Source organism: Mesorhizobium silamurunense (assembly GCF_014843825.1).
Classification (GTDB): Bacteria; Pseudomonadota; Alphaproteobacteria; order Rhizobiales; family Rhizobiaceae; genus Mesorhizobium; species Mesorhizobium silamurunense.
The window spans coordinates 1-55329 of sequence record NZ_JHQR01000018.1 but is presented as its reverse complement, the minus strand read 5'-3'; the positions used below and the strand labels follow the sequence as shown (position 1 = coordinate 55329).

General features: G+C 62.4%; 60 protein-coding genes, 1 tRNA gene and 2 pseudogenes (1 of these 63 only partly in view). 38 read left to right on the top strand and 25 right to left on the bottom strand.

Annotated elements, in window-relative coordinates; translation table 11 throughout:
• Window positions 1-1430, top strand: partial view of a GMC family oxidoreductase gene (locus DH10_RS02085; RefSeq protein ID WP_192247948.1) — the 3' portion only. Its footprint begins 142 nt before the window's first position; the window shows 1430 of its 1572 coding nt (coding positions 143-1572); its start codon lies off the left edge, out of view; the stop codon is at window positions 1428-1430.
• A gap of 102 nt (window positions 1431-1532) precedes the next feature.
• Here DH10_RS02085 and DH10_RS02080 read toward each other — a convergent pair whose 3' ends face one another.
• A complete protein-coding gene (locus DH10_RS02080; protein ID WP_192384126.1) occupies window positions 1533-1922 on the bottom strand; it encodes a hypothetical protein in 390 nt (129 codons plus the stop codon).
• Window positions 1923-2259: 337 nt separating this feature from the next.
• Between DH10_RS02080 and urtA the strand changes: the two genes are divergently transcribed.
• From urtA to DH10_RS02050, 6 genes are all read left to right on the top strand, one after another.
• Window positions 2260-3540 (top strand): urea ABC transporter substrate-binding protein, encoded by a 1281-nt coding sequence (urtA, locus tag DH10_RS02075; protein ID WP_246506083.1) that lies wholly within the window; start codon window positions 2260-2262, stop codon window positions 3538-3540.
• Between the two features lie 117 nt (window positions 3541-3657).
• Entirely contained in the window at window positions 3658-5274 is a 1617-nt protein-coding gene (gene urtB / locus DH10_RS02070) for an urea ABC transporter permease subunit UrtB (protein ID WP_192247957.1), read from the top strand.
• Complete coding sequence (gene urtC / locus DH10_RS02065; RefSeq protein ID WP_192384125.1) at window positions 5271-6494, top strand: urea ABC transporter permease subunit UrtC; 1224 nt, start codon at window positions 5271-5273, stop codon at window positions 6492-6494. The genes urtB and urtC overlap by 4 nt, the downstream gene beginning before the upstream one ends.
• A 6-nt stretch (window positions 6495-6500) precedes the next feature.
• Window positions 6501-7247: an urea ABC transporter ATP-binding protein UrtD gene (gene urtD, locus DH10_RS02060; RefSeq protein ID WP_192247962.1), complete on the top strand. Its 747-nt coding sequence runs from the start codon at window positions 6501-6503 to the stop codon at window positions 7245-7247.
• 73 nt (window positions 7248-7320) lie between these two features.
• On the top strand, window positions 7321-8016 hold the full coding sequence (urtE, locus tag DH10_RS02055) for an urea ABC transporter ATP-binding subunit UrtE (RefSeq protein ID WP_192247965.1): 696 nt from the start codon (window positions 7321-7323) through the stop codon (window positions 8014-8016).
• 263 nt (window positions 8017-8279) lie between these two features.
• Entirely contained in the window at window positions 8280-8456 is a 177-nt protein-coding gene (locus DH10_RS02050) for a hypothetical protein (RefSeq protein ID WP_192247968.1), read from the top strand.
• Between the two features lie 82 nt (window positions 8457-8538).
• Here the strand turns inward: DH10_RS02050 and DH10_RS02045 are convergent.
• From DH10_RS02045 to DH10_RS02005, 9 genes and pseudogenes are all read right to left on the bottom strand, one after another.
• Window positions 8539-9686: pseudogene (locus DH10_RS02045) on the bottom strand (GGDEF domain-containing protein).
• Between the two features lie 703 nt (window positions 9687-10389).
• On the bottom strand, window positions 10390-11193 hold the full coding sequence (locus DH10_RS02040) for a DUF72 domain-containing protein (RefSeq protein WP_192247971.1): 804 nt from the start codon (window positions 11191-11193) through the stop codon (window positions 10390-10392).
• A gap of 25 nt (window positions 11194-11218) precedes the next feature.
• A complete protein-coding gene (locus DH10_RS02035; protein ID WP_192247974.1) occupies window positions 11219-11677 on the bottom strand; it encodes a GNAT family N-acetyltransferase in 459 nt (152 codons plus the stop codon).
• Window positions 11674-12084, bottom strand: a complete 411-nt coding sequence (locus DH10_RS02030; protein WP_192247978.1) for a DUF302 domain-containing protein — start codon at window positions 12082-12084, stop codon at window positions 11674-11676. Before DH10_RS02030 ends, DH10_RS02035 begins: the two co-directional genes overlap by 4 nt.
• Window positions 12084-15005, bottom strand: coding sequence for an excinuclease ABC subunit UvrA (gene uvrA, locus DH10_RS02025; protein ID WP_192384124.1), 2922 nt, complete (start codon window positions 15003-15005; stop codon window positions 12084-12086). Before uvrA ends, DH10_RS02030 begins: the two co-directional genes overlap by 1 nt.
• A gap of 745 nt (window positions 15006-15750) precedes the next feature.
• On the bottom strand, window positions 15751-16035 hold the full coding sequence (locus DH10_RS02020; RefSeq protein WP_192247983.1) for a hypothetical protein: 285 nt from the start codon (window positions 16033-16035) through the stop codon (window positions 15751-15753).
• A gap of 69 nt (window positions 16036-16104) precedes the next feature.
• Complete coding sequence (locus DH10_RS02015) at window positions 16105-16716, bottom strand: ATP-dependent Clp protease proteolytic subunit (protein ID WP_281396758.1); 612 nt, start codon at window positions 16714-16716, stop codon at window positions 16105-16107.
• A 14-nt stretch (window positions 16717-16730) separates the two neighbouring features.
• Window positions 16731-17207: an SRPBCC family protein gene (locus DH10_RS02010; protein WP_192247989.1), complete on the bottom strand. Its 477-nt coding sequence runs from the start codon at window positions 17205-17207 to the stop codon at window positions 16731-16733.
• Entirely contained in the window at window positions 17204-17518 is a 315-nt protein-coding gene (locus DH10_RS02005; RefSeq protein ID WP_192247992.1) for an ArsR/SmtB family transcription factor, read from the bottom strand. The genes DH10_RS02010 and DH10_RS02005 overlap by 4 nt, the downstream gene beginning before the upstream one ends.
• 238 nt (window positions 17519-17756) lie before the next feature.
• On the opposite strand from DH10_RS02005, the gene ssb reads away from it, so the two are divergent.
• The 3 genes from ssb (at window position 17757) to DH10_RS01990 (ending at window position 19157) form a co-directional block, all read left to right on the top strand.
• Window positions 17757-18275 carry a single-stranded DNA-binding protein gene (gene ssb, locus DH10_RS02000; protein ID WP_192247996.1) on the top strand — a complete coding sequence of 173 codons (519 nt, stop codon included), beginning with the start codon at window positions 17757-17759 and terminating at the stop codon, window positions 18273-18275.
• 124 nt (window positions 18276-18399) lie between these two features.
• The gene (locus tag DH10_RS01995; RefSeq protein ID WP_425515260.1) at window positions 18400-18708 is read left to right on the top strand and encodes a DUF2306 domain-containing protein; all 309 of its coding nucleotides are present in this window, start codon (window positions 18400-18402) and stop codon (window positions 18706-18708) included.
• A gap of 23 nt (window positions 18709-18731) precedes the next feature.
• Window positions 18732-19157, top strand: a complete 426-nt coding sequence (locus DH10_RS01990; RefSeq protein ID WP_192248002.1) for an OsmC family protein — start codon at window positions 18732-18734, stop codon at window positions 19155-19157.
• A 37-nt stretch (window positions 19158-19194) separates the two neighbouring features.
• On the opposite strand, the gene DH10_RS01985 is transcribed toward DH10_RS01990, so the two are convergent.
• The 3 genes and pseudogenes from DH10_RS01985 to DH10_RS01975 all read right to left on the bottom strand — a co-directional run bounded on the left by DH10_RS01985 (window position 19195) and on the right by DH10_RS01975 (window position 20868).
• A complete protein-coding gene (locus DH10_RS01985) occupies window positions 19195-19824 on the bottom strand; it encodes a MarC family protein (protein WP_192248005.1) in 630 nt (209 codons plus the stop codon).
• 93 nt (window positions 19825-19917) lie between these two features.
• Window positions 19918-20295 (bottom strand): VOC family protein, encoded by a 378-nt coding sequence (locus tag DH10_RS01980; RefSeq protein WP_192248008.1) that lies wholly within the window; start codon window positions 20293-20295, stop codon window positions 19918-19920.
• A gap of 32 nt (window positions 20296-20327) precedes the next feature.
• Window positions 20328-20868 (bottom strand): annotated as a pseudogene (locus DH10_RS01975) (hypothetical protein).
• Window positions 20869-20954: 86 nt separating this feature from the next.
• On the opposite strand from DH10_RS01975, the gene DH10_RS01970 reads away from it, so the two are divergent.
• Together DH10_RS01970 and gyrA are read left to right on the top strand one after the other, a co-directional pair.
• Entirely contained in the window at window positions 20955-21791 is an 837-nt protein-coding gene (locus tag DH10_RS01970; protein WP_192384128.1) for a helix-turn-helix transcriptional regulator, read from the top strand.
• Window positions 21792-21981: 190 nt separating this feature from the next.
• The gene (gene gyrA / locus DH10_RS01965; RefSeq protein ID WP_192384123.1) at window positions 21982-24777 is read left to right on the top strand and encodes a DNA gyrase subunit A; all 2796 of its coding nucleotides are present in this window, start codon (window positions 21982-21984) and stop codon (window positions 24775-24777) included.
• A 52-nt stretch (window positions 24778-24829) separates the two neighbouring features.
• Here the strand turns inward: gyrA and DH10_RS01960 are convergent, their stop codons facing one another.
• Window positions 24830-24982, bottom strand: a complete 153-nt coding sequence (locus tag DH10_RS01960; RefSeq protein WP_127301494.1) for a hypothetical protein — start codon at window positions 24980-24982, stop codon at window positions 24830-24832.
• Window positions 24983-25175: 193 nt separating this feature from the next.
• Between DH10_RS01960 and coaD the strand changes: the two genes are divergently transcribed.
• The 6 genes from coaD (at window position 25176) to tgt (ending at window position 29516) form a co-directional block, all read left to right on the top strand.
• Window positions 25176-25676: a pantetheine-phosphate adenylyltransferase gene (gene coaD, locus DH10_RS01955; RefSeq protein ID WP_192248017.1), complete on the top strand. Its 501-nt coding sequence runs from the start codon at window positions 25176-25178 to the stop codon at window positions 25674-25676.
• A gap of 110 nt (window positions 25677-25786) precedes the next feature.
• Complete coding sequence (locus tag DH10_RS01950; RefSeq protein ID WP_246506087.1) at window positions 25787-26284, top strand: peptidylprolyl isomerase; 498 nt, start codon at window positions 25787-25789, stop codon at window positions 26282-26284.
• Window positions 26285-26315: 31 nt separating this feature from the next.
• A complete protein-coding gene (locus DH10_RS01945; protein ID WP_040972289.1) occupies window positions 26316-26828 on the top strand; it encodes a peptidylprolyl isomerase in 513 nt (170 codons plus the stop codon).
• A gap of 9 nt (window positions 26829-26837) precedes the next feature.
• Window positions 26838-27287 (top strand): DMT family transporter, encoded by a 450-nt coding sequence (locus tag DH10_RS01940; RefSeq protein WP_192248023.1) that lies wholly within the window; start codon window positions 26838-26840, stop codon window positions 27285-27287.
• Complete coding sequence (gene queA, locus DH10_RS01935) at window positions 27287-28384, top strand: tRNA preQ1(34) S-adenosylmethionine ribosyltransferase-isomerase QueA (RefSeq protein ID WP_192248026.1); 1098 nt, start codon at window positions 27287-27289, stop codon at window positions 28382-28384. The genes DH10_RS01940 and queA overlap by 1 nt, the downstream gene beginning before the upstream one ends.
• A complete protein-coding gene (gene tgt, locus DH10_RS01930) occupies window positions 28377-29516 on the top strand; it encodes a tRNA guanosine(34) transglycosylase Tgt (protein ID WP_192248029.1) in 1140 nt (379 codons plus the stop codon). The genes queA and tgt overlap by 8 nt, the downstream gene beginning before the upstream one ends.
• Here tgt and DH10_RS01925 read toward each other — a convergent pair.
• Both DH10_RS01925 and DH10_RS01920 read right to left on the bottom strand, forming a co-directional pair.
• On the bottom strand, window positions 29513-30280 hold the full coding sequence (locus tag DH10_RS01925; protein WP_192384122.1) for a hypothetical protein: 768 nt from the start codon (window positions 30278-30280) through the stop codon (window positions 29513-29515). The two genes, tgt and DH10_RS01925, sit on opposite strands and share 4 nt — an antisense overlap.
• 76 nt (window positions 30281-30356) lie before the next feature.
• On the bottom strand, window positions 30357-30776 hold the full coding sequence (locus tag DH10_RS01920; RefSeq protein WP_192248035.1) for a DUF4864 domain-containing protein: 420 nt from the start codon (window positions 30774-30776) through the stop codon (window positions 30357-30359).
• 284 nt (window positions 30777-31060) lie between these two features.
• On the opposite strand from DH10_RS01920, the gene DH10_RS01915 reads away from it, so the two are divergent.
• The 17 genes from DH10_RS01915 to DH10_RS01840 all read left to right on the top strand — a co-directional run bounded on the left by DH10_RS01915 (window position 31061) and on the right by DH10_RS01840 (window position 47776).
• A complete protein-coding gene (locus DH10_RS01915) occupies window positions 31061-31297 on the top strand; it encodes an Lrp/AsnC ligand binding domain-containing protein (protein ID WP_192248039.1) in 237 nt (78 codons plus the stop codon).
• Window positions 31298-31464: 167 nt separating this feature from the next.
• Window positions 31465-32877, top strand: coding sequence for a circularly permuted type 2 ATP-grasp protein (locus DH10_RS01910; RefSeq protein WP_192248042.1), 1413 nt, complete (start codon window positions 31465-31467; stop codon window positions 32875-32877).
• A 170-nt stretch (window positions 32878-33047) separates the two neighbouring features.
• The gene (locus DH10_RS01905; protein WP_192248045.1) at window positions 33048-33989 is read left to right on the top strand and encodes an alpha-E domain-containing protein; all 942 of its coding nucleotides are present in this window, start codon (window positions 33048-33050) and stop codon (window positions 33987-33989) included.
• Between the two features lie 20 nt (window positions 33990-34009).
• A complete protein-coding gene (locus DH10_RS01900) occupies window positions 34010-34804 on the top strand; it encodes a transglutaminase family protein (protein ID WP_192248048.1) in 795 nt (264 codons plus the stop codon).
• 33 nt (window positions 34805-34837) lie between these two features.
• Window positions 34838-35569: a proteasome-type protease gene (locus DH10_RS01895; RefSeq protein WP_192248052.1), complete on the top strand. Its 732-nt coding sequence runs from the start codon at window positions 34838-34840 to the stop codon at window positions 35567-35569.
• A gap of 92 nt (window positions 35570-35661) precedes the next feature.
• On the top strand, window positions 35662-37074 hold the full coding sequence (locus tag DH10_RS01890) for a pyridoxal phosphate-dependent decarboxylase family protein (RefSeq protein ID WP_192248056.1): 1413 nt from the start codon (window positions 35662-35664) through the stop codon (window positions 37072-37074).
• A 125-nt stretch (window positions 37075-37199) separates the two neighbouring features.
• Complete coding sequence (locus DH10_RS01885) at window positions 37200-37967, top strand: DeoR/GlpR family DNA-binding transcription regulator (protein ID WP_192248059.1); 768 nt, start codon at window positions 37200-37202, stop codon at window positions 37965-37967.
• Window positions 37968-38092: 125 nt separating this feature from the next.
• Window positions 38093-39613, top strand: a complete 1521-nt coding sequence (glpD, locus tag DH10_RS01880) for a glycerol-3-phosphate dehydrogenase (RefSeq protein ID WP_192248062.1) — start codon at window positions 38093-38095, stop codon at window positions 39611-39613.
• A 39-nt stretch (window positions 39614-39652) separates the two neighbouring features.
• Window positions 39653-40732, top strand: a complete 1080-nt coding sequence (locus DH10_RS01875) for an ABC transporter ATP-binding protein (protein ID WP_192248066.1) — start codon at window positions 39653-39655, stop codon at window positions 40730-40732.
• Window positions 40733-40742: 10 nt separating this feature from the next.
• Window positions 40743-41810 (top strand): ABC transporter ATP-binding protein, encoded by a 1068-nt coding sequence (locus DH10_RS01870; RefSeq protein ID WP_192248070.1) that lies wholly within the window; start codon window positions 40743-40745, stop codon window positions 41808-41810.
• Window positions 41811-42677 carry a carbohydrate ABC transporter permease gene (locus tag DH10_RS01865; RefSeq protein WP_192248073.1) on the top strand — a complete coding sequence of 289 codons (867 nt, stop codon included), beginning with the start codon at window positions 41811-41813 and terminating at the stop codon, window positions 42675-42677.
• A 1-nt stretch (window position 42678) separates the two neighbouring features.
• Window positions 42679-43587 carry a carbohydrate ABC transporter permease gene (locus tag DH10_RS01860; protein WP_192384121.1) on the top strand — a complete coding sequence of 303 codons (909 nt, stop codon included), beginning with the start codon at window positions 42679-42681 and terminating at the stop codon, window positions 43585-43587.
• Window positions 43588-43590: 3 nt separating this feature from the next.
• Window positions 43591-43878, top strand: a complete 288-nt coding sequence (locus DH10_RS01855) for a DUF2160 domain-containing protein (protein WP_140750230.1) — start codon at window positions 43591-43593, stop codon at window positions 43876-43878.
• A 77-nt stretch (window positions 43879-43955) separates the two neighbouring features.
• On the top strand, window positions 43956-45680 hold the full coding sequence (locus DH10_RS01850; RefSeq protein ID WP_192248079.1) for an ABC transporter substrate-binding protein: 1725 nt from the start codon (window positions 43956-43958) through the stop codon (window positions 45678-45680).
• 91 nt (window positions 45681-45771) lie between these two features.
• The gene (glpK, locus tag DH10_RS01845) at window positions 45772-47265 is read left to right on the top strand and encodes a glycerol kinase GlpK (RefSeq protein WP_192384120.1); all 1494 of its coding nucleotides are present in this window, start codon (window positions 45772-45774) and stop codon (window positions 47263-47265) included.
• Window positions 47266-47297: 32 nt separating this feature from the next.
• On the top strand, window positions 47298-47459 hold the full coding sequence (locus DH10_RS36520) for a DUF6882 domain-containing protein (RefSeq protein ID WP_246506079.1): 162 nt from the start codon (window positions 47298-47300) through the stop codon (window positions 47457-47459).
• Complete coding sequence (locus DH10_RS01840; RefSeq protein WP_246506080.1) at window positions 47456-47776, top strand: DUF6882 domain-containing protein; 321 nt, start codon at window positions 47456-47458, stop codon at window positions 47774-47776. Before DH10_RS36520 ends, DH10_RS01840 begins: the two co-directional genes overlap by 4 nt.
• Window positions 47777-47843: 67 nt before the next feature.
• Here the strand turns inward: DH10_RS01840 and DH10_RS01835 are convergent, their stop codons facing one another.
• Window positions 47844-48296, bottom strand: coding sequence for a BA14K family protein (locus tag DH10_RS01835; RefSeq protein WP_192248085.1), 453 nt, complete (start codon window positions 48294-48296; stop codon window positions 47844-47846).
• A gap of 302 nt (window positions 48297-48598) precedes the next feature.
• Between DH10_RS01835 and DH10_RS01830 the strand changes: the two genes are divergently transcribed.
• Together DH10_RS01830 and DH10_RS01825 are read left to right on the top strand one after the other, a co-directional pair.
• A tRNA-Lys gene (locus DH10_RS01830) sits at window positions 48599-48674 on the top strand.
• 170 nt (window positions 48675-48844) lie between these two features.
• The gene (locus DH10_RS01825) at window positions 48845-49228 is read left to right on the top strand and encodes a hypothetical protein (protein ID WP_192248088.1); all 384 of its coding nucleotides are present in this window, start codon (window positions 48845-48847) and stop codon (window positions 49226-49228) included.
• 284 nt (window positions 49229-49512) lie between these two features.
• On the opposite strand, the gene DH10_RS01820 is transcribed toward DH10_RS01825, so the two are convergent.
• A complete protein-coding gene (locus DH10_RS01820) occupies window positions 49513-49704 on the bottom strand; it encodes a hypothetical protein (RefSeq protein ID WP_192248091.1) in 192 nt (63 codons plus the stop codon).
• A 405-nt stretch (window positions 49705-50109) separates the two neighbouring features.
• Window positions 50110-50298, bottom strand: a complete 189-nt coding sequence (locus tag DH10_RS01815; protein ID WP_192248094.1) for a hypothetical protein — start codon at window positions 50296-50298, stop codon at window positions 50110-50112.
• Window positions 50299-50338: 40 nt separating this feature from the next.
• Here DH10_RS01815 and DH10_RS01810 point away from each other — a divergent pair, with 40 nt between their 5' ends.
• Complete coding sequence (locus DH10_RS01810) at window positions 50339-50818, top strand: GYD domain-containing protein (RefSeq protein WP_246811456.1); 480 nt, start codon at window positions 50339-50341, stop codon at window positions 50816-50818.
• Between the two features lie 490 nt (window positions 50819-51308).
• Here DH10_RS01810 and DH10_RS01805 read toward each other — a convergent pair whose 3' ends face one another.
• The 6 genes from DH10_RS01805 to DH10_RS01780 all read right to left on the bottom strand — a co-directional run bounded on the left by DH10_RS01805 (window position 51309) and on the right by DH10_RS01780 (window position 54535).
• The gene (locus DH10_RS01805) at window positions 51309-51605 is read right to left on the bottom strand and encodes a hypothetical protein (RefSeq protein ID WP_192384119.1); all 297 of its coding nucleotides are present in this window, start codon (window positions 51603-51605) and stop codon (window positions 51309-51311) included.
• 50 nt (window positions 51606-51655) lie between these two features.
• Window positions 51656-52189 (bottom strand): hypothetical protein, encoded by a 534-nt coding sequence (locus DH10_RS01800; RefSeq protein WP_192248099.1) that lies wholly within the window; start codon window positions 52187-52189, stop codon window positions 51656-51658.
• A gap of 261 nt (window positions 52190-52450) precedes the next feature.
• The gene (locus tag DH10_RS01795) at window positions 52451-53362 is read right to left on the bottom strand and encodes a hypothetical protein (RefSeq protein ID WP_192248102.1); all 912 of its coding nucleotides are present in this window, start codon (window positions 53360-53362) and stop codon (window positions 52451-52453) included.
• A 213-nt stretch (window positions 53363-53575) separates the two neighbouring features.
• A complete protein-coding gene (locus DH10_RS01790; RefSeq protein ID WP_192384118.1) occupies window positions 53576-53737 on the bottom strand; it encodes a hypothetical protein in 162 nt (53 codons plus the stop codon).
• Complete coding sequence (locus DH10_RS01785; protein ID WP_192384117.1) at window positions 53734-54219, bottom strand: hypothetical protein; 486 nt, start codon at window positions 54217-54219, stop codon at window positions 53734-53736. The genes DH10_RS01790 and DH10_RS01785 overlap by 4 nt, the downstream gene beginning before the upstream one ends.
• Window positions 54212-54535 carry a hypothetical protein gene (locus tag DH10_RS01780; protein WP_192384116.1) on the bottom strand — a complete coding sequence of 108 codons (324 nt, stop codon included), beginning with the start codon at window positions 54533-54535 and terminating at the stop codon, window positions 54212-54214. Before DH10_RS01780 ends, DH10_RS01785 begins: the two co-directional genes overlap by 8 nt.
• Window positions 54536-55329 lie beyond the last annotated feature (794 nt).

The following is a 55329-nucleotide window of genomic DNA, read 5'->3' as shown; positions in this document are numbered from 1 at the left end:
AGGACTTCGTCAATGACGAGTGGGATTCCTTTGCCCAACTTGCCTGGAAGGACAAGCGCGCCACCTCCGGCGACTGGCGCGTGGCGAAGGATTTCCCGAACCTGCCAGCCTGGATCGTCAAGTCGGTCGGCGGCTCGACCACGCACTGGGCGGGCGCGTCGCTGCGCTTCCAGGAGCACGAGTTCAAGACGCTTTCGACCTACGGCAAGGTGAAGGGCGCGAACCTTGTCGACTGGCCCGTGACGCTCGCCGAGATGGAGCCCTATTACGCCAAGGCCGAAGCCAAGATGGGTGTGACCGGCACCAACAACTGGCCGCGCCTGCCCGGCAACAACAACTTCAAGGTGCTCAAGGCCGGCGCCGACAAGCTCGGCTACAAGGAATGCCACACCGGCAACATGGCCATCAATTCGGTTGAGCGCGACGACCGCAACTCCTGTCAGCAGACAGGCTTCTGCTTCCAGGGCTGCAAATGGGCCGCCAAATGGTCGACGCTCTACACCGAGATTCCGAAGGGTGAAGCGACCGGCCATCTCGAGGTCCGGCCGAATTCGATGGTCATCAAGATCAACCATGATGCCTCGGGCAAGGTGACCGGCGTCGTCTATGCCGACAAGGACGGCAAGCTGCAGGAACAGAAGGCCCGGATCGTCGCGGTCGCCGGCAATTCGATCGAAAGCCCGCGCCTGCTGCTCAACTCCGAATCGAGCAAGTTCCCACACGGGCTTGCCAATTCGTCGGGGCAGGTGGGCAAGAACTATATGCGCCACACGACCGGCTCGGTCTACGCCATCTTCGACAAGCCGGTGCATATGTATCGCGGCACGACCATGGCCGGCATCATCCGCGACGAGGCGCGCCACGATCCTTCGCGCGGCTTCGTCGGCGGCTACGAGATGGAGACGCTATCGCTCGGTCTGCCGTTCATGGCGGCCTTCCTCAATCCCGGCGGCTGGGGCCGCTCCTTCACCACGGCGCTCGACCACTACGACCACATGGCGGGCCTGTGGATCGTCGGCGAGGACATGCCGCGCGAGGAGAACCGCATCACGCTGCACAAGGACGAAAAGGACGAGCACGGCATGCCGATCGCCGACGTCCATTTCGACGACCATGCCAACGACACGGCAATGCGTGATCACGCCTACAAGCAAGGCCAGGCGCTCTACGCGGCTGTTGGAGCGACACGAACCTTCCCGACGCCGCCTTATCCCTCAACCCACAATCTCGGCACCAACCGGATGAGCGAGAAGCCGGCCGACGGCGTCGTCAACAAGCACGGCCAGGCGCACGACATCAAGAACCTGTTCGTCTCCGACGGCAGTCAATTTACCACCGGCGGCGCCGAAAACCCGACACTGACGATAGTGTCGCTGGCCATCCGCCAGGCCGACTACATAGCCGCACAGATGTCGGCGAAAAGCATCTAGTTCCACCTCCCGGCTGCCTGCTGGCGCGGGACCCGATCGGGTTCCGCGCCTTTTTTGTCAGGGGGGCGGAATCGGTCAGGGGCGGCTGCGGACGGGCCGCCGCTATCCCTTGGTGCAGGTCGACGCCGTGAAGGCGCCGTCGGGCTGCTTCATGATGATGTCGAAGGACGGGCTGCCCGGGCCGTCGAGTGTCGCCTGCGTCGTCGAGATCGAATTGCCGCCGCTGGTGTAGCCGCCGACAGGACCGAGCCAACTGATCTCGCCATTGGGATTCATCTGGTAATTGTAGGCCTGTGGCGCTGCGCCGAAGGTCACTGGACCGCTGTAAAGATCACCCTTGATGGTGATGTCGCCGAGATTGATGAACATGCCGAGCAGATAGACCTCGCAGTGATAGGTCCCGTCGGGCAGCTTGCCGTCTGTGAAATCTGCGCGGGCACCGCCGGCGGCGGACGCGAGAAGCAGGAAGCGCAGGATGATTCGTAAAGCCATGACGTCGCTCGTTTGCGCGGCGACCTTGCCCTATTTTGCCACCGTCTCGCAACCGCCGGCAAATTGCGGTATGCCAAGCTTAGATTAAAGTTTGGGCATTTTTACCATTTGAGCAAAATCTGGGCAGATATGCGCAAAGTTTTCTCAATCCGTCCGCGCCCGAAGAGTCCCGATATGTTCGACGGCTATGTGATAACCGATTGTAAACACTGATCTATCGCTCCGCACCCTGCCACGCTGCCGTGTTTGGCACGTCGCTTGCACCGCTATGTTGCGATGCAAAACAACCAGCTTGGGAGCGTGGAACATGAGGGGTAATTTCTCGACAATAACAAAAATGTTTTCGGCCGGCGTGATCGCTGCCGGCCTGTCGATGTCGGTGCCCGCCAAGGCCGCCGACGACACGATCAAGGTCGGCATCCTCCATTCGCTGTCGGGGACCATGGCGATTTCGGAGACGACGCTGAAGGACGTCATGCTGATGCTGATCGAGGAGCAGAACGCCAAGGGCGGCCTGCTCGGCAAGAAGCTCGAGGCGGTCGTCGTCGATCCGGCTTCCAACTGGCCGCTGTTCGCCGAAAAGGCGCGCGAGCTGATCTCCAAGGACAAGGTGGCGGCGGTGTTCGGCTGCTGGACCTCGGTGTCGCGCAAGTCGGTGCTGCCGGTGTTCAGCGAGCTCGACAACATCCTGTTCTATCCCGTCCAGTACGAGGGCGAGGAGAGCGAGCGCAACGTCTTCTATACCGGTGCCGCGCCGAACCAGCAGGCCATTCCGGCCGTCGACTATCTGATGAGCGCCGATGGCGGCTCGGTGAAGCGCTGGGTGCTCGAAGGCACCGACTACGTCTATCCGCGCACCACCAACAAGATCCTCGAGGCGTACCTCAAGTCCAAGGGCGTGCCGGCCGAGGACATCATGGTCAACTACACGCCGTTCGGCTTCTCCGACTGGCAGACCGAGGTTTCGGCGATCAAGAAGTTCGGTTCGGCCGGCAAGAAGACGGCGGTCGTGTCGACGGTCAACGGCGACGCCAACGTGCCGTTCTACAAGGAACTCGGCAACCAGGGCATCAAGGCCGAGGACATCCCGGTCATGGCGTTCTCGGTCGGCGAGGAAGAACTGGCCGGCCTCGACACCGGTCCGCTGGTCGGCCATCTCGCCGCCTGGAACTATTTCGAGAGCGTCGACACGCCCGAGAACAAGAAGTTCATCGACGACTGGCACAAGTTTATCAAGAACGACAAGCGCACCACCAACGACCCGATGGAAGCCCATTACATCGGCTTCAACATGTGGGTGAAGGCCGTCGAGAAGGCCGGCACCACCGATCCGGACAAGGTGATCGACGCCATGGTCGGCGTGTCGGTGCCGAACCTGACCGGCGGCTATTCGACGATGATGCCGAACCACCACATCACCAAGCCGGTGCTGATCGGCGAAATCCAGGCCGACGGCCAGTTCGAGACCGTCTCGCAGACGCCGGGCCTAGTGATGGGCGACGAATGGTCCGACTACCTGCCGGATTCCAAGGACTTGATCTCCGATTGGCGCGCGCCGCTCAGCTGCGGCAACTTCAACGTCGCCACCGGCAAGTGCGGCGGCAAGGGCACCAACTGATCCTCCCAGGTCTGTCGGATCGCGGAGTGGCCCCACGATCCGAGACCGCAGCCTGGGCGGGCCAATCCTCCGGCCCGCCCAGGCAATCTTCAAACCTTTGAGAACAGCTCGAAGACGATGAACTTGCTGCGCGCGATTGGACTGTTGCTGCTGCTGACAATGGCAAGTCTGTTGCCGTCGAGCGCGGCCGAAGCCGATCTCCGGGCAATCATCGCCAAATTCGCGACTGCCACCAACTTTTCGGCCACTGAGGCCGTCGTGCGCGAACTGGCCACGAGCGGCGATCCGGCCGTCGAGCGCCCGCTTTCGGCGCTCGCCGACGGCAATCTCTACATCCGCAAGGCCGATTCCCAGGTCTTCGTCGGCAAGGAGGCGGGTGACGGCATCGAAGTGCTCGATCCGCTGAGCGGCGAGAAGGCGGCCGACGCGGCCAAAGCCGACCTCACCAAGATCAAGGTCAACAATAGCCTGCGCCGCGTCATCCGCGATGCGCTGGGCACGCTGACGCTACGGGCCAAGGATGCGAGCGTGCGCCTTGCCGCGGCTGCGACCATGTTCAAGACGCCCGGCGCGGCGAACATCGAACCGCTTGACGCCGCCATCGCCGCCGAGACCGATGCCAGCGTCAAGGTCCTGTTCGAACAGGCGCGTGCGGCGTCGGTTCTGGTTTCGGACAAGCCCGAAGCCGACAAGCTGGCCGCCGTCTCGGTCATCGCGGCGCGCGGCGACCGCGATGCGCTTTCCCTGCTGACGTCGGTCGAGGCCGGCGCCCAGGGCACCGTCAAGGAGGCTGCGAGCGCCGCCGTCAGTCGCATTAATTCGACGCTGGCGCTGTGGGATGCCGGCCAGAACATCTGGTACGGCATCTCGCTCGGATCGGTGCTGCTGCTTGCCGCGATCGGGCTCGCCATCACCTTCGGCGTCATGGGCGTCATCAACATGGCGCATGGCGAGATGGTGATGCTCGGCGCCTATACCACCTTCGTCGTCCAGCAGGTGATCCGTACCTCATTCCCGGGCCTGTTCGACTGGTCGCTGGTCATCGCGCTGCCGCTCGCCTTCCTGGTTGCGGCGCTGGTCGGGCTTGCCATCGAGCGCGGCATCATCCGCTTCCTCTATGGCCGCCCGCTGGAAACGCTTTTGGCCACCTGGGGCGTTTCGCTGATCCTGCAGCAGGCGGTGCGCACCATCTTCGGGCCGACCAACCAGGAGGTCGGCAATCCGTCCTGGATGTCTGGCTCTTTCGATGTCGGCCAACTTGCGATCACCTGGAACCGGCTGTGGATCCTGGTGTTCGCGCTCGCCGTGTTCGCGGTGCTGCTCTACGTCATGAAGCGCACGCCCTGGGGGCTGCAGATGCGCGCCGTCACCGCCAACCGCCGCATGGCTGCTTCGATGGGCATCCGCACGCCATGGGTTGACGCGCTGACCTTCGCGCTCGGCTCCGGCATTGCAGGCATTGCCGGCGTGGCGCTCAGCCAGATCGACAATGTCTCGCCCAATCTCGGCCGCGGCTACATCATCGACAGCTTCATGGTCGTCGTCTTCGGCGGCGTCGGCAATCTCTGGGGCACGCTGGTCGGCGCCTTCTCGCTCGGCATCGTCAACAAGGTCCTCGAGCCCTACGCCGGCGCCGTGCTCGGCAAGATCGTCGTGCTGGTGCTGATCATCCTGTTCATCCAAAAACGCCCGCGCGGCCTGTTCGCGCTCAAGGGCAGGGCGGTGGAAGCATGATCACGCAGCGTTTCTTCGGTGCCGACCGTCGCATCGCGATCACCGTCCTGGTCCTGCTGGCAGCGGCCGTCATCGTGCCGCTGCTCAACCTTGCGGTTTCGCCGACGAGTGCCTTCTATATCCCGCCTTACATCGTCGCGTTGGTCGGCAAGTATCTCTGCTATGCGCTGCTCGCCTTGGCGCTCGATCTCGTCTGGGGCTATTGCGGCATCCTCTCGCTCGGCCATGGCGCCTTCTTCGCGCTCGGAGGCTATGCGATGGGCATGTATCTGATGCGCCAGATCGGCTCGCGCGGCGTCTACGGCAACCCGATCCTGCCGGATTTCATGGTGTTCCTGAACTACAAGGAGCTGCCCTGGTTCTGGTACGGCTTCGACCATTTCTGGTTTGCGGCACTCATGGTGCTGGCGGTGCCCGGACTGCTCGCCTTCGTGTTCGGCTGGTTCGCCTTCCGCAGCCGCGTCACGGGTGTGTACCTCTCGATCATCACCCAGGCGATGACCTACGCGCTGCTGCTTGCCTTCTTCCGCAACGACATGGGTTTTGGCGGCAACAACGGCCTGACCGATTTCAAGGACATTCTCGGCTTCAACGTGCAAGCCAACGCGACGCGTTCGGCGCTGTTTGCAGCGAGTGCGGTCACGCTTGCGCTCGCGGTTCTTCTCACCGCGGCGATCGTGCGCTCCAAATATGGCAAGCTCCTGATGGCGGTGCGCGACGCCGAGAGCCGCACGCGCTTCCTCGGCTGGCTGGCGGAGAACGTCAAGCTGTTCGCCTTCACCGTCTCGGCGATCATGGCCGGCATTGGCGGGGCGCTCTACGTGCCGCAGGTAGGCATCATCAATCCCGGCGAGTTCGACCCGGCCAACTCGATCGAGGTGGTGATCTGGACCGCTGTCGGCGGGCGCGGCACCATTGTCGGTCCGATCGTCGGCGCGCTCCTCGTCAACGCCGGCAAATCCTGGTTCACCGGCGTGCTGCCGGAATTCTGGCTGTTCGCGCTGGGCGGATTGTTCGTCGCCGTCACGCTCTTCCTGCCCAAGGGCATCGTCGGCATGTGGGATTCGTGGCACGGCAGGGCCAAGGCGCTGCGCGCGGCCTCGCTCGCCGCGGAAGCCGGCGCCGATCCGGAAGAACCTCCAGCCAAGATCGTGCGCTCGGCCGCACGAACGCCAGGCGCCTGGTCCGCCTCCGGTCCCGAACCGCAGCCGGCGGAGTGAGCGATCATGAGCAAGTCGAACACCATCCTCTATCTCGACGGCGTCTCGGTTTCCTTCGACGGTTTTCGCGCCATCAACAATCTGTCGCTGGTGCTCGACAAGGGCGAGATGCGCGCGATCATCGGCCCCAACGGCGCCGGCAAGACGACGATGATGGACATCGTCACCGGCAAGACGCGGCCGGACGAGGGCGAGGTGTTCTTCGACGGCCAGGTCGACCTGACCAGGCACGACGAGGCTGAGATCGCCATGATGGGCATCGGCCGCAAATTCCAGAAGCCGACGGTCTTCGAGAGCCACAGCGTCGAGGACAATCTGATGCTGGCGCTGAAAGGGCCGCGCTCGATCTTCCCGGCCCTGTTCCATCACCGTTCGACCGCCGAAACGCAGCGCATCGACGACATCCTCGGCATCATCCGTCTCGGCGACAAGCGCGGCGAGCTTGCCGCCAATCTCAGCCACGGCCAGAAGCAGTGGCTGGAGATCGGCATGCTCTTGGCGCAGGACCCGAAGCTGCTGCTCGTCGACGAGCCTGTCGCCGGAATGACGGACGCCGAAACCGAGGAAACCGCACGGCTGCTCAAGGATATCGCCCGCGATCACTCTGTGATCGTCGTCGAGCACGACATGCATTTCGTGCGCGAGCTCGGCGTCAAGGTCACCTGCCTGCACGAGGGCTCCGTGCTGTCGGAAGGCACTCTCGATTTCGTTTCGGCCGACGAGCGCGTCGTCGAAGTCTATCTGGGGCGGTGAGCATGGTCTGGCGGGTTCCGTTCTGCCGGTTCGATTTCGCTTTTCTGAAGCGCTGGAGAAGGAGGATCTGACCATGCTCGAAGTCTCCAATGCCACGCTCCACTATGGCGCCGCGCAGGCGCTGCGCGGCGTTTCGCTGAAGGCCGGCGCGGGCAAGATCACCTGCGTGCTCGGCCGCAACGGCGTCGGCAAGACCAGTTTGATGAGATCGATCGTCGGCCATCACCGGCTGACGAGCGGAAGCGTTGCCTTCGAGGGGAAGGCGCTCGACCGGAGCGCGGCGTATGACCGCGCCCGGTCGGGCATCGCATTCGTGCCGCAGGGCAGGGAAATCTTTCCCCTGCTCACGGTGCGCGAAAACCTGGAATCGGGCTTCGCGCCGCTGAGGCGCGGCGACCGCAACATTCCGGCGCATGTCTTCGAGCTGTTCCCGGTGCTGAAGCAGATGCTGGGCCGCCGCGGCGGCGACCTGTCCGGCGGCCAGCAGCAGCAGCTCGCCATCGGCCGCGCGCTGGTGATGCGGCCGAAGCTGCTCGTGCTCGACGAGCCGACCGAAGGCATCCAGCCCTCGATCATCAAGGACATTGGCCGCGCCATCCGCTATCTGCGCGACCAGGCTGGGATCGCGGTGCTTCTGGTCGAGCAGTATCTCGACTTCTGCCGTGAGCTTGCCGACGAGGTCAACATCATGGACCGCGGCCGGATCGTGCACACCGGGCCGGCCGAGGACCTCGATCGGGCGGATGTGCGGAAGTTCCTTACAGTCTAAACCGGCGGCTCGACTTCAGGCGAGCCCGTGAACCGATAGCAAACCAAATATTTCTCCGACCCGGTCCTTCCTAACTCTGGCGCGTGTGGAGCCGCGTGCTAGTCTTTTCTTGGCCTTGGTGAGTCGGCCGCTTTCCGTATCAGTCGCGAATGAGGGGAAGGGGGCGGGCCCGGTCGCAAGTTCCACGCAAGCAAACCTGCCTAGCTTTCCCAAGAGTGATTGTCGGTCGATGCGTCCAACAAAGAACTTGCCAGGGGAAGGCGATGGAACGTTTTGTCGAGGACTATCAGAAGGGACGCCTCACTGAACGCGTGGATATCATGACGGCGATCAACATCCTGATGTCGCAAGGCTACGACGAGGACGATCTGCTCGGAGAAATAACCAAGGTCTTTTACGTCGATCTCGACGCCTATAACGAAGTGATGGGGCGACACTGACGGCGTGCGCTTTAAGTCTTTGTTTTGATGCATGTCGTCCTCCCAAAACCGCTGTGCACTTTTGGGCGACATGCATTAAGCTTCAAGCGCAGCGGCGGATGTCGAGCACGCGGTTGCGGCCGCCGCGCTTGGCTGCGTAAAGCGCCTTGTCGGCGGCGCTGAGCACCTTGTCGAAGCTCAAGCCTTCGCTGCTGCCGAACGCGAAACCGGCGCTCACCGTGCAATTTAGCCGGCCCGTCTCGGTCTCGATCGCTCGCGCTGCAAAAGCCATCCTTATCCGTTCGGCCGTGCCCTCGACCATCTCGGGCAAGGTGCGTTTCAGCACCAGCGCGAATTCCTCGCCGCCCATGCGGGCGGCGACGTCGGTCGGCCGCAGATTGCCGGACAGTTCTTCGGCGAAGACCTTCAGCACCTCGTCGCCGGCGGCGTGGCCGAACCGGTCGTTGATTGCCTTGAAGCCGTCGAGGTCGAACACCACCACCGCCATGAAGGCGCCGACAGGTGTCTTGCCGTGCCGGTCGAACAACGCGCGACGGTTGAGCAGCCCGGTCAGTGCATCGGTCTCAGCCTCGCGCTTGTGGTGGCGCGCGCGAGCCGCCCTTGGTTGAGCGCCAGCGACAGCGCGCCGATGCCGGTCATCGAGGCGATGACGATGACCAGGCTGAGATCCTCGGCCCAGTTGCTCGGCGCATGGCCGAGGACAACCTTGCCGTCCCATGCGAGCACGGCGGCGCACAGCACGAAGGAGGCCGCGGTCAGCGAATTGAGCAGCGCCACGCCAACAAGCTGCGCCGGCGCCTCCGCGCGGCCTTTCCAATATTCACGCGCCGTGCCGAAAAGGAGCAGAGCCGCAAGCGAGTTCTCGAGCATGAAGCCCAGTCCGTCATAGCCGAGCGCCATGGGCGGCAACGCCAGCGTGAAGGAGATGCCGGCGGCAAGCGCGATGCGCGACAGTGGTGAGCGGCCGGTGTGGAACTGGTGGGCGGCGCCCAGCATCACCGAGAAGCCGAGCAGCAGCAGCGCCAGCGTCAGGACGCCGAGGGATGTTCCGGGCGCATCGATATAGGCGTGATAAACAAAGACCTCGGCCACGACCACCAGCACGCTGATCGCCCATGTCAGCAGGAACTTGTCGGAACGGGCGGTCAGCCAGGTTCCGAACAGCGTGAGGCTGCGGCAGGCGGCGGAGAAGCCGATGGCCAGCAGCAATGAGTTGTAGTCGAGCAGCATGCACCCGTCCTTGCCGGCGCCGGCTTCTGCAACCTGGCGTAGGTGCCTTAATGCGGCAAGGAAGTATCGATAACGTTTCGATAGCGGTGAAGATGCCGGAATTCCTGCGTTATAGGATCGCTGCCGACAACAGCAGGATAAGGCCAATCGCCATCATCAGCAGACCTGGCCAATTCTGTGAAAGGCCGAGGAAACGGAGGCCGCGCCGGCGTGGCTCGAGCGTCGGGCCAGGCGTTGCGAGGTATGGCTTCGGGCGATCCGAGGCTGCAGGTGCCGGATCGCTAAGTTGCCCGCGCCACAGAACTGCGCCCGCCATGTACACAATCCCGGCGACAGTAAGCAATGCCCCGATGAGGATGACAGCCATATCACCTCGCTTTCTTCGGGTTCTCCCGATACTGTGGCCTTAGCCAGCGTCCTGCGGCGCCCAACCGCTATGAAAACCGGCCCCTGGCGAGATAGGCAAAACGGTCGAGATGCCCGGCAAGTTCCGACGGAGCAAGGCAAAGTGTATCCGACACCAAGAGGGCAAATCCGACCGCAGCGAAGGCTCGCCGCTTTAAGGTGTGTTGATATTCAGGTGATGCCGGCCTGCAAATGCCGGTTTCCTGCGCTTCCGGTGCTCACGTACTTCAAGTACGCTCCGCTCCGGTTCTGGGAAACCAACATTTTCGGCTCGGCCTAACCTGAATCTCAACACGCCTCAATCGGTTACCCGCTTCATCAGCGCCATGGCGCCGAAGGGCGCGCGCACCTTGCCCTCGGTGATGAAGTAGACGAAGACATCGCGCGGCTTGACCGGCGCATCGGTCTTGGGGTCGGCGCGCGGCAGGTCGGCCGGCTGCTTGCCTTCGGCCCAGGTTTTTGCCCGCGCCGCCCACTCGTCGAGACCTTTCGGCGTGTAGCAGTCGGGATTGTCGTCGCTGCCGGTCTGCAGGCGGGCATAGACGAAATCGCCGGTGACGTCGGCGATCGCCGGATATTTGGCATGGTCGGCATAGACGATCGCGGCATTGTATTTTCGCGCCAGCGCCGGAAATTCCGGCACGACGAAGCTGTCATGCCGGACCTCGAGCGCATGGCGCAGCGGCATGCCGTCCTGCTTCTCGGGCAGCAGCTTCAAAAAGGCTTCGAAATCGTCCGCATCGAATTTTTTCGTCGGCGCGAACTGCCACAGGATCGGCCCGAGCTTGTCGCCGAGCGCCGCGACGCCCGAACCCAGGAAGCGCATCATCGATTCGCCTGCCTCGCCCAGCACGCGGCGGCTGGTGACGAAGCGGTTGCCTTTCAGCGAATAGACGAAACCGTCAGGCGCTTCGCTGGCCCATTTGACGAAGGTCGGTTCCTTGAAGCTGGAATAGTAGGTGCCGTTGACCTCGATGCTCGGCACCTGGCGGCTCGCATAATGGAGCTGCTTCGCTTTCGACAGCTTGTCCGGATAGAAGGAGGTATCCCATGGCTCGAAGGTCCAGCCGCCCATGCCGGAGCGGATCTTTCCTTGGCTCATCTTCTTCCTCCCAGTTTCAAATTGATCAGGCGGCTTTGCCGACGGGCTTGGTCATGTCGACCACGGTCCAACCCGGCCGGTACGGATTGGGCCGGCGACCCGTCTCGCGATAGCCATAGACCGAATAGAGCGCGATGTTCCGCTCCATCCGCGAATTGGTGTAGAGCCGAACCTCCGGCAGGTGCCACGACCGCGCCTGCTCGTCGGCGAAATTGAGCAGCCTGAGGCCGAGCTTCTTGCCCTGGAAGGCCGGCGCTACGGCGACACTGAAGATCATGGCGTGGTCAGGATGCCGTTCGAGGACAATCAGCCCGGCCAGTTCGCCGCCGCTCTCCAGCAGCCAGATTTCGCCGCGCTCGATGCACGGCGCATAGTCTTCCGTGACAGGGATCGGCGGGGCGCCCAGCAGGGCGGTGTAGGGCGCGTAGGCTTCAATGGTCAGCGCGACGATGGCGGAAAGATCTTCGGAGCGAGCAAGTCTCATGATTGATTGGTTCCAGCAGCGGCCGCGATCACCTTTTCCATGCCTGCGGCGATAGCCGCGATGGCATCGCGGCTAGTCTCTCCGAGCCCGTGACGTTCGGCCAGCCACTGCGCATCATTATAAGACAGCCAGACCTTGCCTTGCTCATCTTCCCAGGCCAATGCCTTCACCGGCAAGTCGATGCCGGCAAGTTGCTGGTCCTGCATCAGCGGGGTGCCACCCTTGGGATGGCCGAAGATCAACAGTACGGTTGGCCGTAGGAACTCACCAATGCTGAGCGCGCCGGCCTCGCGGTCCACGCAGGCAAACACAACCAATCCTGCGCGCATGACCGCATCCATCAGGCGGCTGATGGTTTCGGACACGTCAAAGCGGCTCTCGACCGTGATGAGGCCGTGTGTTGCCATCACTCCGCCGCTTCGCGCTTGCCTCCGGGGCGGCGCTCCAGAAGCTCCTTCAGGAACTGGCCGGTGTAGCTGCGTTTTTCGCGCACGATCGCTTCCGGTGTGCCGGAGGCAACCAGCTCGCCGCCGCCGTCGCCGCCTTCGGGGCCGAGGTCGAGCACCCAGTCGGCTGTCTTGATGACTTCGAGATTATGCTCGATGACCACCACCGTGTTGCCCTGGTCGACCAGCTCGTGCAGCACTTCGAGCAGCTTGGCGACATCGTGGAAGTGCAGGCCGGTGGTCGGCTCGTCGAGGATGTAGAGCGTCTTGCCGGTCGCCTTGCGCGACAGCTCCTTGGCGAGCTTGATGCGCTGGGCCTCGCCGCCCGACAGCGTCGTCGCCTGCTGGCCGATATGGATGTAGCCGAGGCCGACCTGCTTCAGCGTCTCCAGCTTGTCGCGCACGCCGGGCACCGCCGAAAAGAAGTCGACGCCTTCCTCGACTGTCATGTCGAGCACGTCGGCGATCGACTTGCCCTTGAACAGCACGTCGAGCGTCTCGCGGTTGTAGCGCTTGCCGTGGCAGACGTCGCAGGTGACATAGACGTCGGGCAGGAAGTGCATCTCGATCTTGATGACGCCGTCGCCCTGGCAGGCCTCGCAGCGGCCGCCCTTGACGTTGAAGGAGAAGCGGCCGGGCTGGTAGCCGCGCGCTTTGGCCTCCGGCAGCCCGGCGAACCAGTCGCGGATCGGCGTGAAGGCGCCGGTATAGGTCGCCGGGTTGGAACGCGGCGTGCGGCCGATCGGCGACTGGTCGATGTCGATGACCTTGTCGAGGAACTCCAGCCCCTCGATGCGGTCATGCTCGGCCGGATGCTCGCGCGAGCCCATGATGCGGCGCGAGGCCGCCTTGAACAGCGTCTCGATCAGGAAGGTCGACTTGCCGCCGCCGGACACGCCGGTTACGCAGGTGAAGGTGCCGAGCGGGATCTCCGCCGTGACGTTCTTCAGGTTGTTGCCGCGCGCGCCCACGACCTTGATGCGCCGGTTCTTCTTCGCCTCGCGGCGCACTTCCGGCGTCGCCACTTCGAGCTCGCCTGACAAGTACTTGCCGGTGATCGAGGCAGGCGTGGCCATGATCTGCTGCGGCGTGCCCTGCGCGATGATCTCGCCGCCATGGATGCCGGCGGCGGGGCCGATGTCGACGACATAGTCGGCATGCAGGATCGCATCCTCGTCATGCTCGACGACGATCACCGTGTTGCCGATGTCGCGCAGGTGCTTCAGCGTGTCGAGCAGGCGCGCATTGTCGCGCTGGTGCAGGCCGATCGAAGGCTCGTCCAGGACATAGAGCACGCCGGTGAGGCCGGAGCCGATCTGAGAGGCGAGCCGGATGCGCTGGCTCTCGCCGCCCGACAGCGTGCCGGAATTGCGCGACAGCGTCAGATAGTCGAGGCCGACATCGTTGAGGAAGCGCAGCCGCTCGCGGATTTCCTTCAGCACCCTGACCGCGATCTCGTTCTGTTTCTCGTTGAGCTGCGCCGGCAGGTCGGTGAACCACTGGTCGGCCCTGCGGATCGACAGCTCGGTGACCTCGCCGATGTGCCTGCCGGCGATCTTGACGGCGAGTGCTTCCGGCTTCAGCCGATAGCCATTGCAGGCGGGGCAGGGCGTCGCCGACATGAAACGCTCGATCTCCTCGCGCATCCACGCCGATTCCGTCTCTTTCCAGCGTCGGTCGAGATTGGGAATGACGCCCTCGAAGGTCTTTGTGGTCTTATAGGAGCGCAGGCCGTCATCATACTGGAAGGTGATCTCGCGCTCGCCCGTGCCGTGCAGCACGGCCTGTTGCGCCTCCGCGCTCAGATCCTTGAACTTGTCGCCGAGCTTGAAGCCATAGACCTTGCCGAGCGCTTCCAGCGTCTGCGCGTAGTAGGGCGAGGTCGACTTCGCCCATGGGCTGATGGCGCCATCGCGCAGCGAGACATTCTCGTCCGGCACGACGAGGTTGGCGTCGATGGCGCGCTGGCTGCCGAGGCCATCGCAGGTCGGGCAGGCGCCGAACGGATTGTTGAAGGAGAACAGCCTGGGCTCGATCTCGGGAATGGTGAAGCCCGAGACCGGGCAGGCGAATTTCTCCGAGAACATGATGCGTTCATGCGTCTCGTTCTTCGACTTGTTGACCGAGTCCTCGCCCGTCTGGCTGGCGTCGAGCGGCCTGTCGGCGAATTCGGCCACCGCCAAGCCGTCGGCGAGCTTCAGCGCGGTTTCCATCGAGTCCGCCAGCCGCGTCGCCAGATCGCCGCGCACGACGATGCGGTCAACGACGACGTCGATGTCGTGCTTGTACTTTTTGTCCAGCGCCGGCACGTCGGCGATCTCGTAAAAAACGCCGTCGACCTTGACGCGCTGGAAACCCTTCTTCTGCAGCTCCAGCAGTTCCTTGCGGTACTCGCCCTTGCGGCCGCGCACGATCGGCGCCAGCAGATAGAGGCGGGTGCCCTCGTCAAGCGCCAGCACGCGGTCGACCATCTGGCTGACCGTCTGGCTCTCGATCGGCAGGCCGGTGGCCGGCGAATAGGGAATGCCGACACGCGCGAACAGCAGTCGCATGTAGTCGTAGATTTCGGTGACGGTGCCGACCGTCGAACGCGGGTTGCGCGAAGTGGTCTTCTGTTCGATCGAGATGGCGGGCGACAGGCCGTCGATCTGGTCGACGTCCGGCTTCTGCATCATCTCCAGGAACTGGCGGGCATAGGCCGACAGGCTTTCGACATAGCGGCGCTGGCCCTCGGCATAGATGGTGTCGAAGGCGAGCGACGACTTGCCGGATCCTGACAGGCCGGTCATGACGATCAGGCTGTCGCGCGGCAGGTCGAGATCGACGTTCTTGAGATTGTGTTCGCGGGCCCCGCGAATGGAAAGGTATTTTTGGTCGGCCATCGCCGGTCGCCGCCTCAGGTCTGGAATTTGCTGGAGTGGCGGGGTTTCCCGGCCATCCTTTATGTAGGTATTTTCGCCGCCACGTCGAGAGACGCCACAAATCTCGACAGAAGCGTTTAACCGTCTTTCGCGCGGGCGAGCAAGCAGAAAGAACAAAGGCTGAACACGCTCCTGACAAAGCGCTGTGGAAACAATGGATGCGCTGGCGACAGTTCGGCTAAGGCGCCGGTGCCATCGACTTACCTGGACGTAACGTCCCGGCGATCACAATTTTCGGTAACCGGCTATTCAACGGTTGACGCCGGCGACTCACGGGCGCAGTCTCGAAACGTCAACGAAGCCGGCCGTCTTTCGATGGCCTCGTCACCCAGAGGTGGCCTGCGAGACGCCGCAGGCGTTAGCGATTTGCGCTTCGAACGACATTGTCGCAACGGACCCAGGAGCGGAGCATGACGCCACCGGACAGTCCCTTGAGGCTCCACACAAAGATGGAGCCGCGGCGGGCATAAGAGCCAGGGCAGGCGTGAGCGCCAGCCCGACAAACCGTGACCTGCCGATTACGCACAATCAGAGACCATAGTCGGATCGTCGGCTGAACGCCGCGCAGCATCCGAAACAGAACGCCGGCAGTCCACTCCCGGCTAAAATTGGGTTTTAGATCCATGAAAGCCCCGTCCACCTGCGGAAGCAGTGGCGGGGCTTACACTTTTGCGAGCAAGCGGATTCTAAACCTGCCGGTTCGCCATCAGTGGTTGGGTGGCCTGATGCCGCCCGTTGCCATGTCGATGGTTATGCTGCCGGAAATCCTGACATCGGTATCGCCGATCTTGAACGTGCCGTTGCTGCCGGCGGGCAGCGCGTCGTCCGGTTCCGGCTGTGGCGCAGGCTTGGCGATGCGATAATCGCCGCTGACGCCAGGCAATTTCTGCGTCGAGCCGTCGTCGGCAAAAGCCGATGTGCTGCCAATCAGAGCGCCAGCGAGAGCGGCGAGGCCGATGCGCAAATGTCTGGATTGCCGGTGCGTCGTCATTCGCCAACTATAGAGGCGCGCTGGGAGCGAGGCCAGACGCGCAGCAATCAAATTGCCGCGCGGTCGCTGTCATGCCGCCTTCTTGCGCGTGTCGTAAACATGGTCGACGAGGCCCCAGGCCTTGGCCTCCTCGGCGGTCATGAAGTAGTCGCGATCGAGCGTGCGCTCGACCTCTTCGTAGCTGCGGCCGCAATGCCTGGCGTAGAGTTCCGTCATATGGCGCTTGGTGCGCAGGATGTCTTCGGCATGGCGCTGGATGTCGGAGGCCTGGCCCTGGAAGCCGCCGAGCGGCTGATGCAGGACGATCCTGGTGTTGGGCAGAGCGATGCGCCGGCCGGGCGAGCCGGCCATCAAAAGGAAAGAGGCCATCGAGGCCGCAAAGCCCATGCATACCGTCGACACCGGGCAGGAGATGTACTGCATCGTGTCGTAGATGGCGAAGCCGCTGGTCACCACGCCGCCCGGCGAGTTGATGTAGATCGATATCTCCTTGTCGGGATGGTCCGATTCCAGCGACAGCAACTGTGCGCAGACCAGCGCCGACATGCCGTCATTGATCTCGCCGTTGATGAAGACGATGCGCTCGCGCAGCAGCCGCGAGAAAATGTCGAAGGCGCGTTCGCCGCGGCTCGACTGCTCGATCACCATCGGCACCAGATTGGCAAAGGCGCTCGTAGCCAAGTCTCCTCGGTTGATCAGGCCGCGCGCAGCATCATGCATGGCGCATTGGCGGCGGTTGCGTTCTTGCGCGCGTCGAGCGAAAGGCCGCAGCCGGCACCGGCAACGGCGAGGACAGGCTGCGCCACCGGCACGAAGCCGTCATGGACGATGCTGAGATGCGTGCCGCCGGAGACCGTACGCGCAAGTGTAAAGGTGACGATGCTATCGAATGCCGGCAGATGGTCGGCATCTTCGGCACTTGGCCGCTCGCGCCAGGAATAGCGCAGCAGCTTGCCGGGCTCGGCGTCGAGCACTTCGCAGTCGATTGCTGAGCCTGGTCCGGCAAAGGCGAAGCGCTTACCGGTCTCTGGCCTGATGTCGTTCGGCATCATCCAGGCGGCGAGCAGCTCCGGCTCGGTCAGCGCCCGCCACACCTTTTCCGGCGGGTCGGCAAGCTCGCATTCGAAGCTGAGCGGCGCATCGGTCGCTGTCGGGTGTTTTGTAGCCGTCATTGGTCCATTTCCTTCAGAACCGCCTTCAACCTCTCGATGCGCTCCGGCCAGAAGGCGCGGTAGCGTTCGATCCAGCCGAGCAGGGGATCGAGCCCTTGCGGGTCGGCGCGATAATAGGCGTTGCGGCCGGCGCGCCGCTCGACCACGAGGCCGGCGCCGCGCAGCACGGCCAGGTGCTGCGAGACCGCGGGCTGCGATACGCTCATACCGGCGCGCAACTCGGACACCGTCCTCTCGCCGGCTGCCAACCGCTCATAGACGGCGCGGCGGGTAGGATCGGCCAAGGCCCGGAAAATCTCTGTCTCGATCATGGTAAAAGCATAAGTCGATACTTATCGATTTGGCAAGCCGCTATTTGATCGCCATATCGAGATACGGTGGCCTGGCCATGCCTTTGCTGACATTCCTTGACAGAGGCGGTGGCTGGAACTAGAACGAAAAGAGAACAAAAACCTTGTGGGAAAAGCCAGCCTTTGCGGGCGGCGGAGACTCACAGGCTGTAAGGTGCGGCAACATAGATTTTGTTTCGGATGAGCGCGGAGAAGTATCATGGCGGGTAGCGTCAACAAGGTCATTCTGGTCGGCAACCTCGGCGCGGACCCTGAAATCCGCCGCCTGAATTCGGGCGATCCGGTCGTCAACATCCGCGTCGCCACTTCGGAAAGCTGGCGCGACAAGAATTCCGGTGAGCGCAAGGAAAAGACCGAGTGGCATAACGTCGTCATCTTCAACGATCAGCTCGCCAAGGTGGCCGAGCAGTATTTGAAGAAGGGCATGAAGGTCTATGTCGAGGGCCAGTTGCAGACGCGCAAATGGCAGGACCAGACCGGCAACGACCGCTACACGACCGAGATCGTGCTGCAGAAATTCCGCGGCGAGCTGCAGATGCTCGATGCGCGCGGTGAGGGTGGCGGCCAGGTCGGCAACTATGCCGGTGGCGGCAACAGCCGTGGTTCCGATTTCGGCCAGTCCGGCCCGAACGAAGGTTTTAGCCGTGGCGGCGGCGGCGGTTCCAAGGGCGGTGGCGGCGGTTCGTCGCGCGAGCTGGACGACGAGATTCCGTTCTGAGCATAAAGGTCGCGATGATCGTTTGAGGAGAGGCGATGTCGCTGGACCGCTTCTGTCGGCGCCGCCTCCCATTCCGTGGCACGCTTTCGCAGCCATTGCAGCGCTCGCCGTCGGCGGCGCTCAATTGGCGCTGCCGAAAGGAACGATCCGCCATCGCGTGATGGGCTATGTTTGGGCGGCGCTGATGCCGGTCATCGCCGTCTCTAGCTTCTGGATTCAGCAAATCCGCCTGATCGGGCCGTTCAGCCCGATCCATCTCCTGTCGATCCTGGTGCTGGTGACGGCGCCGCTGGCGGTGTGGTATGCGCACGCCCATAAGGTGGCCGCGCATCGCAGCGTCATGATGAAACTCTATGTTTTCGCCCTGGTCGGCGCCGGTATCTTCACGCTGCTGCCTGGCCGCATCATGCACGCAGTCGTGTTCGGTCAATAGGGCGGTATTGCAAGGAGGTCATCGTGAAAGCACGCGTCAAATGGGTCGAGGAACGCACCTTTGTCGGCGAGTCCGGCAGCGGTCACAAGGTCGTGCTGGGCACGGCGCATGGGCCGGAAGGCAGGACGCCGGGGCCAAGCCCGATGGAACTGGTGCTGATCGGCACTGGCGGCTGCTCGGCCTATGATGTCGTCCATATCCTCGAGAAGGGCCGCGAAGCGGTCGAGGACTGCGTGGTCGAGCTCGACGCCGATCGCGCCGAGACCGAGCCGCGCGTCTTCACCCGCATCCACATGCATTTCATCGTCAAGGGCCGAGCCCTGTCGCGAGACAAGGTGAAACGTGCGATCGATCTGTCGATCGAGAAATACTGCTCGGCCACCGCGATGATGGCCAAGACGGCGACGGTCACGCATGATTTCGAGGTGGTCGATACGGTGCAGAAATAGGCAGTAGGCAGTAGGCAGCAGCCAGTAGGGATATTGCTCAGGCCGCCATCAGCGCCCTGACGCCGTCCGCCACGAACTGCACCGCCAACGCCGCAAGGATGACGCCGAGCAGCCTCGTCAGGATCGAGCGGCCGGTCTGGCCGAGGATGCGATCGATGCGCTCGGCCAGCACGAACACCAGATAGGTGAGGACAAGGCAGATCGCGATGATGCCGACCAGCGCGGCTTGAGCGCCAAAACCCTCGAAATGTCCCGACAGCAGCACGGTCGCCGAGATCGCGCCCGGGCCGGCGATCAGCGGGATCGCCAGCGGGAAGGCGGCGATGTTGTGGATCATGTCCTTGGTGATGGCGACGTCGCCGATCTTCTCCTTGCGGTCCTGACGCCGCTCGAACACCATTTCGAAGGCGATGAAGAAAAGCAGGAAGCCGCCGGCCACACGAAAGGCCGGCAGCGTGATGCCGAACACCGACAGGATCGAGGCGCCGGCGACGGCGAACAGCGCCATCACCAGGAAGCCGATCACCGAAGCGCGCACCGAGACCTGCTGGCGCTCATCGCGGTTCATGCCTCGCGTGACGGCGAGAAAGAGCGGCGCCAGCCCGGGCGGGTCGATGGTCACCAGGATGGTGACGAAGGCGTTGAACAGGCTGTCGAAGCTCGGCATCGCTGGTCCCCTCCCGCCGGGCGACGCCCAAGCCCCGCAATTGGTAGAGCAAAGCCGGAGCGGTGGGAACAGGCGGAAGGGGAAATCAGCCGGCTATTGGGCTTTGCTGCAACAGGCTTCCATGCGATACCCGTCCGGGTCGATGACGAACGCCGCATAGTAGTTGTCGCCGTAGGCGGCGCGCAGGCCGGGCGGGCCATTGTCCTGGCCGCCCTCGCGCAACGCCGCCGCATGAAATGCATCGACGCCGGCGCGCGTCGGCGCGGCGAAGCAGAAATGCAGGCCGGAGTCTTTGTCGGCCGGCACCGGGCGGCCGGCCTCGTTGACCCAGAGCTCCACCGTTTTCGCGCCGTAGCCGAGCGAGCCAGGCGACTGGCTGAGGCAGGAATAGCCGAGCGGCTGCAGGGCGGCGTCGTAGAAGCGTTTCGAGGCGTTGGCGTCGCGGACGCCGATCGAGATATGGTCGAGCATGGTTTTCTCCATGATTACAGGTGGTTGACTGCTCAGGCTGGAGTCGCGCGACGGGCGAGGAACTCGACCTCGATGCGCCAAGTTGCGCCGCCGTCATGCGAACGTTCGCCCAGCCAGCGGAACGAGCTTTCGGTGATGCGCGAAAAGCTCCAGCGCACCGAGGAGCCGGTGTCGTCGGCGCCTTGCTGCACTATCATGTCGTCTTCGGCGCGGCCGAGCTGCCGGCTGTAATACTGGTTACGGGGATCGTTCCAGAAGATGTGCCAGGCGTCCACGCCGGGATCGTAGACGCGCAGCCACGCGCAGCGTCGTGCCGTAGAAGGTCCATGGCCCGAGCGATGGCGAGGGACCGGCATCGCGCGCGGGCAGGATCCAGACGTCCTGGACGGCCTTGCCTTCCAGGACCCAGCCGAAATGCACCTCGCCGCGTCCGGTTAGTTTGGTGCCGTCCTCTAAAGTGCGCGTGGCGTCGAACGTCCAGGCGCCGATGAAGCGGCCGTAGAGTTTCAGCTTTTCGGCGAGATCCGGGTTGGGGCCGTCGCTGTGCAGGGCTTCGGCAAAGGGGTCGGTCATGGCTGCTGCCTCGTTTGTCAGGAGAGGCCGAGCAATAGGCGCATGGCGGGGTTCTGCGCTTGGGAAAAATTGCTATCTTCCATGTGATGACGACGACCGCGAAAAACCTTGCGTCGGGTCGAGGTTGGCAGGTATCCGACGTGATCTGCACCGCCGGCGCCGGCGACAAGCCGTTCGAGGAACAGCAACGCAGCTTCTGCGTCGCCGCCGTGACCAGGGGCACGTTCCGCTACCGGACGGGCCAGGGCATGGCGGTGCTTGCTCCCGGCGCCATCCTGCTCGGCAATCCCGGCGCCTGCTACGAATGCGGCCACGAGCATGGCGCCGGCGATCGCTGCCTCTCCTTCCATTTTTCTCCCGCCTACATGGAGCGCCTGGTCGCGGATGTGCCGGGCGCGAAGCGGCTTGGCTTCGCCGGTCCGCGCCTGACGCCCTTGCCGGCGCTGGCGCCGTTGCTGGCGCAAGCGGAGGCCGCGCGGGAAACGGCCGACAGCGAGGCATTCGAGGAACTTGGGCTGCGCATTGCCGGCGCGGTTGTCGGGGCTGCGGCGGATACGTCCGAGATTGCCCGGGCACCCAGCCGGCGCGACCAGAAACGCGTTGCCGAAGCGGTGCGCCTGATCGAGCTCAATGCCGGGCGGCCGCTATCGCTGGCCGAACTCGCCGACGGCACTGCGACCAGCCCCTATCATTTCCTGCGCACGTTCCGGCAGGTCGCCGGTATGACGCCATACCAATTCCTGTTGAGGACCAGGCTGCACCGCGCCGCGGTGCGGCTGCGCGCGTCGGACGAGGCGATCTCGACAATCGCTTTCGACGCCGGCTTCAACGATCTGTCGACCTTCAACCGCCGGTTCCGGCGCAAGATGGGCGAGGCTCCCGGCGCCTATCGCGCCAAACGGGCGGGCGGACGCGGACGTTAGCCAAAGCGGTTCGATATCGCCGACCTTGCCCAGCAAGCGCGAAATGCAGCTTGGCCATATCGTCGCAATCAGCGATATCCATTTGAAATTGCCATCAAAATTGTCTCTGGAAAAGTGTCGCCGCCATTGGAGTTTCAGCCCGGCTTCCTATATAAGCGGCGAGTGATTCCTGACTGGATTGTGACCTGATTTGACCGACCAGAAGACACCGCGCGGGCCGGAGGGCGGCCCCACCGGCATCGAGCCGATTTCGATCATCGAGGAGATGCAGCGCTCCTATCTCGATTACGCCATGAGCGTGATCGTCAGCCGCGCGCTGCCCGACGTGCGCGACGGCTTGAAGCCAGTGCATCGCCGCATCCTCTACGCCTCGCATGAGAGCGGCTACCACTGGAACCGCAAATATGTGAAGTCGGCGCGCCCGGTCGCCGACGTGATGGGTAAATACCATCCGCATGGCGACGCCTCGATCTACGACGCGCTGGTTCGCATGGCGCAGGACTGGTCGCTGCGCGTGCCGCTGATCGACGGTCAAGGCAATTTTGGTTCGATCGACGGCGATCCGCCGGCGGCGATGCGCTACACCGAGTCCCGGCTGACCAAGGTCGCGCATGAATTGCTGGAGGATATCGACAAGGAAACCGTCGATTTCCAGGACACTTACGATGCGTCAGGCAGTGAGCCGAAGGTCCTGCCGGCGCGCTTCCCCAATCTTCTCGTCAACGGCTCCGGCGGCATCGCCGTCGGCATGGCAACCAACATCCCTCCGCACAATCTGGCCGAGGTCTGCAACGGCGCCATCGCCATCATCGACAATCCGGCAATCGATCTGCCGTCGCTGATGGAAATCGTGCCCGGTCCGGATTTCCCGACCGGCGGCATCGTGCTCGGCCGCTCCGGCATCTACAACGCCTATTCGACGGGCCGCGGCTCGATCGTTATGCGCGGCCGCGTCAATATCGAGGCGCGCGGCAACGATCGTGAATCGATCATCGTCACCGAGATTCCCTACCAGGTGAACAAGGCGTCGATGATCGAGAAGATGGCCGAACTGGTGCGCGACAAGCGCATCGAGGGCATCTCCGACATCCGCGACGAGAGCGATCGCCAGGGCTACCGCGTCGTCATCGAACTGAAGCGCGAGGCGGTCGCCGACGTCATCCTGAACCAGCTTTACCGTTTCACGCCGCTGCAGACCTCGTTCGGCGCCAACATGGTGGCGCTGAACGGCGGCAAGCCGGAAGTGCTGACGCTGATCGACATGCTGAAGGCTTTCGTCGGCTTCCGCGAGGAGGTGATCAGCCGGCGCACGAAGTACCTTTTGCGGAAGGCTCGTGAGAGGGCTCATGTGTTGGTCGGTCTTGCCATCGCGGTCGCCAACATCGACGAGGTGATCAAGCTGATCCGCACCGCGCCCGACCCGCAGACGGCGCGCGAGCAGTTGATGGAACGGCGCTGGCCATCCCACGACGTCGCTCCGCTCATCCAGCTGATCGATGATCCGCGCCACCGCATCAACGAGGACGGCACCTACAATCTCTCCGAAGAGCAGGCACGCGCCATCCTCGATCTGCGCCTGCAGCGTCTGACCGCGCTCGGCCGCGACGAGATCGCCGACGAATTGAACAAGATCGGCGCCGAAATCGTTGATTACCTTGACATTTTGTCTTCCCGCGCGCGCATCCAGCAGATCGTCAAGGACGAGCTGATCGCGGTGCGCGACGAGTTCGGCACGCCGCGCCGCACCGAGCTCGCCGAAGGCGGGGCGGACATGGAAGACGAGGACCTGATCCAGCGCGAGGACATGGTCGTGACGGTGAGCCATTCTGGCTACATCAAGCGCGTGCCGCTCTCGCTCTACCGGGCGCAGCGCCGCGGCGGCAAGGGCCGCTCCGGCATGTCGACCAAGGAAGAGGATTTCGTCACCCGGCTGTTCGTCGCCAACACGCACACGCCCGTGCTGTTCTTCTCTTCGCGCGGCATCGTCTACAAGGAAAAGGTCTGGCGCCTCCCGGTCGGCAACCCGCAGTCGCGCGGCAAGGCGCTGATCAACATGCTGCCGCTCGAGCAGGGCGAACGCATCACCACCATCATGCCGCTGCCCGAGGACGAGACGAGCTGGGGCGAGCTCGACGTGATGTTCGCCACCACGCGCGGCACGGTGCGGCGCAACAAGCTGTCCGACTTCGTCCAGGTCAACCGCAACGGCAAGATCGCGATGAAGCTGGAGGAAGAGGGCGACGAGATCCTCGGCGTCGAGACCTGCACCGACAATGACGACGTGCTTCTGACGGCGAATTCCGGCCAGTGCATCCGCTTCCCGGTCTCCGACGTGCGCGTCTTCCAGAGCCGCAACTCCGTCGGCGTGCGCGGCATCGCCATGGCCGAGACGGACCGTGTGATCTCGATGTCTATCATCGAGCATGTCGATGCTTCGCCTGCCGAACGCGCCGCTTACCTGAAGCGTGCGGCGGCCGAGCGCCGCCTTGCCGTCGGGACGGCCGGCGAGGAGGAAGAAATCGCGCTGACCAATGAGGAGATCGGTGAGGAGGCGGAACTTTCCGACGAGCGCTACGAATTCCTCAAGATGCATGAGCAGCTTGTGCTGACGGTGACCGAATATGGCTACGGCAAGCGTTCGTCGTCCTATGATTTCCGCCTGACGGGCCGCGGCGGCAAGGGCATCCGCGCCACCGATGTCTCGAAGGTGGCCGAGATCGGGCGGCTCGTCGCGACCTTCCCGGTCGGCAATGACGATCAGATCATGCTGGTTTCGGACGGCGGCACTGTCATCCGTGTGCCGGTGGAAGGCATTCGTTTCGCCAGCCGCGCCACCAAGGGCGTGACCATCTTCAACACGGCCGAAGGTGAGAAAGTGGTGTCGGTCGAGCGGATTTCGGAGCCGCAGTCGGACGAGGAAGCCGAAGAAGCGCCTTCGGGTGAAGCTGGCTCCGCAGAAGATGCGGGCGAGGGAAACCCCGAATAGGCTTTGGCTACGCGCCATCGGCCCTCTGGGCCGGTGCGATCATGGCTGGAAATCAGAAGCGACGGTAAACGTTGCGGGCGACGAAGCCATCGAGGCGCTTGGTGTTGGCCTTGACGCGCACCCGCGCTGCTTCCTGATGCAACCCGAATGCGGTGGCGATCAGCATCACGATGGTCATTGCAGTGGCAAGCATGTAGATCAGCATTTGCGTGTTCTCCTGCGCTCACAACGATAAAGATGGTGCTTTGGTTTCATCTCCTGAAGCGGCAACCTAGTGAACGCTGCGTGAAGCATTCGTGATTGTCGCATTCATCTGTCGTTCATGTCCGTGAAAAGGTTCACGAGCGGGCACATCAATGGGATTTGCCTTTGTTTGAGAGGCTCGCTAGAAGCCTGCCATGACTGAACGCACCGCCCTTTATGCCGGCTCCTTCGATCCGCTGACCAACGGCCATCTCGATGTCTTGAAGGCCTCGCTTGCCGTGGCCGATACGGTCTACGCGGCGATCGGCATCCACCCCGGCAAGACGCCGCTGTTTTCCTTCGAGGAACGCGTCAAGCTGATCGAGACCGCGACCAGGGCCGAGTTCGGCAGCGACAGCGGCCGCATCAAGGTCGTCTCGTTCGATGGCCTCGTCATCGACGCCGCCAGGAAGCATGGCGCATCGATCATCATCCGCGGCCTGCGCGACGGCACCGATCTCGACTACGAGATGCAGATGGCCGGCATGAACGAAACCATGGCGCCGGAGCTGCAGACGGTTTTCCTGCCCGCCAGCCCTTCCGTGCGCACCATTACCGCCACACTCGTGCGCCAGATTGCGTCGATGGGCGGTGACATCCGCCCATTCGTGCCGGCGGCGGTTGCCGGCGCGCTCACCGCCAAATTCGCAAAGTAATCTTTTCGGAGATCCCAATGCAGCTGAAAAAGCTCGCTTCGTTCCTTGTCGTGCTTGCCGGCCTTTTGGCGGCGTCCTTCCCTGCCTTCGCCGCCGACAAGGAAAACACGATGATCATCACGCTGAAGGACGGCGACGTGACCATCGCTCTGCGTCCCGATCTCGCGCCCAAGCACGTCGCGCAGATCAAGAAGCTGGTGCGCGAGGGCGCCTATGACAATGTCGCCTTCCATCGCGTGATCGACGGCTTCATGGCGCAGACCGGCGACGTGAAGTTCGGCAACATGAAGAAGGGTTTCAATCCCGAAGCCGTCGGCACCGGCGGTTCCGATCTTCCCGACCTGCCGGCCGAGTTCTCGCAGACCGAGCAATTCACCCGCGGTGTCGTCGGCATGGCCCGCTCGCAGGACCCGAATTCGGCCAATTCACAGTTCTTCATCATGTTCGCGCCGGCGCCGAACCTCGACGGCCAGTACACCATCGTCGGCAAGGTCGAGAGCGGCATGGACCTTATCGACAAGATCAAGAAGGGCGATGAGGCGGACAACGGCACCGTCACCGACCCGGACCGCATGATCAAGGTCCGCATCGCCGCCGACGGCAAATAACTTCCCGCAATTTTCAAAAGGATTTTCTGACATGGCTGAGATCAAGGATCGCGAGAACGCGCTCATCATGGAAACGACCAAGGGCCCGGTCGTCATCGAGATGTATCCCGACCTGGCGCCCGGCCACGTCGCCCGCATCAAGGAACTGGCGCGCGAGGGCGCCTATGACGGCGTGGTGTTCCATCGCGTCATCGACGGCTTCATGGCGCAGACCGGCGACGTCAAGTTCGGCAATTCGAGCAAGCCGACCTTCGCGCCATCCCGCGCGGGCATGGGCGGCTCGGACAAGCCCGACCTGAAGGCCGAATTCTCCAACGCCAATCACGGCCGCGGCACCTGCTCGATGGCCCGCGCGCAGAACCCGAACTCGGCCAACTCGCAGTTCTTCATCTGCTTCGACGACGCTTCCTTCCTCAACCGCCAGTACACGGTCTGGGGCCAGGTCATCGAAGGCATGGAGAATGTCGACAAGATCAAGCGCGGCGAGCCGGTGCAGGATCCCGACAAGATCGTGTCGCTGAAGGTCGCGGCCGACGTCAAGTAAGGCATAACGATGATGGGCGCAGTCTGGTCCCTGCTTGGCATCCTGTCCGGCGCCTTCATCGCCATCCAGGCGCCGATCAACTCGCAATTGGCGCGCGGCCTCGGCCTTCCGGTCGCGGCCGCCGCCTTTTCGTTCCTGTCGGGTGCCGTCGTGCTCGGCATCATCGCGGTCGCCGTGGTGAAGCTGCAGGGCATCTCGCTGGACTGGAAGGCGCCGGCGCCGTGGCTGTTCGTTGCCGGCGGCGTGCTCGGCGGCTTCTATGTCACGCTCTCCACCATCCTTACGCCGCGCATCGGCGCCGCCGCGCTGATGGCCTTCCTGGTCGCCGGCCAGCTGATCGCCGGCATGCTCGTCGATCGCGCCGGCTTCCTCGGCGTCGCGGTGCGCGAGATTTCGCTTGGCCGCGTTGCCGGGGCCGTGTTGCTGCTCGCCGGAGCGCTGCTCATCCGGCTGTTCTGATGCGCGTCGGTCTGTTCGACTTCGATCTGCCGGAGGAGCGCATCGCGCTGCGCCCGGCGGAGCCGCGCGACAGCGCCAGGATGCTGCTCGTCAGGCCCGGCCAAGGTCTCGATGATCGAACGGTGCGCGATCTGCCGTCGCTGCTTAAGGACGGCGATGTGCTGGTGTTCAACGACACCAAGGTCATTCCGGCGCAGCTAAAAGGAATCCGCAGGCGCGGCGAGGCGATGGCACAGGTCGAGGCCACGCTGCACATGCGGGTGACGCCGGATCGCTGGAAGGCTTTCATGCGGCCGGGCAAACGCATCGCTGTCGGCGACCGCATCCATTTCGGCCATGACCAGAATTCCTGTTTCCTCGGCCAGCTCGATGCGACAGTGATCGAAAAGGGCGAAGCGGGCGAGGCGCTGCTCGGATTCGACCTCTCCGGCCCGTTCCTCGACGAGGCAATGCACGCCGTCGGTCACATTCCGTTGCCGCCCTACATCGCCTCGAAGCGCGACGATGACGAGCGCGACCGCAGCGACTACCAGACCATCTATGCCAGGGAAGAGGGCGCTGTCGCCGCCCCTACCGCGGGGTTGCATTTCACGCCGGAGCTGTTCGCAGCGCTCGACGCCAAGGGTATCGAGCGCCGCTTCGTCACGCTCCATGTCGGGGCCGGCACCTTCCTGCCGGTGAAGGCCGACGATACTTCCGACCACAAGATGCATGCGGAAATAGGCTCGGTAAGTCCTGAGACGGCGGCTGCGCTCAACGCCGCAAAGGCGCGGGGAGGGCGGATCGTCGCCGTCGGCACGACGTCGCTGCGCCTCCTGGAGAGCGCTGCGCTGGAAGACGGCAGGATCGAGGCCTGGTCCGGACCGACCGATATATTCATCACGCCCGGCTACCGTTTCCGGACGGCCGACATGTTGATGACCAATTTCCATCTGCCGCGCTCGACGCTGTTCATGCTGGTCTCGGCCTTCAGCGGGCTGGAGACGATGCGTTCGGCCTATGCGCATGCCATCGAGAGCCGCTACAGGTTCTACTCCTACGGAGACTCCAGCCTGCTTTTCCGAGCGGAGACGCCCGAAAAGGAACTCAATGACTAACGTTTTCTCCTTCAAGCTGCTCGCCACCGACGGCAAGGCGCGGCGCGGCGTAATCAGCATGCCGCGCGGCGAGATCCGCACGCCGGCCTTCATGCCGGTCGGCACCGGCGGCACCGTCAAGGCCATGTATATGGACCAGGTGCGCGGCGTCGGCTCCGACATCATCCTCGGCAACACCTATCACCTGATGCTCAGGCCAGGCGCCGAGCGCGTGGCGAAGCTCGGCGGCCTGCATGAGTTCGCGCGCTGGCCGCACCCGATCCTGACCGATAGCGGCGGCTTCCAGGTCATGTCGCTGTCGAAGCTCAGGAAGCTGACCGAGAAGGGCGTCACCTTTCGCTCGCATATCGACGGCGCGCCCTACGAGATGTCCCCGGAGCGGTCGATCGAGATCCAGGGGCTGCTCGATTCCGATATTCAGATGCAGCTTGACGAATGCACCGCGTTGCCGGCCAAGCCGACGGAAATCGAGCGCGCGATGGAACTGTCGCTGCGCTGGGCCGAGCGCTGCAAGACCGCGTTCAGCGACCAGCCGGGCAAGGCGATGTTCGGCATCGTCCAGGGCGGCGACAGTGCGGTCATGCGCGTGCGCTCGGCGCAGGCGCTGAAGGCGATGGACCTGAAGGGTTACGCGGTCGGCGGGCTGGCGGTGGGCGAGCCTCAGGCGGTTATGCTGGAGATGCTGGACATAACCTGCCCGGAACTGCCGGCCGACAGGCCGCGCTATCTGATGGGCGTCGGCACGCCGGACGACATATTGAAGTCGGTGGCGCGCGGCATCGACATGTTCGATTGCGTGATGCCGACGCGCGCCGGCCGCCATGGGCTTGCCTATACGCGCCGCGGCAAGATCAACCTGCGCAATGCCCGCCATGCCGACGATCCGCGTCCGCTGGACGAGGAAAGCGATTGCCCCGCCGCGCGCGACTATTCGCGCGCCTATCTGCATCATCTCGTGCGCTCACAGGAATCGCTCGGCGCAATGCTGCTCACCTGGAACAACCTGTCCTACTATCAGAAGCTGATGCAGGACATCCGCGCAGCGATCGAGGCAAAAGCCTTCGAGACGCGCGTTGCCGAGATTTCGGAAGGCTGGGCGAGGGGCGATATTCCGGCCACGGCCCGGTCCTAATCGCGTTTGTCTGAACTGTTTTTGGTGCGCAACTTTACCTGCTGGCGCCATTCTTCAAAAGTCATCCACCCGCGCCGCTGATTGAACCACTCGGTCTCAAGCTGATCCCGGATCTTGGCGTTTGCCGGTTTGAGCATTTCAAAGCCGTACCGGCGATTGGCCTCGTCCAATAGCCCGCGCCTTGCACCCTTATTGCTGCAATCCTCCGGAAGAGGGAATAGGGCCGCAATATGCGCCTTAATTCGACCGACGATTCCGAGACCTATGAAGCCGATGTTGTTGTATGAGTCGCAATAATCTACCCAAAGATCAGGATCATTGCTTTTGATATGCTCCAACAAAACAATGACCTGCTCTTCGTTCCATTCGACGTAACCATTAACAATTTGCCGATGTTTCTTTATGTGAGCTAACAGCTTTTCTCTGCGCAAGAGTCGGTTTTCGGGTTGCCACATGGAAAAGTGAAAAGTGCGTTCGTTCGCAAATCGAAAATCAACTGCGCCAGCGCGATAGTGCTTTCGATGTAAGCCGGGAAACAATTCCTCAATGAATGAACAAATGCGATCACTCATCTCACTGGAAATGAACCCATTTTTGTCCTCGGCATCAAGATAGGACTGCCATTCTTCGGAATAGCGTTCCTGGTAGGACGTGATGATGAGCTTGATCTCCTCGGGGGTCCATTCCTTGATTCCTGAAATTCGACCCGGAAAGGTTGTGCGAATTTTGAATGGGATTGACGCAGGCGCTTCGATCTCAGGCATCGTCTGCTACTTCGTTTGAGACGGATTTCTACAGCCTGAATTATCATTTTTGAGGCGGCGATTCTATTTGAGTATTCTAGGTGCTGACTGAGTTCGCCGCCCGTAGGCTGCAGCCGGTGATCTTGAAGCTGCCGTCCGGCTGCTGCTCCAGCGTATAGACCGCCTCATAGTCCTTGCCGTCGGGCCCGACGATCAGCACCTGCTGGATGATCGAGCCCGGTCCGGTCTGCTCGACCTTCCCGAAAGAGTAGCTCTGCGGCCTGCGCACCGGCGCATAGCCGTTGGTCACCATGTTCATGAAGGTGTCGACGGTCGGGAAGATCCGCTTCACGTTCGGCGCGGCGAAGCTGTAGGCGGTGGCGCCGTCATCGGCGAGGAAGGCTTTCAGCTGGCTGTCGATGACCGTTTGCGCCGCTTTGACCTCGGCGTCGCCGGCAAAGGCGATCGAAGCCACGAGCACTGGAACGAGAGCTAATGCGAACAATAAGCGACGCATGGCCTGCCTCCCCGGAATTCGCTTTGCGAACGCAATCTAACATACGCGCGTCGACGCGCCGCGGTTTCATCGCCGGCGGAAGATTCTTGGCCCTCCATGCCATACCCATGCCTGGCTGAGGGGCGCGCCGGCATTGGTGATCGGCGGCAGCCGTTACCGGCGCGGCATGCCAGCCGCCGAATTGCGGCAAGCGGTCGCCAAGGCGCGCGCCGCCTGATGCTTGAAAGCCGGGCGGCAGTCTGCCACAAGGGCCGCTCATTCGCGCAAGACTGGCAGGACCGGCAATGAAGGCATTTTTCGTGCAGATAAAGTGCGATCTGGGCAAAGCCTATGAGGTCGCCAGCGCGCTCGCCGATGCAGAGATCGCCTCCGAGATCTACTCGACCGCCGGCAATTACGACCTGCTTGCCAAGTTCTATCTCGACGATGAGGAAGATATCGGCCACTTCGTCAATGAGAAGGTGCAGATCCTGCCCGGAATCAAGGACACCTTCACCATCGTCACCTTCCGCGCGTTCTGACTGCCGTTTGCTGCCCGGTCACCGGGCAGGATCTGACCCAGCATCGTTCCCGCTGCCCTAATCTTAGGCAATTTGCATGGAGCGGCCGCCACCGCCGCCCAATTCACCGATTGCGCTTGATTTTCTCCGGCCGGGCCAGTGAAATGGCTTCAGAGGGGAGTACGCGATTGGCAGCGTTCGACGAAATGCTTCCGGAAGTCTCCGGATTGAGAAGACCATACCAGGCTTACGATCGCTGGCTGAAGGAACAGGATCCGGCCAGGCTCACCCAGAAAATGCAGGACGCCGAACGCGTCTTCCGCAAGACCGGCATCACCTTTGCCGTCTATGGCGAGCAGGAAGCCTCCGAGCGGCTGATCCCTTTCGATATCGTCCCGCGCATCATTTCCGGCCAGGAATGGCGCCGGCTGACGCAGGGCATCGAGCAGCGCGTGCAGGCGCTGAACGCCTTTCTCGACGATATCTACCACCGCCAGGAAATCCTGCGCGCCGGGCGCGTTCCTAGGGAGCTGGTGGCGAAGAACGAAGCGTTCCTGCCAGAGATGATCGGTGTGAAGCCACCGGCCGGCGTCTACACCCATATCATCGGCGTCGATATCGTGCGCATCAGCGAGAACGAATTCTACGTTCTGGAAGACAATGCCCGCACGCCCTCCGGCGTCTCCTACATGCTGGAGAACCGCGAGACGATGATGCAGCTCTTCCCGGAGCTGTTCCAGCAGATCAAGGTGCGGCCGGTCGAGAATTATCCGCAACTGCTGCGCCAGTCGCTGGCGGCTGTGCGTCCGCAGGGCACCAAGGGTGCGCCGACCATCGCGGTGCTGACACCGGGCAGCTACAACTCCGCCTATTTCGAGCACGCCTTCCTCGCCGATCAGATGGGCGTGCAACTGGTCGAGGGCCAGGATCTGCGCGTCGTCGATGGCCATGTCACGATGCGCACCACCGAAGGCTACAAGCAGATCGACGTGCTCTACCGGCGCGTGGACGATGCCTTCCTCGATCCGCTGACCTTCCGGCCGGATTCCGCGCTCGGCGTGCCGGGCATCATGGATGTCTATCGCGCCGGCAACATCACCATCGCCAATGCGCCGGGCACCGGCATTGCCGACGACAAGGCGATCTATTCCTACATGCCCGAGATCGTAGAGTTCTACACCGGCCGCAAGGCGATCCTCGGCAACATCCCGACCTGGCGCTGCTCGGAGCCGGACAGCCTGAAATATGTGCTGGAGCACATCGGCGAACTCGTCATCAAGGAAGTGCACGGCTCCGGCGGCTACGGCATGCTGGTCGGCCCGGCGGCGACCAAGAAGGAATGCCAGGACTTCGCCAAGAAACTCCAGGCCAAGCCCACGAACTACATCGCCCAGCCGACGCTTGCGCTGTCGACCTGCCCGATCCTGACCGAGAAGGGCCTATCGCCGCGCCATGTCGACCTTCGGCCTTATGTGCTGGTCTCCGACCGCATCCAGATCGTGCCCGGCGGCTTGACCCGGGTGGCACTCAAGCAAGGCTCGCTGGTGGTCAACTCCTCGCAGGGCGGGGGGACGAAGGATACATGGGTGCTGGATGATTGAATGGTGGTGAATAGTGAATAGTGAATAGTGAATAGTGAAATGGAGACGTTCTGGTGCCCGGATTGATTGAACCTATGAAGATGACGCGCCGTCGAGCACGATTGCTGAACTATTCACCATTCACCACTCACTATTCACTACTCACTATTCGCTAGCCCGAAGGGCCTGACATGCTTCTTGGCCGCACCGCCAACGGTCTCTACTGGATGAACCGCTATATCGAGCGGGCCGAAAACATGGCGCGCCTGGTCGATGCGGGCTTGCGCATGGCGCTGACGCGCACGCAGAACGCTTCGGAGGAATGGAATTCGGTGCTGCTCAGCGCCGGTTCCGATGTCGCCTTCAGCCAGAAATACGAGGACTACACCGTCGCCAACGTCTCGGATTTCCTGCTGCGCGACACCTCCAATCCGTCGAGCACGATGTCGTCGATCGAGACGGCGCGCAACAACGCGCGCATGGTGCGCACCGCGCTGACGCGCGAGACCTGGGAGAGCATCAACGAAGCCTGGATGTCGCTGAAGCGCATGCTGGCAAGGCCGATCGACGAGCGCGACCTGCCGACGGTGCTCGACGCGATCAAGCGCGAGACGGCGCTGATCCGCGGCTCGTTCTACGGCACCATGCTGCGCAACGAGATCTTCGACTTCTCGCAGCTCGGCACCTATGTCGAGCGCGCCGACAACACGGCGCGCATCCTCGACGTGAAATACTACGTGTTGCTGCCTTCGATCTCCTGGGTGGGCTCGACGCTCGACAATTATCAATGGGAATCGATCCTGCGCTCGGTGTCGGCGCACCGCTCCTACCGCTGGGTCTATGACGCCGACTACAAGCCGACCAACATCGCCGACTATCTGATCCTCAATGTCCGCATGCCGCGCTCGCTCACCTTCTGCTACCGGTTCCTCGGCGAGCATCTGAAATTTCTCGCCGACGACTATGGCGAGCGCCATGCCTGTCACGCTACGGCCGAGAAGATCCAGGCCATGCTGAGGAAGGGCTCGATCAAGGACATTTTCGACCACGGCCTGCACGAGTTCCTGGCCGAATTCATTCGCGACAACACCAGGCTGGGCGACGAGATCGCCCAGGACTACCGGTTCTACTGAGCGCTGAAGGGGCGGGCGCCATGCGGCTCAAGATCATACACCGGACCGAGTACCGCTACGATGCGCCGGTGCAATATCTGCTGCAGCGGTTGCGCCTGCTTCCGGTGAACGGACCGACACAGACGGTCGCATCCTGGGCGATCAAGGTTGATGGCGCGCGCGAGGAAGTGCGCTTCACCGACCATTTCGGCAACGACACGCGACTGGTGAGCGCCGAAGGCGGCCACCACACCATCATAGTCGAGGCGGCGGGCGAGGTGACGACGCGCGACACGGCCGGCGTGTCCGGCGCGCATCATGGTTTCGCGCCGCTCTGGCTGTTCGGCCAGCAAACGCTGCTTACGACCGTCGGCGACGGCATTCGCGAATTGGCAGGCGCGGCGGGCGAGGGGAGCGATATCGAGCGACTGCACCGGCTGATGGGCACGATCCGCGAGCGCGTCGACTACAAGCCGGGCGCGACCAGCGTCGTTACGCCGGCCGAAGAGGCTCTGGCACTGAAGAGCGGCGTCTGCCAGGATCACAGCCACATCTTCGCCGCCGCGGCGCGTGCCATGGGCTTTCCAGCACGCTATGTCAGCGGCTATCTGATGATGGACGCTGCAGTCGAGCAAGCGGCGAGCCACGCCTGGGCGGAAGCGCATGTTCCGGGCCTCGGCTGGGTTGCCTTTGACCCCGCGAACGGTATTTCTCCCGACGAACGTTATGTGAGGGTGGCGACGGGACGCGACTATCGCGATGCTTCGCCGGTATCGGGAATTCTGCTCGGCCAGGCGGAAGAGAAGCTTGCCGTCACCGTGACGGTCGAGCAGTAATTTCGGCCAAGATTCGCTGCCAGAAGAAGAACTATGACCTATTGCGTCGGCCTCAAGATCGATCGCGGGCTCGTGTTCATGTCGGACACGCGCACCAATGCCGGCATGGATTCGATCTCGACCTTCAAGAAGATGCATGTCTGGGAACAGCCCGGCGAGCGTGTCATCGTGCTGATGTCGGCGGGCAATCTGGCCACCACGCAAGCCGTGGTCAGCCTGCTCGACGAGCGTACCAAGGCAATCGGCGATCGCCACGAGAAGCTGCTCGAAACGCCGTCCATGTACCAGACGGTGCGGTTGGTCGGCGATACGGTGAAAGAGGTCATCGCGCAGTCCTCGCCCGCCGGCGACAAGGCCGATTCCTATTTCAACGCTTCCTTCATCCTCGGCGGCCAGATCAAGGGCAGCCCGCCCCGGCTGTTCATGATCTATCCCGAGGGCAATTTCATCGAATCGACCGACGACACGCCGTTCTTCCAGATCGGCGAGACGAAATACGGCAAGCCGATCATCATCCGCGCATATGACCGGGCGATGAGCCTGGCCGAGACGGTGAAGCTGCTTTTGGTTTCCTTCGACTCGACGCTGAAGTCGAACCTGTCGGTCGGCCTGCCGCTCGACCTGCTGTTCCTCGAAAAGGATGCCCTCAAGGTCGCTCTCAAGAAGCGGATCGGCCAGGACGATCCCTATTACCGCACCATCTCAGACGGCTGGTCCAACGCGCTGAAGACGGCCTTCGCCAGCCTGCCGGACTTTCCGGGGTAGTGGACCGATTTGCGTAGCCTCGCTGTATTTAACATGTTAATCAAAAATTGAAAGGCCGACGACCAGCGTTCGGTCGGCTGCCGGGAGGATGCATGGACAACGAAGAATTTCGCGATTGGTCGAGACGCGCCGCCGATTGGGGTGTCGATTACCGTTCCGGCCTGCGTGACCGGCCGGTGCGACCGGCAATCGCGCCCGGCGAAATATTCAGGAGCATCGAGGCCTCTCCGCCTGAAACGGCCGAGCCGATGGAAAAGATCTTCGCCGATTTCGAAACGAAGATCGTGCCCGGCATGACGCATTGGCAGCATCCGCGCTTCTTCGCCTATTTTCCGGCCAACGCGGCGCCGGTTTCGGTGGTGGCGGAATACCTCGTCTCGGCGATGGCTGCGCAGTGCATGCTTTGGCAGACCTCGCCGGCGGCGACCGAGCTCGAGACGCGCATCGTCGACTGGATGCGCCAGGCGCTCGGCCTGCCCGAAGGATTCTCCGGCGTCATCCAGGATTCGGCTTCGTCGGCGACGCTTGCCGCGGTGCTCACGATGCGCGAGCGCGCGCTCGGCTGGCAGGGGAACAGACAAGGTCTCGCCGGGCAGGTGAAACTGCGCGTCTATTCCTCCGACCAGGTCCACACCTCAATCGACCGGGCGATCTGGGTGGCGGGGATCGGCGAGGAAAACCTGGTGCGCGTCCCGGTGGCCGGCCGTTTCCGCGCCATGGACACGGCGGCGCTCGAGGCGGCTATCGTCGCCGATCGCGAGGCCGGCCTGCTGCCGGCGGGCATCATCGCCTGCGTCGGCGGCACCAGCACGGGCGGCACCGACGACATCGCCGCCGTTGTGGCGGTGGCGAAGCGGCACGGCCTCTATCTCCATGTCGATGCCGCCTGGGCCGGATCGGCGATGATCTGTCCGGAATACCGGCATTTCTGGGCGGGTGTCGAAGGCGCCGATTCCATCGTCTTCAACCCGCACAAATGGCTTGGTGCGCAATTCGACTGCTCGATCCAGTTCGTCCGCCAGCCGGAAGACCTTGTGCGCACGCTGGCGATCAAGCCGGAGTTTCTAAAAACGCTGGGCCATGACGGCATCATCAACTATTCGGAATGGTCGGTGCCGCTCGGCCGGCGGTTCCGGGCGCTAAAACTCTGGTTCCTGCTGCGCGCCCATGGGCTGGAAGGCCTGCGCAAGATGATCCGCAACCACGTTGCCTGGAGTGAAGGCCTTGCCGATCGTCTGGCCAGGGAAGGCGACTTCGAGCTCGTCACCGAGCCGATGCTGTCGCTGTTTTCCTTCCGCCATCGCGCCCCGGCGGACGCCGACCCGGACGAGCACAATCTGCGACTGGTCGATGCCATCAACACCGACGGCCGCATCTATCTGACGCAGACCCGCGTCGACGGGCGGGTGGCGATCCGCTTCCAGGCGGGGCAGTTCGAATCGACGGCTGCCGATGTCGACATGGCTTTCGATGTCTTCACCGAGATCGCGCGACAGCTTGCATAAGGTTGTCAGCCGGCTGCGGGTCGGTTTGGCTTTGCAGTCACATGGATTTCGTTAGCCGGCTTATGCCTTTTCATCGCTTTCGTTTTCCGATATAGGCAGGAAAAACGAAAACGGGAGGACTGCCGATGTTTCTTTCGCCGCGCCATGCAGAGATCATCCAGATGGCGAAGGACCACGGCCGGGTGCTGGTCGACGACCTGGCGACACATTTCAGCGTGACGCCGCAGACCATCCGCAAGGATCTCAACGACCTCTGCGACCAGCGGCTGCTGACGCGCATCCATGGCGGGGCGCTGTTTCCCTCCGGCATCGAGAACATGGAATACGAGGCGCGGCGCAAGATCGCCGCCGAGGAGAAGGAGGCGATCGGCCGCGCTGCGGCCAGGCTGATCCCCGACAACGCCTCGCTGTTCATAAATATCGGCACCACGACGGAGGCTGTCTCGAAGGCGCTGCTCGACCATAACGGGCTTATGGTCATCACCAATAACATCAACGTTGCCAATAGGATGCGCATCTATCCTTCGATCGAGGTGGTGATCGCCGGCGGCGTGGTGCGCGGTTCCGACGGCGGCGTCGTCGGCGAGGCTGCGGTCGATTTCATCCGCCAGTTCAAGGTCGACTACGCCGTTATCGGCGCCTCGGCCATCGACCATGACGGCGCGCTGCTCGATTTCGATTTTCGCGAGGTCAAGGTGGCGCAGGCCATCATCGCTAATGCGCGCCACGTGATCCTCGTTTCCGACCAGACCAAATTCGAGCGCACGGCGCCGGTTCGCATCGGCCATCTGTCGCAGGTCAACACTTTTATCACCGATCGTTGCGACATCCCTTCGGTACGCCGGATCTGCGAGGAGGCGGAGGTTCGTTTGATCGAGACAGCGCTCGGATAAGGTCGTTTCACGGGCTTCTCACGCGCCTGTGATATTTCGTTTGACATTCGGATTGAGTTCGAAATAATCCCGCCACGGTTTCGCGAAACACAAAAATGGTGCAATGCGAAATCGTGGAGGAAACTGTGGACGCATCACCGATCCATGACATTTTCGTCATAGGTGGCGGCATCAATGGCTGCGGCATCGCCCGCGACGCCGTTGGCCGCGGATTTTCGGTATTTCTCGCCGAGATGAACGATCTCGCCAGCGGGACGTCCTCCGGTTCGACCAAGCTGATCCATGGCGGGTTGCGCTATCTCGAGTTCTACGAATTCCGCCTGGTGCGCGAAGCCCTGATGGAGCGCGAGGTTCTGTGGAAGAACGCGCCGCATATCATCTGGCCAATGCGCTTCGTGCTGCCCTACGCCAAGGGCCTGCGTCCGGCCTGGCTGATTAGGCTCGGGCTGTTCCTCTACGACCATATCGGCGGGCGCAAGCTGCTGCCGGCGACGAAGACGCTGGACATGGCCACCGACCCGGCCGGCAAGCCGCTTAAGCCGTTGTTCCGCAAGGCCTTCGAATATTCGGACGGCTGGGTCAACGATGCCCGCCTGGTGGCACTCAATGCCCGCGACGCGGCCGACCGCGGCGCCGTGATCCGCACCCGCACCAAGGTGGTCAGCGCGCGCCGCGAGCGCGCGCTGTGGACGATCAAGATCCAGAATGTGCTGACCGGCGAGACCGAGGAAGTCCGCGCCCGCCTTCTGGTCAACGCGGCAGGGCCCTGGGTCGATCAGGTGCTGGCAAAAACGGTCGGCCAAAACGACGTGCACAATGTCCGCCTGGTGCAGGGCAGCCATATCGTCATCGGCAAGAAGTTTGACGATCCGCGCGCTTATTTCTTCCAGAACAAGGACGGGCGCATCATCTTCGCCATTCCTTACGAGGAAGAGTTCACTCTTATCGGCACCACCGACCGCGACTTTCCGGGCGACCCGCATGACGTGAAGATCAGTGATGCCGAGATCGACTATCTCTGCGCCGCGGCAAGCGAATATTTCGCCCAACCGGTCAAGCGTTCGGACATCGTCTGGACCTATTCGGCGGTGCGCCCGCTCTATGACGACGGCGCCTCGAAGGCGCAGGAAGCGACGCGCGACTATGTGCTGAAGGCCGATGGCGGGGAGGGAGCTGCCCCCTTGCTCAATGCCTTCGGCGGCAAGATCACGACGTTCCGCCGGCTGGCGGAATCGATGATGGAGAAGATCGAGGGCTTTCTCGGCAAGCGCGGCAAGCCATGGACCGCCAATGCGCCGCTGCCCGGCGGCGATTTCCCGGCGACCGGGTTCGACGCGCAGGTATCGAAGCTCAAAAGTGCCTATCCGTTCCTCGACCAGCGGCTGGCGCGCAGATACACCCGACTCTACGGCACGCGTGCGCAGAAGCTGCTTGGGCTGGCCAAGTCGAATGCCGATCTCGGCCGCAATTTCGGCGCCGACCTTTACGAGGCCGAGGTGCGCTATCTGGTAGAGAACGAGTGGGCGCTCACCGCCGAGGACGTGCTGTGGCGCAGAACCAAGCGCGGCCTGCAATTCAGCCGCGAACAGACAGCTGCCTTGGAAGAATTCATGCGTGGCCGGCGCCACGTCGCGGCGGCCGAATGAAGGCCGCCCGGTAATGCGCAAGGCCTGGGAGGAGGCGTGATGCTGGAACTGAGGAACGTGACGAAGACGGTCGGCGCGCAGGAGCATATCCGCGACGTGTCGCTGACGCTTCAGCACGGCTCGCTGAACGTTCTCCTTGGGCCGACGCTTTCCGGCAAGACCAGCCTGATGCGGCTGATGGCCGGGCTCGACGCGCCGACCTCCGGCTCGGTCTGGTTCGACGGCAAGGATGTCACCGGACAGCCGGTGCAGAAGCGCAACGTCGCCATGGTCTACCAGCAATTCATCAACTATCCGGCGATGACGGTCTACGAGAACATCGCCTCACCGCTTCGGGTCGCCGGCGTCGAACAGGCCAGGATCGACAAGGAGGTGCGCAACGCCGCCGCACTTCTCAAGCTCACGCCCTATCTCGACCGCACGCCGCTCAGCCTGTCGGGCGGCCAGCAGCAGCGCACGGCGCTTGCCCGCGCCATCGTCAAGAATGCCAGCCTGGTTCTGCTCGACGAGCCGCTCGCCAATCTCGACTACAAGCTGCGCGAGGAATTGCGAGCCGAGCTGCCGAAGATTTTCGCCGCCGCCGGCACCATCTTCGTCTATGCCACGACCGAGCCGCACGAAGCGCTCTTGCTCGGCGGCAATACGGCGACGCTTTCCGAAGGCCGCGTCACTCAATTCGGTCCGACCATCGACGTGTTTCGCAAGCCGGTCGATCTGGTGACGGCAAGGACCTTCGCCGACCCGCCGCTCAACACGATCGTGCTCGCCAAGAAGGGATCGGATTTCCTGCTCGAAGGCGGTGTGAAACTGCCGGTGCCGCCGGAACTGCTCAGTATCCCGGATGCCAGCTACACGATCGGCTTCCAGCCGCACCATCTGTCGCTCGAGCGTCCGAACGCGAGCGCCGTGCCGGTGCGGGCCAAGGTCACCATCACCGAGATCACCGGCTCGGAAAGCTTCGTCCATCTCGACTTCGCGGATGCGCGCTGGGTCATGCTCGCCCACGGCATCCTCGATTTCGAGACCGACGACGAGGTCGAGGTGTTCATCGATCCACGCCACATCATGGTGTTCGACCAGAACGGCCGCGCCGTGACGGCGTCGAAGCTGGCGGCTTGAGGAGGAAGAGATGGCACGCATCGACGTCAACCATATCCGCCACTCCTACCTGCCCAATCCGAAGAAGGATTCGGATTTCGCGCTGAAGGAAGTGCACCACGTCTTCGAGGATGGCGGCGCCTATGCACTCCTCGGGCCGTCGGGCTGCGGCAAGACCACTTTGCTCAACATCATTTCGGGGCTGCTTCACCCCTCACACGGCAAGCTGCTCTTCAACGGCAGCGACGTGACACGGCTGTCGACGCAGGAACGCAACATCGCCCAGGTGTTCCAGTTCCCGGTCATTTACGACACCATGACGGTCTACGACAATCTGGCCTTTCCGCTGCGCAACCGCCGCGTGCCGGAGGCGGACGTCGACCGCAAGGTGCGCGAGACGCTCGACATGATCGATCTCGCCGCGATGGCCAACCGGAAGGCACGCCGGCTGACCGCCGACCAGAAGCAGAAGATATCGCTCGGCCGCGGCCTGGTTCGCTCGGACGTCAATGCCATCCTGTTCGACGAGCCGCTCACCGTCATCGACCCGCATATGAAATGGGTGCTGCGCTCGCAGCTCAAGCAGCTGCACCGCCGCTTCGGCTACACCATGGTCTATGTCACACACGACCAGACCGAAGCGCTGACTTTCGCCGACCGCGTCGTGGTCATGTATGACGGCGAGATCGTGCAGATCGGCACGCCGGCCGAGCTGTTCGAGCGGCCGCGCCACACCTTCGTCGGCTATTTCATCGGCTCGCCGGGCATGAACGTGCTGCCGGTTGCGCTTGAAGGCAAGACGGCGATGCTCGGCGCGCAGCGCATCGAGCTGCCGGGCGCGCCCAAGGCCGAAGCCGGCCCCGTCGAACTCGGCATCCGTCCCGAATATGTGCGGCTCGGCCGCGAAGGGATGGCCGTGTCCGTCAGCAAGGTCGAGGACGTCGGCCGCCACAAGGTGGTGCGCGCCAATCTGGAAGGCCGGGAAATCGCGGCCGTTATCGGCGAGGACGACGAGGTGCCGGCCGAACCCAAGGTCCGCTTCGATCCGGCCGGCATCAACATCTATGCCGATTCATGGCGCGTCGAGATGGGGGCATAGATGGAAAAGACCTGGAACAACAAGGCCTGGTTCCTTGTCCTGCCGATGTTGGTGCTGGTGGCGTTCTCGGCCGTCATCCCGCTGATGACCGTCGTCAACTATTCGGTGCAGGACACGTTCGGAAACAACGTCTTCTTCTGGGCCGGCACCGAGTGGTTCGAGGATCTGCTGGCCTCCGACCGCTTCTGGGAAGCGATGGTGCGCAACCTGATCTTCTCCTTCATCATCCTGGCGATCGAGGTGCCGCTCGGCATCTTCATTGCGCTTAACATGCCGAAGAAGGGCTGGGGCGTGCCGGTCTGCCTGGTGCTGATGGCGCTGCCGCTGCTCATCCCGTGGAACGTCGTCGGCACGATCTGGCAGGTCTTCGGCCGCAATGACATCGGCCTGCTCGGCTACTACGTCAACGCGTTCGGCATCGATTATAACTACGTCCAGGATCCGTTCGATGCCTGGGTCACCGTCATCATCATGGATGTCTGGCACTGGACGAGCCTTGTCGTGCTGCTGTGCTATGCCGGCCTGGTCTCGATCCCGGACGCCTTCTACCAGGCGGCCAAGATCGACGGCGCCTCGCGCTGGGCAGTGTTCCGCTACATCCAGTTGCCGAAGATGCAGCGGGTGCTGCTGATCGCGGTTCTGCTGCGCTTCATGGACAGCTTCATGATCTACACCGAGCCCTTCGTCGTCACCGGCGGCGGTCCCGGCAACTCGACCACCTTCCTGTCGATCGACCTCGTCAAGACGGCGCTCGGTCAGTTCGATCTCGGTCCGGCGGCCGCCATGTCGCTGGTCTACTTCCTGATCATCCTGCTGTTGTCGTGGGTGTTCTACACCGTGATGACCAACTACGACGCGGAGCGCTGAGATGACGGGCGTAAACGAAACGACACGCGTGAGCGAAACGGCGGTCACCGAAGTAGGCAGCACGCTGTCGCAGGACGAAGTGGCGAAGTTGATGCGGCGCCGCGGCGAGGAATCGCGCTGGTGGTGGATCGTGCCGACGATCTACATCATCGTGCTGCTCCTGCCGATCTACTGGCTCATCAACATGAGCTTCAAGACCAACCAGGAGATCATCTCCTCGCTGACGCTCTTTCCGCATGAGCCGACGCTGCGCAACTACAAGATCATCTTTACCGATGCGTCCTGGTATTCGGGCTACCTCAATTCGATCACCTATGTGGTGATGAACATGGTGATCTCGGTGGCCGTGGCGTTGCCGGCGGCCTATGCCTTCTCGCGTTACCGCTTCCTCGGCGACAAGCACCTGTTCTTCTGGCTGCTCACCAACCGCATGGCGCCGCCGGCGGTGTTCGCGCTGCCGTTCTTCCAGCTCTATTCGGCCTTCGGGCTCATCGACACGCATATCGCGGTGGCGCTGGCGCACTGCCTGTTCAATGTGCCGCTGGCGGTGTGGATCCTGGAAGGCTTCATTTCCGGGGTGCCGAAGGAGATCGACGAGACCGCCTATATCGACGGCTACTCCTTCCCGCGCTTCTTCGTAAAGATCTTCATGCCGTTGATCGCAAGCGGCATCGGGGTGGCCTGCTTCTTCTGCTTCATGTTCTCATGGGTGGAGCTCCTGATCGCCCGCACGCTGACGACGACCGATGCCAAGCCGATCGCCGCCACCATGACCCGCACCGTCTCTGCCGCCGGCATGGACTGGGGGCTGCTGGCCGCGGCCGGCGTGCTGACGCTGATCCCCGGCGCGCTCGTGATCTGGTTCGTCCGCAACTATATCGCCAAGGGCTTCGCCCTGGGAAGGGTGTGATCCATGAACCTCGACTTCTCCTGGATGGCGTGGACCTGGCCGACGGCCGCCTTCTTCATCGTCATTGCGCTGATGCTTTGCGGCATGGGCGTGTGGGAATATGTCTCGCCGGGCGGCAATCCGCGCGTCGGCGTGCTGCGCTTCGAGACGACGCGCGGCGACCGCCTCTTCGTTTCGCTGCTCGGCAGCGCCTTTATCCATCTCGCTTGGCTGGGTCTCGTTGGGCCCAACCTGTGGTGGGCTCTCGCTCTCTCCGTGGTCTACGCGATTGGCGTATTCCGATACGTATAGAGGGGGAAATAGTTGGAGCGGCCGCGTGCTGGCGGCCACTCCAGATCGCACTTGAAACCTAAGACTGGAGGAGACACATGCGAAGGCAATTTCTAACATCAACGACCGCCCTTGTTCTATTGCTCGGGGCTGGCCATGCCTATGCCGGGATGGACGAGGCAAAAGCCTTTCTGGACAAGGAGATAGGCGACCTGTCGACGCTTTCGCGCGCCGATCAGGAAAAGGAAATGCAGTGGTTCATCGACGCTGCCAAGCCGTTTGCCGGCATGGACATCAAGGTCGTGTCGGAAACCATCGCCACCCATTCCTATGAATCGCAGGTGCTGGCGCCGGCCTTTTCCGCCATCACCGGCATCAAGGTCACGCACGACACGATCCAGGAGGGCGACGTCGTCGAGAAGATCCAGACCCAGATGCAGACCGGCCAGAATCTTTATGACGGCTGGGTCAACGACTCCGACCTGATCGGCACGCACTGGCGTTACCAGCAGGTGCGCAACCTGACGGACTGGATGGCGGGCGAAGGCAAGGACGTCACCGATCCGATGCTCGATGTCGACGACTTCATCGGCAAGTCGTTCACCACCGCGCCTGACGGCAAGCTCTACCAGCTGCCCGACCAGCAGTTCGCGAACCTCTACTGGTTCCGCTACGACTGGTTCAACGACGAGAAGAACAAGGCGGACTTCAAGGCCAAGTACGGATACGACCTCGGCGTGCCGGTCAACTGGTCGGCCTATGAGGACATCGCCGCCTTCTTCACCGGCCGCGAGATCGACGGCAAGAAGGTCTTCGGCCATATGGACTACGGCAAGAAGGATCCGTCGCTGGGCTGGCGCTTCACCGACGCGTGGCTGTCCATGGCCGGCAATGGCGACAAGGGTATTCCGAACGGCAAACCGGTCGACGAATGGGGCATCAAGGTCGACGAGAATTCGCGTCCCGTCGGCTCCTGCGTCGCCCGCGGCGGCGACACCAACGGTCCGGCCTCGGTCTACGCCATCCAGAAGTATCTCGACTGGCTGAAGGCCTATGCGCCGCCGGAAGCGCAGGGCATGACCTTCTCCGAATCGGGCCCGGTGCCCTCACAAGGCACGATCGCGCAGCAGATCTTCTGGTACACCGCCTTCACCGCTGATATGGCCAAGCCCGGCCTGCCGGTGGTCAACGAGGACGGCACGCCGAAATGGCGTGTCGCGCCGTCGCCGCACGGCGTCTACTGGAAGGACGGCATGAAGCTCGGCTACCAGGACGCGGGTTCCTGGACGCTGATGAAGTCGACCCCGACCGATCGCGCCAAGGCCGCGTGGCTCTATGCGCAGTTCGTGGTGTCGAAGACGATCGACGTGAAGAAGAGCCATGTCGGTCTCACCTTCATCCGCGACTCCACCATCCACGACAAGAGCTTCACCGAACGGGCTCCGAAACTTGGCGGCCTCGTCGAGTTCTACCGTTCGCCGGCACGCGTGCAGTGGACCCCGACCGGCACCAACGTTCCGGATTATCCGAAGCTGGCGCAGCTCTGGTGGCAGAACATCGGCGACGCTTCTTCCGGCGCCAAGAGCCCGCAAGAAGCGATGGACTCGCTCTGCGGCGACCAGGAGAAGGTGCTCGAGCGTCTCGAGAAGGCGGGCGTGCAGGGCGACATCGGCCCGAAGATGGCCGAGGAGCACGACCTCGACTACTGGAACAAGGACGCCGTCTCGAAGGGCAACCTTGCGCCGCAGCTCAAGGTCGAGAACGAGAAGGACAAGCCGATCACCGTCAACTACGACGAGCTGGTGAAGAGCTGGCAGAAGTAACTGCATGACGTGGGCGTGCTTGCCCATGTAGGAAATGCGGGGGAGGCGGCTTTGCCGTCTCCCCTGTTGCATGAGGAGTGGAGGGAACGGAATGAGCGGTTTTGTGCTGGCCATCGATCAAGGGACAACATCGACCAGGGCGATCCTGTTCGACGACAGGATGAAGGTCGCCGGCATCGGCCAGCAGGAATTCACACAGCATTATCCGGCTTCCGGCTGGGTCGAGCATGACCCGGAAGATATCTGGGCAAGCGTGGTCGCGACGGTGAAGGCGGCGCTGAAGGCCGCTGGCCGCGCGGCATCGGATGTGGCCGCGATCGGCATCACCAACCAGCGCGAGACCGTCGTCATTTGGGACAAGGCGACCGGCAAGCCGATCCACAATGCCATCGTCTGGCAGGACCGGCGAACAGCGCCGCTTTGCCAGAACTTGAAGAAGCAAGGGCTGGAGAAGACATTCACGCGCAAGACCGGGCTGCTGCTCGATCCCTATTTCTCCGGCACCAAGATCGCCTGGATGCTGGAGAAGGTGAAAGGCGCGAGGAAGCGCGCCGAGAAGGGCGAATTGCTCGCCGGCACCATCGACAGTTTCCTGATCTGGCGGCTGACCGGCGGCAAGGTGCATGCCACCGACGCCACGAATGCCTCGCGGACGCTGGTCTACAACATCGAGAAGAACGTTTGGGACGACGAGCTGCTGTCCATCCTGAAGATACCCGCCGCGATCCTGCCGCAGGTGAAGGACTGCGCCGATGATTTCGGCGTCACCGAGAAGAGCCTGTTCGGCGCCGAGATGCGGATCCTCGGCGTCGCCGGCGACCAGCATGCAGCGACCATCGGCCAGGCCTGTTTTGAGCCCGGCATGATGAAATCCACCTACGGCACAGGCTGCTTCGCGTTGCTCAACACCGGCGCCGACCTAGTGCGTTCGAAGAACCGGCTCTTGACCACGATCGCCTACCGGCTGAACGGCAAGACCACCTATGCGCTTGAGGGTTCGATCTTCATCGCGGGTGCTGCCGTGCAGTGGCTGCGCGACGGCATCAAGGTGATCGGCAAGGCTGAACATAGCGGCGCGCTCGCGGCGACGGCCGATCCGGCGCAACAGGTCTATCTGGTGCCGGCCTTCGTCGGGCTCGGCGCGCCGCACTGGGACGCGGATGCGCGCGGCGCCATCTTCGGTCTTACCCGCAATTCGGGTCCCGCAGAATTCGCCCGCGCGGCGCTGGAATCCGTCGCCTTCCAGACGCGCGACCTGCTCGACGCCATGCGCAAGGACTGGAAGGGCGCTTCCGCCAAAACCGTGCTTCGGGTCGACGGCGGCATGGTGGCGTCCGACTGGACCATGCAGCGTCTCGCCGACATTCTGGATGCGCCGGTCGACCGTCCGACGATCCTGGAGACGACCGCGCTGGGCGCGGCCTGGCTTGCCGGATCGGAAGCCGGTGTGTGGCCGAAAGCGAAGGATTTCGCCAAGACCTGGGCGCTCGATAAGCGCTTCAAGCCGGACATGGATGGAGCCACTCGCTTGGCGAAGCTCGCGGGCTGGCGTGATGCTGTGCGGCGCACGCTAAGCGTGCAATAAGATAAGCAGGCAGGCCAGGCTGAGGGTAGGGCGTGAAGCATCCGGACTGGTATCCAGCATGGCGCGATGAGGCGTTCGACCAGCTAAACGAAAAGAACGGTCGCTTGCAGGAAGAATTCCGCCTCGGCAGTTGGTCGCGCTACGACTACGACTTGACGACCGGGAAGCTGCTTTTTTGGCAGACGGTGTCGTGAAGGTCGTCGCCGAAATACAGATTGCCGGCTCTACAAGCGCCAAGGCGGGCAACTGGCTCTGGGCTTGGGCAAATTCAAATTTGCCGGGCGACCTTCTCAGCGACGCCAAACTGGTTCGGTCGTTCGGCGAGGAGAAGGGCATAGACGAACTGGCTCAGGCTTATGTGATAGACACTGCCAATGACCTCGAAGCACTTGGTTGGGAACTGACCGGTGCGATGGTCCGGATTTGCAACGGGCTTGGGGCCTATCGCTCACCGCGCGGTGAAGGCGGAGGCCTGTATCTGGTTCTCAAAAGCATCAGCTGGGCTACCTGACTCTCAAAAGAAAGCTCGCGCCGCGGCGCGAGCTCGGTCAACGACCCTGGGCACTGGCTAGAAGCCGTTAGTAAGGCGAAATGCATTCACGGCGCGGACCGTAATTGGGCTGGAAGGTATTGTCCGAAGCACGGTACGAGCGATAGTGGTCATAGCACCACTGCACGTGCGCATCGCCGCGGTAGATACGGTTCTGGTTGTTGATGATGGCGCCGGTAATCAGCGCGCCGGTGGCGAAGGCTGCCAGCGGAAACCAATAATCGCCATGCCGGCGATAGCCGCGATGATACTCACGATAGCCGCGATGGCCGTTCCACCAGACGGCGCCATCACGACGCGAGAAATTGCGGTTGAAGCTGCGGTGCCTTCTCCAATCCCGATACTGCACGGTCTGGACATCCGACGAGAGCCCTTGGGGTTGTGGCACATAAGCTGGCTGAGCGTTGACTGGCGCCATCTCCGCCGCGACGAACGACGCCGAGAGGGCGGCTGCCAGCAGGCCCGATGCGATCCGGTTCATCAATCTTCTCCTCGAAAAGGGGTTGGACGTCCCTATGGGGGAGAAACGGCCTAGGGTTGCAACAATTCCCGCCGCGATCGCAGCCCTTTGTTATTGTAGAGACTTCTGAAATGACTGGTGGACGGCGGCCTGGCCCTTTTCTTGCGGCCTGGCGTGGTTCCCCCTTGGCGAAAACATCTGCGGCGCGCGCCTATGGAAACCCCGCAAAACTCCGGCAGGAAAGCCATCTTTTTCCGGTTGACCGGTCGCGGCACTCTCCCTATGTTCCGCGCAATTTCGAGGGCGGCGTTTCCAGCCCGCGGGAGCGCGTAGCTCAGCCGGTAGAGCAACTGACTTTTAATCAGTAGGTCATGGGTTCGAATCCCATCGCGCTCACCAATAAATTCAATAACTTAGGCGAATTTTGGAGCGCTTTTTGTGCGCCACTAGATTTACCAAAATTACCGCATTTCCGAGTTTCCTGAGGTTAGCCGGGATTCTCTGGCGCACAAATGGCGCATGGAAGCCCGCGCTAGCGGTAACAGGGCGCACGAGGAGTAAGGTGCAAATTGGAAAGCTATGCGATCGAGAAAGAACTTTCGCCTCATACCGAACAGCCCGTGTGGGCGCTCTATCATGTTCGCGAAGATGGTACCCGCGGACTTGTGAACAGATATCTGGCTGAGGAACAGGCTCTGTATATGCAAACCCACTGGATGGATGTTCTGCAGGAGCGCGAGCGGTACCAGATCGACCCTGTTTATCGACGTGAGCGCGATGCTGCAGACGCGTGCGAAGCAGCCAGGCAACGGCGGGGTGAACTCGCTGGAAAGATCGGCTTGGCCGTCGTTACCTCGGCAATAGTCGGGCTTCTAGTATTGATAGCAGGGCAGGGAGGCAGTGGGGGTCAATACGACGACGACGACGGCTGTTCGGTATATTGGCGCTGTTAGTGTCCTCCGCGGGGGGCGTCACCAGCCGAGGCGCCTTGTTTCAAACACCATTGACTGTCATACACCCGCCAGCAGTCGCCGCTGGCGAGGAACGTCCCTTCAGATAGTCGGTGAGGTTCCGCCCGAAGGCGCACGCTGCAATTTGAGCCGATCGACGGCGCGATGACCATGAATGTACCGGCATCACGCAGAGTCTCGGCAACGAAGGGAAGCGGGCGAGAGCCCGCTTTTTTGTTGTTTGTGCTGCAACCCCGCTGAAGCGGGGCTTTTTGGTATCCGGCTATTCAGTCGTCAAAGCCAGGATCAGCCACGTCTTCCGCAAAGAACCAGTCCTGCGCCGCTACGCCCTTGCGGTCGAACTGGACGAGGTAAGAGGTGCGCCCGTCCGGCAGTCTACTCGTCCCAACGACGGCGCCGGTCATCGTCACGATCGCGCCAAGCGCCAGCCCACTTTCATTAACCGTCTGCGCATCCATGGTGTTGCTCGGCCGCAATAGCGCGTCAAGGCTTCCCGCTCGCGCTCGCGTTCCAGCCGATCCAGCCGATTAGATCTCGGGCAACTGCTGTCAGTGATCTCAGTCTCGCCTGGGGCTCGCCTACGTTCAGCCCGGCGACCGTGGCTGGGGGGCGGGTTTGGCCGCGGGGCCGAGCCGGAAAACGGGGTTAGGTTCGCCGGCCGGTGGGGTTATAGGCCAGCTTGCGGCGCTGCCAACTTGGCAAAACTAGGGTGTTTGGCTTGCTCTATTCACAAATTGGATGAGCCCAGAGTCGCGACCCGAAGTATGCCTGCCCTGTTCCGATTCCGAGCCCCTGCCGGTTAGGCCCGGCGGCCGAACCCCAAGCCCCCCGCCCTCGACCGCCGGACCGCTTGTGACAGCGCGCTAACGATTGCCATCAGCGGAAGGCCATATCTGCCTGTCGCCCAGCATTAAGCGGTAGCGCCGGTCCAGATGACGGATGACCTCGTTCGCTTCGGCCGTCGTGTAAAAGATGGCTATGCCTTCCACCGATTTGCCGTCGACGCGCTCAAGGCGATAAGCATCCTGCCGCGGAGTGTCTTTGTAGGGCAATGATAAACGCTCCCCAAGAAGGGTATTTTAGGCGCGTTTCATGAACATTTCTTTAGGCGGCAAAGCGAGCAGCTATCTAGTCGAACGGCCTCTGCAGCGCAGCCGGATTTCCGCCGAGAAGGCTGGATGTGCTATTGAATATTCGGCAGATCATCCGATCTGCCCGATTATCGAGGGAGGATGTCATATGCCAACGTTCATAGTCACAGGCTCCTATTCAGCCACGGCAGCGATGGGAATGATTGACAATCCATCGAACCGAGAAAAGGCAGCCCGTGCCATCTTTGAAGCAGCAGGCGGGAAACTGCATTCTTTCTACGTCACGACGGGCGAAACTGACTGGATGGCAATTACGGAATTCGACGACGGTGCTGACCTGATCCCCGCACTTCTCGTCGTCGGCGCATCGGGAGCGGTATCGAATGTCAAAACCGTGCGAGCATACACGGGCGCGGAATTCAAGGCGGCCCAGGAGAAGGCGGGCAAAATCGCGTCTTCCTACAAATCCCCGGTAAAATAAGCTGGTTGAAACATCTCTGGCAGCGGATCGAACCTCCGCTGCCAGAACCGGTCGTTCCGCCTTTTGGCCGCTGGGCCGCCGGCCGGCGCGCTTCATCCGGTGGTTTGGGACGGGGTCGGTGAGGAATTGGCAAATGAAAAGCCCGTCCCACCAAGGCTTAGGCGGAAACGGGCTTTCCAAGTTTTCTGGCGCCTCGAGGGGGGTGGGAGCGCGGCGCCGCGCATAAAACCGCCAGCCAAATATCTGGTTCCATCCCTCAATGCAATTTTTTGCTCGGCAGGCGAAAGCCGCTTCGATCCGGCGCGCCGAAATGGAAATGAAGCTTCGGGGTCACGCCATATGACGAAGGCGCCTGGTCATACTGCCGGGCGGCACGGCGATCATCATCCGCGAGGAACTCGCCGAAACGCGCGGCCCGACCCTCTCGGCTGGTGTTGCTGCTCTCCTCGGAGAGGAAACTGACTCGGTCACCGGTCGACGCCAGCGGGCCTCAGAGCAGAGCAAGCTGGTGGCCGACCTTGGTATGGCTATCGACATAGTCAGCCAGCGCCTCCGTGAGCGGCGCGATATCGCTAAACGCCCGTTCATCGCTGCTATCCGACCGGAATATGACCGGCGCGCTGCCGAAGTAGCCGCGGCGATTGAGGCTGCTCAAAAGCCATTGCGAGAGCTTGAGTCGCTGCGCCTCGATTTCGAAGCGCATGATGTCGCGTTTCTTGGCGTTGAGGTCGTGAAGCTGTGCTTCGAGCTTTGCGAATTCCGGGTCGACATCGCCCAGTTCAGGCATGACGAAGGGCTTACCAGTGATGACGTCGGGTTTCTTGAAAATGGAAGTCATCATTTTTCTCCAAAAAGGTTCTTCGCGACGAGCGCGATTGCTGAGCCAGGAATGCGCGTCGATCGCCGCTGCTTGTGGCCCTGCCAATGGTCAGGCACGCTTCCTACTGGCTGGAATCGAGCGGCGCCTTCAGGCAGATGGAACACCACCTCTGGCCACGTTTCGACCACCTCAAGGTCGGATACGATGGCACCCGGATCCCTAGCTGCGTTCCAAATCTGGCCGTGCAGGATGTCGAACGCCGTCACCCTTGCCGGTCGAATGTTCTCTGGCATGACGGCAACGTCGATCCCGTTTGGTACTGTATCGGCAAGTTCGACAGTCACGTCGCCGACTCGGGGCACCGAAGCACCGGATGCCACGGCGAGTAGCAGGAGTGCGAAATCAGCCTCATTGATTTCAACCGACACGAACGGCGCACCTGGCTCAAGGAGTCCTTCCTCGAGTAGGCGGCGATCGACTTGACGGGTTCGAGCGGTTGGAAATCCGCAATAGGTTTCAAGAGCCGCCGGTACGGCGGCGAGCTTAGCCATTTTTGATTGTCCTTTTGTGTGGTGCGCGAAACGCGCATGCGATGAGCAAATAAAAAGCCACCGCTTCCGAATGCGCAACGAAAGCGGCGGCAATGTTTCCGCCTGGCCTACTGAGCCAATGACGGGTGCGCCGGTTGCGCTGGCAACGCAGTTCCGGCGAAGCGCGGCGCGCCTGGGGGGCAGCGCTGAACTACTTCCTATAATTACAATATAGCAAAACTCTGCAATGACCCTCGTGCGAAGTCAGAAACACTAACAAAATCAAGCAGCGATGAGTCGTCTTCTGTTGTCATTTGCCGGGGCCAGCACGCGCATTCTTCGCGTTGCTTCAAGTTTGGCGCATTCCGAACATGCAGCACGCACCACCTCGATCACCTCCCATTCCGGTAAGATGTCGACATCCCGCTCCGCCATTCGGGCGCAAAGCTCCAAACCAGCGCGCAGTCGGATGCGGCCAGCCTCAGCCTTATGTCTCTGAGGTATCTGCCACGCCGGGGCAAGCTCTGCCATTTCCGCTCCGTTCAACGCGCGCCAAACGACGCGGGCCAGCGGTCCTAGTGTGCGGAACCGGCTCCGTAAGCGGATGGCCCGATCAGCGGTGGCTTCGGCCGGCCATAGCGCTTCGGGATCCCGGCTGCCCGATGGCACCATAGCGCCAGTGGAGGTGCGCACGCGCACGCCGTCGACAAGCGCGCTGGCGCTCGCCTCGATGTCCATCTGGAACCAATCCGCGGCAGTCACGTGACGCGCTTGGATGCGGCCTGCAACATGCTCTTCGGCGAGCGGCCTGCGGGGCGCTATGGGTGGCCTGATTGTGGCCCCGAGCACAGCCACAGACGCGATGTAGTGGCGTGCCGTCGCGCGGGCCGACAAAGGCGACAGAAGCAACAGCAACGGCAGCGAAGCCTGTTCTAGAGGCTTCGGTTTCCAGCCATTCCAATGGCGCGTTGGATCCGTGTAGCGCTTCGCAAAGCGGCACAGGCCGCCAAGCCAATATTGGTCAACTGGTCGGGGCTCTGAGGCGGCCCGCGGTTGCCGTGGCCGCATGATGGCGCCGTCCGGGATTGGGCGGCCAGTGAGCGAGGCGAACGCCTGCCAGGGTATCCTTTTGCCAAGGCGCGCGCCGAAATATCCGGCCGGTTGGCCCGTCAGGTCTAGTTGCTGTTCCATCATGCGGGTCTTTGTTCCCCAGGCTAAAGAACCGGCCGCCAGAGCCGGTAGTGCCGCCCCGCAAGAGGCGTGGTTAAGAAATCATTGTGCAGCGCAATAAAATTGTTGCATTGCACACGTCTGCGCTTTAGAAATTGCTAATAGGCCCTTTGGGCGGGCCGGGCGGGGGTTGTCGCGGCTCTCCAGCAACGGGGAGCCGCGGCTTCCCTAAAAGCGCTACGCGGCAGCCTTGTCGGCTGGCCGTTCGTTATCGTTGTCGGCCTGCTTCAAATCCGGTCGGATTTTCCAGAATTCCGCCCAACTCAATCGTCTGCCGCGATAGGCGCCGTCAAAGCGGGCAGTGGTTGCGGCGGTTGGATTGTCGAAAAGTGTTGTCATGCTGCGTCCTCCACGTCGTCGTTGAATTTCGCGGCCCAAACCTTGGCCATCTCCCGAGCCGTGGTTTGCGCCTTCGGGACCACAGAGAATTTTGGGACGAACTTGACTGACCTCGCGACGCTTGGTGCTGGCTTCCATGGTCGTTGGACATGGTTGTCAGCGGTTATGAGGATGCAGCGGCCAACAAAATCAGCAGTTTTGAGATCGCCCGATAACTGGAGGTCACAGGCGTCGGCTAGGCGTTCAATTTCTGCTTGACCTGCTTCCTGCATTTCCGGCCTTCGATGCTCAACACAGATGTTGCGTGGTCGGCATAGTCCATCGTCTTTGCCCCGCATGTACAGTTTCAAGGTTTTGCCGAACCGGCCCTCATCGATATCCGCCTTTTCGATGATGTACTCTTGGTCCCTTTTCTTCGGTGCCGGCTGAGTGCTGACTCCGTTGTCGTCGTCGGCTTTGACTTCCTTGGTAGGCTTAAGCATGGGCTTGGTCTTCGGCTTTGGCTCGCGCTTCGGCTTCAGCTTTTTGGGAGGTACCCTTGGGGTCTTCAAGGTAGCGCCGTTCGTTTATCCAGCGGCGCAGATGCATTCGCTCAACAGTCTGCCCCGCAGCCTCCCTCCAGGCACAGGCAGCGGACATCATGATTGCGTGCAAGGCTTCATCTGGCGCAACTTCTTCATATGCATGCCTGGCAGCGGCAAACTCAGCACGGACGCCGTACGCACGATACAACTCCTCAAAGGGGTCTTTCTCTTTCCCTTGCGCCGTACCCGCCGTGGCGGCCGAAAGGCCAGCCAAAGGCGGCGCCATAGGCGCGGCGCAATCATTGTCCTCCTTACATGTAACCCCGTCTGTCGACGGGTTACTGTATGAGGGTCTTTGTCCCGGCAAGTGGGACGCTACGTCGCTTAGTGTCCCGGTGGGGTGGGACACCTCTGTCCCGGTAGAGTGGGACGCTACGGAATCTTCGTTTGTGTCCCAGTAGAGTGGGACGCTATCAACTTCCACCGACGGCAGGTTGCCCTGCGCTGCCAGCTCGAGGACGTTGAGAACTGGTACATAGCGCGAGCCGCTGCGCCCCTTTCCAGTGAAGCGACGGACATGCCATCCGGTTTCGATTAGGAGGATAATTGCCCGTTGCACGGCTGAGCGGGAAAGATGCCTGGCGCCATCAGGGGCGCGTGTTCTCATGGTGGCCACGATGTGGCGGACAGACGCAAGCGCGTCGCCGTTGCTCCGCATGTACCAGCCAATCAAGAAGCGATAAACGATGCGGGCCGGATCAGTCAGGCGCATGTCGTAGTCGACCAGCTGAGACATCCTAAACTGGGCCACCGGCCCTGTCGGCTCACCGACGTTGTGTGTCCAGTATTCGCGAGTGAGAGACGCCTTAGGTTCTGCTGCGGTCATAGGCGTTCAGGCCTCCCAAGGCTGTGCCTGCGGCACGCGTGATTTCTTCAGCCAGTTCTCGGGTAAAAGTCGCGACGCGCTCGCCGCCAGACTGTGGCGCATACGTCATTCGCCTGCCTCCCGGCTTCTCCACAAGCTTCAAGTTGTACAGCCGTGACCTTGCCCCTTTGATCTAATCCGGT

Excerpts from the sequence above, each read along its gene's own strand:
- tgt (WP_192248029.1), top strand. The coding sequence starts at position 28,377 with ATGACTAACGTTTTCTCCTTCAAGCTGCTCGCCACCGACGGCAAGGCG.
- DH10_RS02005 (WP_192247992.1), bottom strand. The coding sequence starts at position 17,518 with ATGATCGAGACAGAGATTTTCCGGGCCTTGGCCGATCCTACCCGCCGC.
- DH10_RS01905 (WP_192248045.1), top strand. The coding sequence starts at position 33,048 with ATGCTTCTTGGCCGCACCGCCAACGGTCTCTACTGGATGAACCGCTAT.
- coaD (WP_192248017.1), top strand. The coding sequence starts at position 25,176 with ATGACTGAACGCACCGCCCTTTATGCCGGCTCCTTCGATCCGCTGACC.
- DH10_RS01980 (WP_192248008.1), bottom strand. The coding sequence starts at position 20,295 with ATGCTCGACCATATCTCGATCGGCGTCCGCGACGCCAACGCCTCGAAA.
- DH10_RS01950 (WP_246506087.1), top strand. The coding sequence starts at position 25,787 with ATGATCATCACGCTGAAGGACGGCGACGTGACCATCGCTCTGCGTCCC.
- DH10_RS01800 (WP_192248099.1), bottom strand. The coding sequence starts at position 52,189 with ATGGCTAAGCTCGCCGCCGTACCGGCGGCTCTTGAAACCTATTGCGGA.
- ssb (WP_192247996.1), top strand. The coding sequence starts at position 17,757 with ATGGCGGGTAGCGTCAACAAGGTCATTCTGGTCGGCAACCTCGGCGCG.
- DH10_RS02035 (WP_192247974.1), bottom strand. The coding sequence starts at position 11,677 with ATGAGACTTGCTCGCTCCGAAGATCTTTCCGCCATCGTCGCGCTGACC.
- DH10_RS01795 (WP_192248102.1), bottom strand. The coding sequence starts at position 53,362 with ATGATGGAACAGCAACTAGACCTGACGGGCCAACCGGCCGGATATTTC.
- DH10_RS01850 (WP_192248079.1), top strand. The coding sequence starts at position 43,956 with ATGCGAAGGCAATTTCTAACATCAACGACCGCCCTTGTTCTATTGCTC.
- DH10_RS01860 (WP_192384121.1), top strand. The coding sequence starts at position 42,679 with ATGACGGGCGTAAACGAAACGACACGCGTGAGCGAAACGGCGGTCACC.
- DH10_RS02080 (WP_192384126.1), bottom strand. The coding sequence starts at position 1,922 with ATGGCTTTACGAATCATCCTGCGCTTCCTGCTTCTCGCGTCCGCCGCC.
- DH10_RS01885 (WP_192248059.1), top strand. The coding sequence starts at position 37,200 with ATGTTTCTTTCGCCGCGCCATGCAGAGATCATCCAGATGGCGAAGGAC.
- DH10_RS01810 (WP_246811456.1), top strand. The coding sequence starts at position 50,339 with ATGAACATTTCTTTAGGCGGCAAAGCGAGCAGCTATCTAGTCGAACGG.
- DH10_RS01870 (WP_192248070.1), top strand. The coding sequence starts at position 40,743 with ATGGCACGCATCGACGTCAACCATATCCGCCACTCCTACCTGCCCAAT.
- DH10_RS01915 (WP_192248039.1), top strand. The coding sequence starts at position 31,061 with ATGAAGGCATTTTTCGTGCAGATAAAGTGCGATCTGGGCAAAGCCTAT.
- DH10_RS01920 (WP_192248035.1), bottom strand. The coding sequence starts at position 30,776 with ATGCGTCGCTTATTGTTCGCATTAGCTCTCGTTCCAGTGCTCGTGGCT.
- urtE (WP_192247965.1), top strand. The coding sequence starts at position 7,321 with ATGCTCGAAGTCTCCAATGCCACGCTCCACTATGGCGCCGCGCAGGCG.
- DH10_RS01805 (WP_192384119.1), bottom strand. The coding sequence starts at position 51,605 with ATGCCTGAACTGGGCGATGTCGACCCGGAATTCGCAAAGCTCGAAGCA.
- DH10_RS02020 (WP_192247983.1), bottom strand. The coding sequence starts at position 16,035 with ATGACGACGCACCGGCAATCCAGACATTTGCGCATCGGCCTCGCCGCT.
- glpK (WP_192384120.1), top strand. The coding sequence starts at position 45,772 with ATGAGCGGTTTTGTGCTGGCCATCGATCAAGGGACAACATCGACCAGG.
- urtB (WP_192247957.1), top strand. The coding sequence starts at position 3,658 with ATGAACTTGCTGCGCGCGATTGGACTGTTGCTGCTGCTGACAATGGCA.
- DH10_RS01900 (WP_192248048.1), top strand. The coding sequence starts at position 34,010 with ATGCGGCTCAAGATCATACACCGGACCGAGTACCGCTACGATGCGCCG.
- queA (WP_192248026.1), top strand. The coding sequence starts at position 27,287 with ATGCGCGTCGGTCTGTTCGACTTCGATCTGCCGGAGGAGCGCATCGCG.
- DH10_RS02010 (WP_192247989.1), bottom strand. The coding sequence starts at position 17,207 with ATGACGGCTACAAAACACCCGACAGCGACCGATGCGCCGCTCAGCTTC.
- DH10_RS02040 (WP_192247971.1), bottom strand. The coding sequence starts at position 11,193 with ATGAGCCAAGGAAAGATCCGCTCCGGCATGGGCGGCTGGACCTTCGAG.
- urtD (WP_192247962.1), top strand. The coding sequence starts at position 6,501 with ATGAGCAAGTCGAACACCATCCTCTATCTCGACGGCGTCTCGGTTTCC.
- DH10_RS01855 (WP_140750230.1), top strand. The coding sequence starts at position 43,591 with ATGAACCTCGACTTCTCCTGGATGGCGTGGACCTGGCCGACGGCCGCC.
- DH10_RS01940 (WP_192248023.1), top strand. The coding sequence starts at position 26,838 with ATGATGGGCGCAGTCTGGTCCCTGCTTGGCATCCTGTCCGGCGCCTTC.
- DH10_RS01925 (WP_192384122.1), bottom strand. The coding sequence starts at position 30,280 with ATGCCTGAGATCGAAGCGCCTGCGTCAATCCCATTCAAAATTCGCACA.
- urtC (WP_192384125.1), top strand. The coding sequence starts at position 5,271 with ATGATCACGCAGCGTTTCTTCGGTGCCGACCGTCGCATCGCGATCACC.
- DH10_RS01970 (WP_192384128.1), top strand. The coding sequence starts at position 20,955 with ATGACGACGACCGCGAAAAACCTTGCGTCGGGTCGAGGTTGGCAGGTA.
- DH10_RS01890 (WP_192248056.1), top strand. The coding sequence starts at position 35,662 with ATGGACAACGAAGAATTTCGCGATTGGTCGAGACGCGCCGCCGATTGG.
- DH10_RS01835 (WP_192248085.1), bottom strand. The coding sequence starts at position 48,296 with ATGAACCGGATCGCATCGGGCCTGCTGGCAGCCGCCCTCTCGGCGTCG.
- DH10_RS01865 (WP_192248073.1), top strand. The coding sequence starts at position 41,811 with ATGGAAAAGACCTGGAACAACAAGGCCTGGTTCCTTGTCCTGCCGATG.
- urtA (WP_246506083.1), top strand. The coding sequence starts at position 2,260 with ATGTTTTCGGCCGGCGTGATCGCTGCCGGCCTGTCGATGTCGGTGCCC.
- DH10_RS01785 (WP_192384117.1), bottom strand. The coding sequence starts at position 54,219 with ATGCTTAAGCCTACCAAGGAAGTCAAAGCCGACGACGACAACGGAGTC.
- DH10_RS01895 (WP_192248052.1), top strand. The coding sequence starts at position 34,838 with ATGACCTATTGCGTCGGCCTCAAGATCGATCGCGGGCTCGTGTTCATG.
- uvrA (WP_192384124.1), bottom strand. The coding sequence starts at position 15,005 with ATGGCCGACCAAAAATACCTTTCCATTCGCGGGGCCCGCGAACACAAT.
- DH10_RS01960 (WP_127301494.1), bottom strand. The coding sequence starts at position 24,982 with ATGCTGATCTACATGCTTGCCACTGCAATGACCATCGTGATGCTGATC.
- DH10_RS01875 (WP_192248066.1), top strand. The coding sequence starts at position 39,653 with ATGCTGGAACTGAGGAACGTGACGAAGACGGTCGGCGCGCAGGAGCAT.
- DH10_RS01945 (WP_040972289.1), top strand. The coding sequence starts at position 26,316 with ATGGCTGAGATCAAGGATCGCGAGAACGCGCTCATCATGGAAACGACC.
- DH10_RS01790 (WP_192384118.1), bottom strand. The coding sequence starts at position 53,737 with ATGACAACACTTTTCGACAATCCAACCGCCGCAACCACTGCCCGCTTT.
- DH10_RS01820 (WP_192248091.1), bottom strand. The coding sequence starts at position 49,704 with ATGGATGCGCAGACGGTTAATGAAAGTGGGCTGGCGCTTGGCGCGATC.
- DH10_RS02050 (WP_192247968.1), top strand. The coding sequence starts at position 8,280 with ATGGAACGTTTTGTCGAGGACTATCAGAAGGGACGCCTCACTGAACGC.
- DH10_RS01985 (WP_192248005.1), bottom strand. The coding sequence starts at position 19,824 with ATGCCGAGCTTCGACAGCCTGTTCAACGCCTTCGTCACCATCCTGGTG.
- DH10_RS02030 (WP_192247978.1), bottom strand. The coding sequence starts at position 12,084 with ATGGCAACACACGGCCTCATCACGGTCGAGAGCCGCTTTGACGTGTCC.